The sequence below is a fragment of the Flammeovirga sp. AWQ4_249 genome (assembly GCF_056161045.1).
In genome coordinates, this window is record NZ_JBSWYJ010000006.1 from 115343 (window position 1) to 173013 (window position 57671).

Genomic DNA, 57671 nt, shown 5'->3' on the forward strand with positions numbered 1-57671 from the left:
AATATCACCTTCACCTCTTACAATATCAAACTCAGCTCCCGTCACTGCTGAAGCTATGGTTAATGAACTACCGTTTGCGATGTCTAGTAAACTGTATTCTGTTATAGCAACCGAAGTGTTGAGATAAAGCTTTACACCATCTTTTACATAAATTTCATCTCCATTAGAAGGGAGTGCGAGAGCATCATTTTCATAAGATCCAGAAGCGCTTAGTGTCCAATTACTTGGTGAATTCCAATCCTTTAATCCATCATTACTGTTATTATAAGTATACCATTTTGTTTGTGTGTATACTGGTAATGAGAGGAGTAAGAATAAAAAAGTAATAACACTTCTCGTTTGAAGTTTTGATTTTAGGCAATGTTGATTCATTAGAAAAGTCAAATTTGTAGGTAATGAAAAAATCATATGATAGTTGCAATATTAATAGTCAAAGAAAGAGTTAAAAACAACTACCTATATCTATAACGATCTTAAATTAATTAAATTATTTCTTTAAATAGATCTAATAAGATTATAAGTCAAAAATAGGTCAATATTTGATAATAATTGGTGAATTTTTCGTCATTTTTCATGACATTAATAAGACTACAAGTCTTATATATACCATTGATTATCTGATTATTAAATTTACATCAAGTACTACTATGATAATAAATTGATTAAAATAGAAAAAAGTATATTTATTTTTTAAAATACATAAAAAAAACCTCTATTCTAATTGCTTCGTCTAGAGGTTTTATTTAAATGATTTGCTTACTTAGTTGGATGGAATAAGATTGGATAGTCCAAGTTCTGTTAGTTTACCTTCAGGTCTTCCTTTGTGTTTTACCTCACGTTTCCATTCTAAACGAGTTGCTCTTTCTTTTGAAATAGCCACTCTTTTTTCCATGAATTCCCCCAATTTTTCCATGTCATCTTTCACTAAAAAGCCTTCTAACGCATAATCATTAGTTTCACGCATCCAATTTTCCATTTGTCCTCTTAACTCTTTTATAACATGAGCATACTTTGGATCATTGATTAAATTGTGTTGAGCGTAAGGATCATTTTTTGTATCATATAATTCTTCAATAGTTCTGTAATTCAAGAAATCAAAACGCTCTTTTACTTCTTCATGTTCTTTTGAAAGCTTAGCGTATGTACCATATGATCTGTACCAACGACACTCCATGATTGCATTGTAATTACCCGTTCCCCATGCATTAAAAATATAAGCAAAGTCTTTGGTATGAACTGCACGCATTGGTCTAGGGTCTGCAGTTGGTCCTTCATTATGCTCTACAAAAACATATTCTCTTTCTTCTTTCCCTCCTTTCAAAATATTTAGAAGTGAATGTCCTGACAACGGACCTGGAATTTCTGTTTGGGTCGCCTCTAAAATTGTGGGCATCATATCGATGGCTGAGATCATATGCTTTTTATCTCTTTTACCCTTCTTTATTTCTCCTGGCCAAACTACTAACCAAGGGGTTTTCACACTTTGAGGATAAAGGTTTGATTTTACAAAAGGAAAAGCCATTCCATGATCTGAAATATAGACGATCAACGTATTTTCTTTCATACCTGCCGCATCTAACACTTCTAAAATGTCACCTATACAATCATCTCCTCTTCGTACTGTATTATAATAATCTGTCATTTCCTCTTTAAAATTGTCATACTGAGGAAGCACTGGGTGAACAGGGATTTCTTCTTGATCAAAAATTAAAGAAGGAGGATTTTTGTCAAAACCTTTCTTTGTTTTTTCGCCTCTATAAAAAGGAAGGTGAGGATCTTGTACATTTACAGAAGCATAAAAAGGTTTGTTTGATGCTTTGGCCTCTTCTAATAATGCTTTAAAAGCCGTCTTGTATTTATTGGCAGTTCTAGAATTTTCAGTATCAAAATCAGCTACAAAATCCCAGTATTTATCTTCATTGTTTGTTGGCGTTGAATCAATTACTTTTTGAATAATACCCGTAAAATATCCATTGTTTCTTAAGGCTTCAGGTAAAGTCGCTTGAGGAAAATTCACACTAAAAAAACCTTCCATACCACTATTATGAGAATAGTTACCTGTATGGAAAACATTTCTGGAAGGACAACAACTTGGTGCTTGTACATAAGCGTGCTCAAACAATACACCTTGTTCAGATAATTTATCAATATTGGGTGTGGCATTTTTCACCTTTGAACCATAGGTACCAACAGAATCAAAATTTAAATCATCTGAGGTAAGAAAAAGTACATTAGGTCTTTGAGCCATTACCGTAAATGGCGTAAATAATACTAAAAATATGCTAAGTGTAATGACTTTATTTCTTTTCAAAAATTTCATACTTTTTTATACGTTGATATTAAGTTCGTCACGTTTATTTCAATAAGATAAACTTACTTTCTTTTCGATAAAAAAGGGTTGAGTATTGATGCATACTCTTTTGAAATATGGTCTAATGATGGTTTTCGTCAGTTTTTTTTATTTTAAATAAGCTATTGGAGTGAACATTTTAAAATTAAAATAGATTACAATTTTCTCGTAGTAAAATGTTGATAAATGATTCATTCATATTCTCAACTTAAAAAAAAATTCCTCATACTCATAACATTATGTATATACTAATAGTATTTTTAAAAGAGTTATTTATTTTTTAATAATTTTTCGAATATTATTGTCCTATAACTCTTTATGACTTTTTATTTTTTTATCTATATATTTTTTTAATATGATTACTATTAAACGAACTCTTCAAGTTCTTTGCCTTACATCGGCTCTTTACTCATGTACCACAGAGGATCCAGGTATAATTCTTCCTGATAATCCTGATACGTCATTGGAAGATGATAATTCTGATAATGGTTCTACAGGAGATGATACTGTAATTACAGCTAATGAACTCTTTGATGCTACTTGGGATGTAACTGATTCTGACATTTTCACTTCCATCACATTTACATCAAATGGTCTTGTTACTGTTAATGGAGAAGATTCAGGAAGTCGTATGAAAAATAACATTTCTGAAGACATTATTTTCTTTGGAGAATATACTGTTGATTCTGATACTGAAATTACTTTAGTAGATTTTGGTACACTTACAATCTCTAAAAATGGTGATTCAATTTCTATTAAGTTTGTTTCAGAAGACAATGGTGAATCTATTACCGTAACAGCATCTATTTCTGATAAAGTTGTTACTGATAGAACAAAGCTTCTTAATAATACTTGGGTAGCTGATGATCTATTAATGTATTTTACGACAGATGGTAAATACATTTCAGATGAAGGAAATGGTACTTGGGAATGGTCTACTGATAATCTAATTATTGCTGATGGAGAGGAAGAGATCACTATTGTCTCTCTCACTGAAACAGAATTGGTTCTTATTTCTGATGGTGAAACAATTACCTTTACAGTCATTTCAAAAGAAGAATTTTTAAGTCATTTATATGATGAAGAAGTTGATAATGATGACGAAGATGTAGCTACCGTTACTTCATTGGGTAAAGTGCAATTAGATGGTGAAGAATTATTTGATATTGCTCAAACTGATTTCTGGCAATACACATATGGAAACGATAACTCAGGTAGACTATATGATGTTTTAATCTCAGATCAACCAATTGAAAATATTGAAGAATGGGATGATGAACAACATGATGGTTATTTCATTATTTTAGATATTGCAACATCTAATGATAATCCAACTAATTTGATTGGAGATTATACTCATGATGCTGCATATCATGATTCCAATGAAAATGTACCTAATTACTCCATCATTAACATTGGAATTTACAATGGAACTAATCAAACAGAAGTTTTATCTACATTTAATGATTACACTGTTAATGTCCAAGACTTTAAGATATCTATCAATGAAGATGGACAGTATTCTATTAGTGGAACTATTTCAGGAAATGGTAAAACTGTAACTATCGATTTCGATGGACCAATCAATATTACTCAAGAGTAATTTGAATTTTTGATATTAATAAATTAACTCAGATTCTATATTAATTTATGGAGTCTGAGTTTTTAGTATTATATAATGCAATACAAAAAAAGCACCGAGAATTCACCCGATGCTATTTTTTTGCCAATGTATAACAACTTTAACGAGAAGGAATACTATCAGGCATGTCTATAATATTTGCACGTAGACAGACATTGATAAAAGAGGCTGCAGTCCATAGTTGGTCGCCTGAACCATAAATTTTACCTGAAGGTAATTTTACAATTTCATGAAACGTACCAAATCCTGTTCCCCAATGATTTTTACCATTACCAATTTCGGTCCCTAAGGTTCTTGCTAATAATGCAGAGTTATAATCTGTATAACTTTGTCCTTCTGCTACTTCTTTTGCCCACAAGAAAAAAAGTACTTGCAAAAGGCCATGAAGCTTGATTATGATTTCCTTTATTTGTAGATAAATAAGGGTGGATATAATGGAATCCCTTTGCTTTTAAGTGGGTAGTTACCTACCATTTTCTTTGCTTCTTCTCCTTCTACAACATTGTGCAATACTGCTAAAGCACTTCCTAGATTGTGTTGATTGTTTTGCACTTTACCTGTGCGATCTTTATAATAAACAAGTGTACCATCCTCATTCATCAATTCTTTTTTAATTGCAATATATAATGCTTTTGCTTTTTGAGACCAATAGTCTTGTTTCTCTTTTGGAAGACCTATATTCTTCGCGGCTTTTGCCATAATGTTTAATGCACCATAGTAGATACAATTGGTAGAGGCTCCTTTCAATAGAACACAATCTTTAATAGTGTACCCTTTTGGATATCCTGAACTTGTTGGGTCTTGGAACGTTGGTTGTGCTCTATATAATCCATCTGTAGCATCTAACCAAGGCTCATAGTAGGTATTGAAAAAATGTTCTCCCGTTTCGTACAACCATTTTGTAGTCTTTTCATAATGTCTGTATTTTTAATTTCATTTCTGTATACTATTACTCATTCTTAAAAAATGCATCCCAAAGGATTGAAGTGCTAGTAAAATCATAGTTCAAATTTCTAAAATCAACACATAAACATAGGGGTACAAATGTTTCATTATCCATCGAATTTGTAACTACAGGCCTATTTTGAGGGATATTCTATGATTTTGAGTTTCCTAAATCAATAAAGGAACTTTGCGTTATGTGATAGTATAAAATGTTGTGAGAGTGGTTAAAAATCGGAAGATAAAGTGGTGAAAATGTTTCAAAGTAGACTATGAATAAGTTTTTGACATCATTTAATGCAAATGCAAATGATGCTCAGTCGGAACATGAAAATGTCCCACCTTTATTAAAGTATTAAAAGAGAAAAATTACGTAACACAAAAACCCGGATTAAGTTTTTACTCGATCCGGGTTTTATTTTGTCTATATTTCCGATTGATTATTTTACAATCTCATTATTCAGATCATTGATAATTAAATCGATGAGTTCATCCGCATCATCTGATTTAATTTCTCTAAAATCACTTATTTTAATACCATTATAGATGACAACATATGTCAAGGTAATGGTCTTTCCTTCTACACTGTAGCGTCCTGCTATTTGATAAGCATTTTGCATTAACGATGTATTGATAAAAGTAAATTTACTATCTGTATCTCTTGTCGTGTGTAATGATAGTTTTTCATTGAATAAATTAGAAAGACTTAAATTATCGATAAATAAACTATTGTTCTGGAAATTCGCTGGTAAAATCACTGGCTTTGGCGTAGCAATTTGTATTGCATTTTTATTTCCTTTGGTTAATTCACCGATATAAATTGGGCTACCACCTTTTGGAAAACGCATTTCAGGCCTTTGTATTCCACCAATTGTTCCAGCAAGTTCAGGAACTTTTTCACTGGCATAACCAAATAATTTCATGACATCTACTTGATTAAGTTCGTTTAGACCCGGTCCAATCATACCTTGCAAAAGGCTATACGTTAGCAATCCCTGATTAAAAGCATTGGATTCATAACTTACCGCATCTGCAGCTGACCCTGCCAAAATATAAAGACCCGTTCTATCTTTCATTCTTTCAAATGCTCTAATTGATTTTGAAGACTGATCTCTACTTGCTAAAAACGATTCTGCAAATTGTCCAGAGTGACAAGCATCCAAAATCAAAACTTGTTTTAAAGCTGGAATTGATTTTAAGTAATCGGTAATTTCGGATGTCGATAAAGTAGACCTTTTAAGCATCTCAGGGTCTCTAAAATTACTTTGGTGTGCATCACTCGTCAGATAGTAGAAATCATCTTTCCCTCCTACTTTATTCGTACCGTGTCCTGCAAAATAAAGAAGAATTATATCCTCAGGGTTTGCTTTCTGAGCTATTTCATTAAATACAGAATCGATATTATGTTTTGTAGGCCACTTCCCAAAATCTTTGCTGTCTGTAGTCAATAAATGATTTTCAACTTGATCATCTCCAAATAATGTTTTACCTAAATCATGGATTGCATTTGAAAAATCTTTGGCATCTTTTGCAGCAAATTGAAGGTCAAGATTTGTACCTGCATAATTACTTGTTCCTACTACTAAAGAATAGAACTTTGGAGGCTTTACATTTTCCTTTTTTAGATCAAAAGTTAGTTCAAGACCTCTACTTTTTAGATACCCTTCTTTGTTATAACTCTTAATTTCAACCTTGTTTTCTCCATCAATTAAATAAGGATGATTTTTAAGATTGAATTCCACATAAGCACTATCTGCATCAGCATCCACTTTATCTCCTCTTGCATCTAGAATTGCTTCTTTTCCGTTGATCCATATAGATATTTTACCAATTCCTCCTCCTCTATTGATTACATCTATTGCGAGACGGTCTTTATTGATTTCTGGTTGAAGGTCAGGATATAAATCCAATACTCCTAGGTTTCCTACTTTACGGAGTGGTTCATTTGAAAACCCTAAAACTTTAGCTAATAAGTTAGGTTCATAGTAACGGTCTTTCAACTGATCTAATTCAATAATTTCCTTTCCTTGTGTAAAATATAAATCAGACATCGCATCTTGAGTAGCATCAAAAAGTCCAGAAGGGTCTGTTACCGCAAGGCCATTTTCTGTCACATATATACTTGCTAACTTTTCAAAAGAAGTATTATTTCTGAAGATATTTACTTCTGATTCGGTTAGAACAACCACAAAGCGTTCATCCAAATAATAATGTAATTCTAAAATATTTGGGTAATTACCTAATTGTTCTGAACCTTTATCTGTGTATCTATATAGATAATCTTCTTCCACATAAAACACTTGTGTCTTATCCTTATTCAAAGATTCAGTAAATACATTGCCTTCAAAACTATTGATGTAAATAAATTTATCAGCGTTTTTATCTTCTTTTAATGTATTCGTCAAATTTGTGAATAATACCCACTTCCCATTATGCCAAGGAATAATACTAGAAGACTCCGCACTGCTTCCTCTCTTAAAGTTATCCACTTTAAGTTTCATATGAAGTTTTTTATCTTTCAGATCTTTATCTATCGTTTCAATGTAAAACTTCTTAGCCTTTCCTTCACGGTAATAAAAACCTAACCAATTGATTAGAGGTTCTGCTCTTTTGGTACTTACGATATGGTATGTAGAGTCAACAAAAGTTATATTTTCCGTGTATTTCTTCTTATTTAAATGAACATTATCACCAAAAATACTCATCTTCTTCCTCTTGTGTAAAACATATGGTTTTGCGTCAAAACTTGGATAGAAGTAATCTACATTCGGTGTAAAACGATAGGATAAACCATACCAGTCAATATTCTGATCGGTATAGAAAAATTGATTCTCTGTTATTCTCTCTAAATTGCTAGGATAGTCACGTGAGAAAAAATACCTTTTTGTCTTTTGCAAATGTTTTTCTGTATCATCATTATACGAATAATATTTCCCAAGATTAGAAGGGTCCACTCCTATATATTTATCTTTAGAAAGTACTACTTTACTATCTTCAATTGAATCAATGAAAATAGTTGAAAGTTGTTCTTTTAGGTCTACTTGATAGATCCCATTATGTGTTGCAATTTTAAAGTTATTTTCATCAAGGTAGACACTTGCTAGAGGTTTATTAAAGTTGGTCAGTGGCTTCTCATAAAGAACATTATTATTACTTAAATAGCCCTGTGCTAAGTTTAGAATATCTTTATTAAAAGAAATCACCATTTTCTCATTAAAAGCAATTTCTTGTGGTTTTAAATAAATGTTTTCTTTTTCAGAATAGTAATTATTAATAGAAATTGGATAGTACTTAATGGAATCAGAACTAATAAACTTTTTATTTTTTAAATGATAAAACTGTATACCTCCTGCAGGTAAAATTTCTTCATTATTATACATTTTTTGGAATGTATAATTATTATTTAAACCCGCAGCTATAAATTCTTTTTGCTCACCATTTAAAGCAAATAAGCTATCACCAATCAGTTCATAATCTTCGAAATAAGAGTATTGTATTTTTTTAGAACTATAATCTTCTACTTCTAATGTAGCTTTATTTATCTTTTTATAAGTATCGTTCTCTTTTAAGATCCAACTGTATAAGGTGTTAGAGTCAACCAACCCTTGATAGGTAGTATTTGTTTTTGTAATAATACCGTTCAAGCTATAAATATAGATCCCTTGAATATCATTTCTTTGTGACGTAGATAACTGTACAACTATTTCATCATATATATTGAAAGAAGCATTTACGATTTGTAGACGTTTATCTGTTTCATTCTCAGACTGCTCTTTTTTAGAACCATTTTTATTTGATGTTTCTTCTTCCTTATCATCTTCCTCTTCAACACCAGGATTGAAGCGATAAATCTCTGAAAATGTTTCTGTATCTAAGACTAAAATTTCGTACTTTCCAACTAAAGAAATCAAAGAACTATCTTTATTTACCATCAAAAACTGAGGTTCTCCTTCTTTTAGACCCATAGGAATTTTTACAGCCGAGATTTTAGAAAAAATATGCTGCTGACGGTTGATGTACTCTACTTTAATAGGTTCTTGCAATAATTGTCCTTGATCATTATAGCATAATAAGACCAATGAATTAATACCAATTTTTATGTTAGGGTATTCATATAATTTTTTGACTTGTAGAGTACTATCTAATGAGATCTCTTTTTTGTTATTAATTAACAATTTTAAGTGAGTATGTGCTTGATCGCCTTCAATCATCAATTGTTCATCTTCAATTTTGACTGTCAGATTTTTCTTAACTGACGTTGTATAAAACTGATAATTCTCTTCTTCAACAATTTCATAATTATTTAAAAACTTATTGTATAAACCTTTGATAAAAAAAGGGTTCATACTAGGATCAATTTGTACTTTCCCAAGCTGATCTACACTATAATACCCTTTGTATAATAATTGATTATCTCCATCAAAATATTTGTTATTATAATAATGAACTACCCCTTCTGGACTAAAAACTGAAAGTAATTTGTCAAAAGTTGTATTGTTAAATGTATAAACCAAGTTGCCTTCATTGATCACAAAAAAATCTTTATTCTTTAAGTAGGAGAAATTCTTGATTTCTTTATCAAATTGAGCAATATCTTTTACATTATATTCAGTACCTGTTAAAGTATATTTTAAAAGGTGAAAGCGTCCCGTTTTGTCATTCTTTTCTAGCGTGAAAAATTGTTGACCTTCTACATTGACAGAAGATTGGATGACTGTCCCTCTCAGATGATTGAATTGTTCAATAGTCGTTGGAAGATTTTTCACAACATCACCTTCCTTCGTCAATAATAAGATTTTATTATCTACCCAAGGAATAATACTTAGATATTTATCAAATTTCTGAACAGCTCTAGTAGTATAGATTGTTTTAAATTTTCCATTCTTATCCACTTCATGAATCCTTAATACTTTTGGATCATTATAGCTGTAGTACCAGAATAAAATTTCAAACATTGGGTTTTTATAACGGTAATCTAGAATGTATCTTTTATCACCTAATTTTATAGCTTCAAAATGATATCCTTTTGACCAAGTCATAAAGTATTTAGAAAAGCTTCCGTATGCATCATATAAATGTATATTAGGGTTTCCTTTGACTACAATATCTTGATTTATATTATTTGTGTTACCCCAATAGCGTGCTAAATAAGGTTTATCTCTTACTTCAGGTTCGTTTGATAATGTTTCTAAGTTAAACTTTGAAAAGTTATAAGAATTAAAATTGTAATTGATAATATTTTCATCAGTTTGAACAGTAGCAATATTTTTAGGTAAATTCTTTTGATTAAAATGCGTTCTTTCTCCGCTATGAATATTCTGTCTAATAAAAGTATTCTTATTTAGTCCCTTATTTTTCTCTTTCCAAAGAAAATAATCTTTAGTAATGACAATATCATTGACCAATTGATCCCATGTATTGACTAAAAATAAACCTTGACTATTTTTAATATACTTCTGAATTACCTCTGAGTAATCCTTTTTAATGTAATAGAAATTCCCTCTCTTAATTACATACTTATATTTATTGTAATACGTATAATATGAATCATATTTGCTATTTAAGCTTTTTACTTCTTCTATATTTTTTTGATTTAATTCCTTTCGAGCTATCAACGTTTCAGCAATACTTATTGAATTTTTTTCTCCAATTGAGTCTCCTGAAACAGCGTATTGCAACATATTATTGTCAATACCAATATTGATCAATCCTGTAGAATCAAAATATACAACTTGGATTATATTTTTACTTTCAGAGTTTTGATCTGAGTCGTCCTTTATTTCCTCAGGCGGTAAACTTACTCTACCAATTTCTGTAAAATCTTCCGTAGAATAAATGACAATGTCATTCTTTCCTCTCACTAGCATCATTTTATTATCGACACTGACATCAAATGATGCAATAGAGGTTGCATTTAAACCTTTCGGGAAGGTGATTTTTTGTTTTGATAGATCTAGGCTTTGTGCTATTAGTTGAAAAGCACATAAAAAGAGTAAAGTCGTAAATATTAAGTGTTTCATGTGGAAGTTAGATGCTAAAAAGTATTGTTGTTGTATAGAAATTCAAAGATACGGTAATTTTTAAGAGTATTTCACATTATAAGTACTTTTATTTAAGGCTAGATTGGGTATAAGCTCACTTTAAAACGATTGTAATTTGTTACAAAAGGCCTCTAAAAAATCGTTCAATAAAAAAAGGAACAGCTAATGCTGCTCCTCTTCTTAAGTTAGATAAACTTGTGGGTAAAGTCTAGATTACGTCAAAATAGTATAAAAACTATATTTCTTATTTCGCTTTTTGACTAGTGACAAACGCTTTGTTGATTTTATTAAGTTCTTTCCATTTGATCCCTAAAAGGCTCATGATTTTTTGATTAGATTCTTTTTGAACTGCATTTACCTTTTCTTGTGTTTCTTCAGCTGTTAATTCACCATTCTTTTTTTGTTTCCAGTAATAAGAAGAGTGAGAAACAAATTTTAAACGTGCTTCGTAAACTTGTTGCTCTAACTCATCTGTCAACTCTAATTGTTGATCAGCGATTTCAGCAAATTCTGTAGCTTGTTCTTTTGCCCATTTTCCTGGAGCTGGTACATCTTGTGCATTTGCCATTAAAAAAGAACCTGCAACAAGTAGCGAAGTAATGATAATTTTCTTCATTTCTAATTTCAATTTAATCGCAAAAAAATATAATTAGATTTGTTGATTCTTCGATGCTGTATTCACATGAAGAATTGCTGAACTTACATGTCCTCCTTCATCAGAGAATGTTACTTCAACCTTATTTGTCCCTTCCGTTAAGTATTTAACGGGGACTGGAATTTCTAAAACCCCAAAAAATTGCTTTCTATTATGTTGGTCATCCCCTCTGATAATATCTTCTGGTAATTCCACTTTTTGGTCATTAACAATGATCGTAGGTACCAAACTCTTTCCGTGCGAGCGACCTACTCCAACTCTTAAAGTAGCCGACACTTTATCTTTTGCATATACATTTTCAAATTCAAATGTATTGGCTTGATCTGCTTCAATTGGCTTTAAATATTTTGTAGCATAATACTTCGTTCTGTATTCCTGCTGCTTTGTTTTGATATCTTTTGTGTAATTGTAAGTCAAAACTATTGTTTCTCCGTAGTCAATATCTATTTGAGCTGGCGCCTCTTTTTGTTTTTCTTCTGATAGTTCAGGAATCTTATCGATGAAAGTTTTTAAGCGTTTTATTTCAACATTCTTTAGACCTATTGTATCTAAAATATCTAGGTCAATTGTTTGTGTATTATCATTAAGATTGTTTAATACAACATACATTTGCTTCCCATCAATAAAAGCCTGTGATTGAATATCAACATTTCCAGAATGAATAGCGACACGTTGTCCTTTGATTTCATTTAGAATTTCGAAGAAATATTTACGAGGTGTTAATTCCCAAGTATCATTTTCATTCTTTGTCCAAAGACTCGCTTTTGAAAACTTCTGTTTAGGATCTTGCTTACCTGTTGAGAATACCACTGCACACACAAGGTTATCTTCTCTTTCCATAAATGCCAACGCCATATGCAATTGAGACCTTACTGCTTGAGCGTTTTCAACAGCTTCATAGTTTGATAGTCCATTTTTCGGTTTCCAATCCGGTTGATCTACCACTAAACGACCATACTCTGTAATCGCAAAAGGTTTCACCTCACCCATACTTAAAAAACTGTAAGCTTCAATCATATCCAAAATGGCTTCTGCATTTGCCCCTGATCTTCTACCACCTGAATTGTTCAGTCCTTTTCCATCATAAAGGTGCACAGAAAAGATATCCATGTCTCTTCCTGCAATATCAATAAAAGTCCTAAAACGCGTATCCCAAACAGTAAAATCATTTAATTCAAACTCAGGCCAAGCGGATGCAAATCCAGCCACTTTCATATTTTGAAGTTCAGGAATTGCATGAACAGCTTTTCCTATGTCTCTTAAAGCTTCAGAAATCTTGATGATACCAAGATTGTTTTTTTCTTTGTTAAACTTCCCAGGATATAAATCTTGAACATGCACCATTGGTTCATTGAATGGCTCATAAATAGAAGGAACTTCATCCCATCCTTGACGGTAATCTGCCGCAATAAAAGCAGCAGTCTGTTTTGAATATTGAGCTACATCAGCCTCCGTATAATCCACGCTTCTATCATAGAAAAACTTAGTTGCTCTTCCTGTCGCGATTGTAAAAGGAACTGTTTCTCTAACACCCTTATATTTATTTTTTAATTTTGGAGGTACTCCTTTTTTCACAGTGGATAACGGACTCCAAAATCTTCTTGAACCAAAATATTCAGGGTTGATCTTATAATCGGCTTTAAAAGCTAAAAATTCTGCATCATCCTTTTTATTAAAAAACATATGAGATTGTAAGAATTTATCACGGTCTAACTGTGATGTATTCTCTCCCAAAAATTTTTGAGTATGTGGATTAACTGTTACTTTATTTTGAGCAAAAGTAGAAACTGCTAGGCTCGAAATTAGAGCCATTGCACCTGCCCACTTTGAAAAATTCATCTTCATTTCTTTCTATTTCGTTTTATGGTAACAATTATAAGTACGAATCTTTAATTTTAGCGTCAAGATAACTGTTTAAAAAATTCTCCCCCTCTAATTCATAGTATTTATGCCCATTAATTATTCAAAAAAGTATTCCTACCAATCTTATAGGAATTATTGACTAATCAGTCATAAATGTATTTATTTACATTTGTATTGTTCAATAATTAAAACATAAAACAAAAATACAATGAGCACTTTACAACAAATCGCAGTACCTACAAGAGATTAAGTGAATGAGCAAAGCCAAGTAATCTTTGATAACTTAAAACAACAATTAGGAATGGTTCCCAACCTTTATGCAACTATCGGTTATTCGAGTAATGCATTAGCCAATTTCTTAGATTTCTCTGGAAAAGCGAGTAATGGAACATTCAATAATAAAGAAATTGAAGCAATAAAATTAGCTGTTTCTCAAGCCAATGATTGTACATATTGTAAATCGGCACATACGGCAATTGCAAAAATGAATGGATTTACAGAAGAAGAAACAACACAATTAAGGAATGCAACTATAGAAGATGAAAGACTAAATGTGCTAACTTCTCTTGCTAAAGAAGTGGCAGTAGATGCGGGTAGAGCATCAGATGAAACTAAACAACGTTTCTTTGCTTTGGGTTATGATGAAAAAGCTTTGATTGACTTTGTTTCAGTGGTTATCTCTGTCACTTTTACAAATTATGTATATGGACTTACAGGTGTACCGGTAGACTTTCCTGTAGTCGATTAATTGACTTTTATAATTGAAGATTTGAAGTCATCCTACTTTGATTATGTATCAAATGGGATGGCTTTTTTATTTCGTGAAGAAGAAACCATAATGTTGACTACCTACAAATTCTAACAAAATCGGTATTTTTGTTAGAATGAGACCCTATCTTTTCTTTGTTTTTAGATTTTTTAATATCATATTTACTCCCATATTAACACTGTTTGCCCACTTTACCTTACTTAATAATGAAACAAATTATAGTTTTTGCATTATTGATTTTCATTTCAATCACTGACACTTTTTGTCAAAAAACACATTCCATTTCAGAAGGAATTTCAGATATCACGACTCTTTTAGATCCTTATCTGGAACAATACTCATTTTCGGGAAAAGCTTCAAAAGCTTTTTTGGCCCAAAGAGCACATTTTACAGATGAAAACAATCTTTTGGCTGTTTTTAATGTTCAAAATGCCTACGAAAACTTAGAAGATGTAGATGAATTGCATGAATTTCATGCAGATTGGTGGATTGGAGGAAGAGCATTTCTATCAACATGGTATAACGAGTCACAAAAAAAACAAGTGATTGGATTATATGTCATGGGCTACTCTGATGGTCATGCAATATACAATGTCTACGTTGAAGGGGATGCAGATAAAAACCTTGCTCTTTTAAATACCTCTTCAATTACCTCTGAAGTCAAAGAAATCAAATTTGAGAATGCAAAATTTCTTGTAAGCAGAGGAAATTATAAAGACCTTCGTCAAGGGGAGGATATGAAAACCGTTCTTAATCTTCAGCCTCACAAATTAAAAATTAGTTCAGACAAAATCTCACTCTTCTTCAATAACAATGATGAAATAAATACAGGATTTTTCCGTCTAGAGAAGTTATTTCCTGTAACTTCGCGTTCTGAAGGATAATCATGGCTACACTACTATCTACGACTAAACATTTTTTATGATGAAAAAAACATTTCTACTACTATTTACTTTATTCTCTTTATCTGTTAGTGCGAATGATTCAAGAGAATATGTAGAAGTAAAGAAAACGTTCTCTTTTGAAAAGAATCCTCACATGGCTACAATGATGGATAAGTATGACTTTTTTATTAAAAACGTGCTTCTTCCACAAGTGACATTAAAGGTCAATGAACAATATTACCTTCCAAAAACCTCCTTTGAAAATGAAGTTTGGTATCAATTTCTAAATAGTAGAAATCAAGAACAACTACTTGAATATGTCTCTACCCTACCTATAAAGGGTAGAATTAATCGAACATCTTCATGGGGAAATGACGATTCTTGGGGGTCGACGAATAGCAATTCGAATACTTCTACTTCCTCCTCTAAAAAGTATAGTCAATTTGGATACAGTACTTTTTTACATATTGAGGACTCGATCTTATCTACTTCTCTTTTTAGTCATTTAAAAGACATCGAAGCTACGATTACTTATCATATTCCAAAAAAGTTATATAAGAAGCTCGTTAGCTCAGATAGTCCTCTAGAGGATTGGGCATATAGTATTTATTCTCCATTAGAAGACGATTATTACGGAGATATTTCTATCCTTAAATCTCTAGAATTGACAAATAAATTAAATGGAGGTCAGTTGTTTTTTGATTTTGAAGACATTCCTAAATCAACCTTTAAAAATACTAATTTCACTCCATTTAGTGGTGCTTTCTATGGCAGTAATTACAATGATTATAAATGGGAAACAACTTTTATCAAACGAAATGGAATGCTTTTATCATTCATCGATTTTGTATTACTTTTCCAGTATGAAGATAATCATCAATTAAGTCCTGACTTTCCTATTCCAACAGATGGAGTGGTTGATTTGGAACTTCTTAAAGTGGTCAATAATTTTAAGTACTCCAAAGAGTTGGTCAAAAGTAATGAAAGCGCCAAAAAGTACTTGCTTTCGCATAGTGAAAATAGATCTGTAGAATTAGAACCCGTCATTTACAAGGCTATTTATGATATTAATGAGGATTATGGTCAACCAATTATTTCCTTCTTAAAGGAAAGTTTAGACAAATCACTGATCCGCCCATATAGTGAATTGGTTGACAAAAAAGTAAGAGCAATATACCCTGATCATGTCATTTTTCGTGATGACAACATGTATTCTCTTAAACTAATTCAAACGATTGTGACAAAAGATAAAAATTCATTTTATCCCAAAAGAAAAGAAACTGATGAGGTGGATTTCATGATTTATAATAATACCACAGATCAATTTATTATTCTTAGTTTTAATGAAATAAGACATAATTTATTAGCCGAAAATCAAGATCTCTTCACAACTGACATCATTAATCAATTTGTAGATATTCTGACTTTTAAACCTGGAGTACTTACACACGATCTGACATTGATTAAAACTAAAAATATGCCTTCTTACGCTAGAGTTGATAAAGCTCAACACTATTTAAAAAATCAAATGGATTTTCAATTGGTTCAAGATAAATTTCATGTCGAATATCTAGAAAATGCATTATTGGAAGACAAGACACGTAAAAATCTAGAGGGTATTTCTAAATTCAAAAAACGAAAAGGGAATTGGATCATTACAGATTGTCAAAACAACTTTCTCATGGAAATAGATTACGATAAAGAATTGATAAAAATTGATGTAATAAATTAATATCAATACATCTATCTATTTAGAAGCTATTCTTTTTTTATTAGAAAAAGGAATAGCTTTTTTATTTATGTATTAAAATGAAAAAGACATACAACTCTATTAATCAATGTTTTAACCATAAAAAGGAAATTAAAACAACTATAAAGGAATTTTTGACTAATCGGTCATATATTATTTAATATACATTTGTATTGTTCAATAATTAAAAACACAAAACATATAACAACCCATGAAAGTCTTAACAAATATCGCAGTACCTACAAGAGAGCAAGTCAACGAACAAAGCCAAGCTATCTTTGATAACTTGCAACAACAATTGGGTATGGTACCTAATTTATATGCTACAATCGGCTATTCGAGTAGTGCACTAGGTAGTTTTCTTGATTTTTCAGGAAAAGCCAGCGATGGGACATTTTCTAACAAAGAAGTTGAGGCTATTAAATTAGCTGTTTCTCAAGCGAACGATTGTACTTACTGTAAATCTGCCCATACGGCTATTGCTAAAATGAATGGCTTTTCTGAAGCAGAAACGATTGAACTACGAAATGCTACAATCGAAGATGAAAAACTCAATACACTTACTTCCCTAGCTAAAGAAGTTGCTCAAAATGCAGGAAGAGCTTCTGATGAAACAAAACAACGTTTCTTTGCTTTAGGCTATAGTGAAAAAGCATTGATTGATTTCGTTTCAGTGGTAATCTCAGTCACATTTACCAATTATGTGTATGGTTTAACAGGTGTAGAAGTGGATTTCCCAGTTGTAGATTAATAGCTTTTGATCTCATAAATTAAAGTCACCTTAGATTGGTTATTAAATCAGTTTAGGGCGACTTATTTTTTTATATTAATTTTGAGAAGTGGGAAATTGAATATTTTTTTATATATTGTAATACTTATTTAAAACTAACTATAAATTTCAACTATTATAATGGAAAATTTCATTGGTGATACTATTGGCCTTATACATGTCATAGCTTCAGTTTTTGCTCTAATTTTAGGAACAATTACATTGGTATTAAAAAAAGGAAGCCCTCTGCATATAAAAATTGGTTATGGGTACGTATCTTCCATGGTTCTATTACTGTCTACAGCTTTTATGATTTATCGACTATTTAATGGTTTTGGAATATTTCATATCACAGCAATAATTAGTTTAACTACCTTGATTTTAGGCATAATCCCCGTTTATTATAGAAAATCAAGTAAATGGTTATATCTACATTTTACATTTATGTATTGGTCTGTTATGGGACTTTATGCGGCCTTTGCAGCTGAATTATTAGTACGAATTCCAAATGTACCTTTTTATGGTATGATCGGGGTTGCAACTGCAATAATAATGTTGCTAGGTGGATTAATTTTTGGCTTTAAAAAGAAGAAGTGGAAAAAAGAATTTGCTATTGTTACTGAGAAATCAAATACATTGAACCCAGCATAATTAGCGTAATGAATAAAGAAAATCTTAAATTTAGAAACAACTACAGTAACATCATTTAATGTTTTGAAGAATTAATGCAAATTATATCGAATACCCACTTTGTATTCATTCCCGTACATACCTCTTTTTTGAACATACAAAGACATGTTTTTATGTTCAAAACTACTTAATTTAAAATTGTATTTATATTTTTCTCTTTGACAATTAAAGTCAAAATACTTTGTATGTTGCCCTTCATATTTCATGATATTGGAAAATGAAGGTGTTGTCTGTTTTTCTAGAATACTATTGATCGTATTGTTACAGACATAGTTTTGAATAGCTTGAATTGTAATCTTATTTTCCTGACCATAAGATTGTAAACTCAATATTAGAAAAACGATTGATAAAGCTAGTAAGAAGAATAATCTTTTCATAGATGAATAGAGCTGATGTTCTTCTACTTACGGAACATCAACTCTATCAACTAGGTATATTAACGTACATTAATAATGTTAAAAGGCGTTAACTTTATAAGGTTTTTCATCTATAAATACACTCCTTAATACTTTAAAAACTAAATTCTAGAATATATTACAAAGTACTTTATATAGAAATTCACACTAACAAATAATGCTTAAATACTTTTCGATACTCCTGACATTTGTTACGATACAGTTGCATGCACAATCTGTTGATGATTATGTTAAAGATCACTTCCCATATAGTTTACCTGTTTATTCAGAAAGTAAAATGATTGATAGTACTTTTATTTTCTCCTTAACAAAGGAACTCTTACAAATCAATCAAAAAAGTAACGCTGAGTATGGTGTTTATTTCGTTGAAGATTTTCATGGTTTTAATAGAAAAGATTTAGCACAATCACTTCGTGAATATTTGATCTTAGGATATGGATACAATGATCAAGGAGTCTTATTTCTAATTGCCACAAATGAAAGAAGATTGTATGTCTCAACAAGTCATCAATTTATATCGAATGATAACTTACAGGAGATTGTGGATAATAGTCTTATTCCATTTCTAAAAGAAGATAAATATAAAGAAGGAATTCTTAAAAGCATTCATTCTATTGAGTCTCAAATTGATGATCAAAATAATTTTAATAATACAGTCTATTTTATCATCGCTTTAATATTCTTAATAATAATTATAGATATCATTATGAATAGATATAAATCCAATAAATCCAAACCAAGAATTCGATTTGACTCTTCCACTCAAAATAGTAATTCTTCATTTGATAGTAGCTCATTCGGTGGAAGCGACAGCGGAGGCGGTGGTGCAGGAGGTGATTTTTAGCCAATAGGGTATATAAATAGAGCAAGTTTAAAAATTTTGAATTTCATTAAAATTGAAGTAAATTATAATGAGTAACTACCAAAAACTATTTTATATTTCTCTGCTATGGAAATCTATTTAAACTTTTTATATGAATATCATTTGATTGAAGGTATACCCAATTATTTCCTTCTGACTTTCCTCGTTATCGTTTTTATATTCGTTTTTAAATTCAAGTTAGCTGATATATGGTTAGACAATGAAAAAAAATACCCTATCACTGACACTCGAGCGAAAGTCTTTTCAAAAAAAATAAAGAAAAGATTACGTTCAAAAGGGAAAAAGCAAATCCAGAATTTCAAGGAACATTATCGCTACTACATTACTTTTGAAAAATTAAATGGTGAACAAATTATGTTCAGAGTCAATGAACATGAATTCAAACTTCACAACGAAAATCAAAGTGGAATATTGACACACCAAGGTGGTCGATTTTATGGTTTTCAAGATGGAACCGTTTAACTTATTACTCTATTGTACTATTTCAATACTATATTAAATCTCACTATAAAGACCTGGTAATCAGTATTTTAATATTTATATTATTTAATTGTATGAGGGTAAAAATACCTAAAAATGGTTATTTATATGTCGCATAAAAACCTTTAATTTTGGTGCTTAATTATTATGTAACTTTACCTTTACCCATTAACTATGAAATCAAAAGTAATTTATTTACTCTCATTGATTTGTGTACTATTTTCATGTTCATCAAAAGAAAATGAACAGGTGGTGATTCCTTCAGAAAAGTATCAAATCACATTAACTGGTCTAAATAATGTAGAAGTACTTTCTAATTCGAGGATCAAGAATGAGGATATCTATGCTTTAGAAATTTCGCTTTATAATAAAAATGATAATAACTGTCATTCTGTTTTCTATGAGTATCATGAAAACTGGTATGAAGAGGAGTGAGAATCAGAAATACCTTCCTCTTTTCAATTGCCACTCCTTGAAGAAGGAGAATATTTATTACTCATCTTTGCCTATGGGCATGATAATATGAAATGGAGTTTTACAGAAAGTATCACCCTTACTGAAAATATAGCAGGTGAAGCTTACCTTGAAAATCATCAATCGAGAGTAAAAATAGAAGATATTTCCGATATCAATGCCCACGGGTATAATGTAAATATCCTTATTAACGGTAAAAGTGAACAAATAGAATATGATTGTACAACAGCGGAATTTTATACATATTCCTATTATAATGAGCATTATACCTCTCTAAATGACGTCACATATGACAGATGGACAGAAATCAACAGTTTGACGATTAAATATTATAGTAATGAAACTGGAAATAAATATGCTGAGACTACAGTTAATTTATCCACGATAACGCCTAATGCTGGAGATAGCTATACGATTCAGCTAGACTTGGTTCAAATTCTTACTGATTATGAATCTGGAGAAGGAATCACCTCAAATACTATCAATATTACTTACGAAGAAATTGATTGGAATGAGATCTTAATCACCCCATAATCATAAAAATACTTTCATGTAGTTTTATATATCGTCCGTTACAAAAAGGTAGAGTTTTACAGCTCTACCTTTTCTTTTTAGCTTGAATAGAGTATCATTTTTTAAAGTACAATGATGCACTATAGTTTATTGATATTGCAACAAACTTTGCTTGTATAAAGTAGACTCTCTTCTTTTATTTTTTATCTCATGAATATCCATTGTTACAGTATATCCACTCTCACCAAATTTCTTGTTATTTCTAATGTAAACGATATATGTGATTTTACTATCCACATCAGAGAACCTATATCTATTTTTAGATTTTTGTTTTAGATCCACACCATATTCGGCCTTAATTTCAGCTACAAAGTCTTCCATCTTAATTTTAGCTTCTTTTTTAGAATCTACAATTGCATACTTTTGATATGGATATCCATTTCCAACTTCACCCGCAAAAAGTGAAGTATTAAATAAAGCTAGAATGACATGGCATAAAGTAACCATGATAAATAGTTTGTTAGTAATTTTCATCTTTGTGAATCGTTTTACATATGATAAAATAATAAAGCTTTTTATTCAAAATACGATCATGGAATAGGAGATAAATACTTCTATTTTCATTTCAAGTATTTGAAGTTTATTTAATACCAGTATTGTAAGAGATTTTGTTTATAGAATGCGATAGTATGATAAACGTTCTCTGTTTGCTACAATATTTACTGATAGAATTTTTACTTTCACATTGAGAGTATGAGAAAGTATAGCGTGTTTTGTGTTTAGAAAAAGATATCCTTTTTCATATTGTAAATATGGCTAACGTAATTAATATACACCATCTAATTAACAATTTTAAGATTGTATTTTAAATACTAGCTAACATGCATAAATATTACACAATGATTCATTTTGTTTTATAAGCAAATTGTTGTTTCCAATAGAGCAAACTTTAAATTCAGATAAGAACATGAGAATTCATTTTACGGTTAAGATGGTATATTTAATAATTAAGATCCTAGAAACTCCTTAATTTCTCTTGAAAAAGACCTCTAATGTGAATATTTGACTCAATTTTTAAATCAAAGACTTTTAAAATACCAATACTCCGTAGTTTTTATTTCAAGTAGTATATTTTTCAATATTACTCAAGGTATAACTTTAAATACCATAACTCCTCAATTTAACGTGAAACTGATTGAAATGGTAATTCTTCTTTTATTTTATGCCTATACTACTCATCCATTTCTTTATTTCAGCTTGTATAAGCTCTCGTAAGCGTTTTATTATTATTCATTGATAAAATCCCTAATAAATAAAGAAATGGCTTTCTCGCTAATTATATGGCTGTTATATGATTTAATTAATCTTTACATGAATTGAATCAAGTTGTTAATCAAAAAGCGTAAAGTAAATTGCGGAGTTTTGGTATAATAAGATAAAATCCGCAATAGGAATTGATCTTACCAAAGCAGAATCGAATAAAAATAGTTCTTTCTATGATTGAAAAGGAGTGTTATCCTTTAATATACTAAATCTCCTTAGAAAATACGGAGTTGTGGTATATTTAGGTTGGAATTGTGTTTTATCACTTCATTTTACGGAGTAATCTAATTTCAAGTGCGGAGTTTTGGTATAATTAAGATCTCATTACGTTTTTTTCATGTCTACACGTAGTTGTGGTATATTTACGTGTGATTTAAAGTTGAGGTATAAAAAAACCACACAGTAATTAGTGTGGCATTTTTTCATAATAGAAATTGTTGTAGCTCTGATATTAGCGATTTAATATCTTGCTGGGGTAATATATCATAGATTTCCTATTCAATAATAACTTGTTTAAAAACGTGCTGATGAGCTGAAGTCAATTTTAGAAAGTGTGGCCCTTCAGAAACTTCAATTTCTTCACCGTCTTTAATATATCCTTTGAATTCCTCATGGCCATCAGCATCCATTAAGATGACATTGACCTTTCCATCATTTGTGGAGAAGAGGACTTTCTGATTTTCTATTTCATATTTAATAAAAGGTTGCTCAGCCATGACTTCGTATTTGATTACTTTATCATACACACTGATATTCCCTTCAAGATCTTCACGTTTCAATCGATAATACGTTGTTTGAACTGGTCGTTCAATACTGTATTTATAAATTCTATCGATATCAGAATAGGATTCTCCTTCAAGATGATCTACTTCTGTCCAATGTTGTCCATCAACAGAAGCCTCTATAATAAACTCCTTATTATCTATTTCTTTTTCTGTCGTCCATACAATCATACTTTTTTCAATTTTGAAATCAGTGATGGTGATGTTGTCATCAAAAGTATTAGCAATCGCTGGAAGTGTCACTAATAGTAAGCATAGTATATTATATAGCGTTTTCATAGCGTCAGACTATCTTTAGTTGAAGATCTATTTACATAAACGAGATAAAGTATGTTTATGTGCTAACTATTTTACATTATTAACGATAAAGAGAAAAAGTACGGAGATTTGGTATATTTAGAAATAATCAACGGAATTACGGAGATTTGGTATATTAAAAAAGACAGCATTTCCTAAGAAATAACTGTCTTCAATAGTTGATCATATACAGAATTTATCTTTTTTAGTTTACCATTATATCAAGTATCGTTTTATCTGTTTCTTTCATTCCTTTTTGAGCTAATGTTCCTACATTACAAATTGTTTCTTCAACTGAGTGATTGCAAATTCCATCATTCTCTGTTAATACATTGCCAACTTGGGCCAACATTGCTCCATCAAAAGCAGCATAAATACCAGAAGCTATTTTAGAAGCACATGAGGCATTTGCTCCATCGCAAATTACACCTGATATATTTCCTAATGTATTAATGATTGCATTTTGTATTTGTTGTGTTGTACCGTTTTCTAAATATACCAAAGCTCCGCTCACAGCAGCAGATGCTGTAATGACTCCACAGTAAGCGGATAATCTTCCCACATTTGTTTTGATATGTACTGTTGATAAATGTGAAACCAATAATGCTCTGTACATTTCTTCTTTGGATTTCTTTTGATCCATACAATAACGAATTATTGGGAGAGAAGCGGTCATTCCTTGATTACCGCTGCCACTCGTCGTCATTACTGCCAATGCACTTCCACCCATTCTAGCGTCACTCCCTGCTGCTGCATAACTTGCGGAACGGTTACGTTGATCATTACCATAAATTCCTTTATTGATATTATCTTGAATACAAGCACCAATACTTACACCATATCTTTTACTTAATCCATGTTCTGCTATAGTCGCATTCAATTGAAATACTTTTTCAAATAAAGGAGCTATTTTTTCTAATGCTACATGATTTGCCATTTCAACAATTTTCTCAATGGACAAAATACTTCTATCTGTCAGTGAAGAGTTAAAGTCAAAATCATTACAAGGTTGATCTATCAACACTTTATCATTTTTAGTAACCTTCGTAATATTTGTATGTGTATGTTTTATTTCTACTGAAGCTTCGGCTGTTTTTCCCTTTATTTTAATTTGAATATAGAGCGTAATATTATTGGGTACAACTACTAAGTGAATTGGGTTACGTTGCATAAATGAAACAACTTTTTCCATTTCCTCTTTCTGGATATCACTTATGACTAATAAGTCTTTTGACGGATTACCAAATAATGCACCCATTGCTGCTGCTGCTTCTATACCTGCCAATCCACCACTGCTGGGAACAATAACACTCTTGGCATTTTTTAAAATATTACCTGAAACAAAAACTTCAATTGATTCGGGATGTTCCTCTAATATTTCTCTAGCTTTTGCTGCAGCATACGCAATTGCAATTGGTTCTGTACAACCTTCTGCAGGAACAATTTCTTCCTCCAGAATATTAAGCATTTGTTTTAGTTCTTTATCGGTAAGTCTCATCGTGGTTCAATTCGTAGATAAAAGTGTTTTTTAAAATAGGAAATATGAAAAAGAGGAAACTCTTAAGTAACTGTATATGTAATAGCCAAATTCTACACAGCAACGATTAGTTTCCTCTTCTTAAATTCATTTCCTATAATAATATGGATGCCACAAAAGTAGTCTTACATTTTAGAACACACAGTGATTAAACTCTTTTACTTTATTGAGATTAGTCATCAAGTTCAAAAGCTTTCATTTCTTCTTCTGTCAATTTTTTATAACCTGTTGTATGTTCACAGATCTGTTGAATCACAAATTGTCTTTCTGTTTCTGTCAATTCTGATGGACTCCAAAACAATACTTCACCTGTTTTATCGACTAATAAAATGCCAATACTATTGTTACTATCTCCAGTATTCCATTCTTGTCTTACAGTTCCTTCAGGATCCGTTAAGATGGTAGCACCTGCTTCTCTTTTAGATCTTTTTCGAATCATTCGAATCATAAAACGTACTACACCATTTGGGTATCTAGAGTCATTAAGATTGACAATACCGTACGCTAAAAATTCATCTAAGTTGAATTTCCATTGTTTAATTTCTTCTACAAACTTCTCATTAGAATTTGGAGTGTCTGGATCTGCATAAAAAATCAGCACTACTTTTTCTCCGATCAATGGAGTTATGGTATCGTTATTTTTTAAATCTCTTACAGTAATAGGGGAGATATAGTCACCTCTTTGTAATATTTTTTCATTCTGTTCTTCCTGTCCGTATAAAACTGTCTGTGTAGAAAGTACTAATAGGAAGTAAAGAATTATTTTTTTCAACATGGAATATCTTTATTTATCATCAAATTCGTGTTATCTACTAACGATATTGTACAACTTCTTTAAAACATTTTGGATGTACTAAAATTCTATTATCCCTACAATTTCATTTTAAAATATACTTCAAATTTAAGTCTATATCAATTTATCTAACTCAAAATAAATGTAAGGTTTTGGTCTATGCAATTCTTTTCTCAAATAATCTATTAATAAAATCTGATTCCTTTACATCTTTCAATTTTTGGGTTTGAAAAGAATTCTCGCTTTTCCCGTTAGTGGGAGTGTATCAACTTTTAATTGTCCTATGAAATATATCTATCATTCTCTTTTTTATCTACTATCATTTATATTATTTGGATGTTCAACTAACTATGAAAAATATTCTAAAGTAGGTGATGTTACTATTAAAATAGATATTCAAAAAGAAAATTTATATACTTCTTCTTTGAGTATTGTCAATACAGATCAGTTTAATGTCCGTATAGAAAATATTCATAATCGTCAGGAAACTATTCTTTTTAAAAGAGTTCAAGATATTCCTTCTCGTTTAAGATTAAAACAAGGACAATATGAAGTCATTGCTTCATCGGTAAATTATAGAGGAGATTTGGTATTTTTAGGTAAGCAACAATTGACGGTGATTGATGGAAACGCCACTATGGTGGAAGTCAATTGTAAAATGATTAGCAAAGATAAAAATCAGATACTTTCAGCAGTGGAACATGAAGATGTTTACCCTGTGGTCTATAAGTAAATAAAAAAGGTCCCAAATTGGGACCTTTTCTTTTTTGTGTTTTGGGACCTGATGTTAGATCTCTAAACCATATTTTTTTATTAATTCTTTCACAGATTCCTCCATCGCAATCTTCTCAACTTTCCCTAATTCTTTTTCTAATGGAGCATCTATTAATGTTTGTATTGTTTTATTTACTTTGTTAAAAGTAAAAGGTTTTGGTGCATTTGTCGCTGCTCTAGATGTAGTCGAAGGTTTTGCAACTTCTTTTATAAATTTGTTTTGAAGGTATATTTCTAATTCATCTTCATCAATAACCTCCTCTTTTAATGCCTTTAATGCTTCTTCAAATTTTGCTTGAGATACATTAATCTCACCATCAAAATATTCGTGCTTAAAAGTATCCGAAACTAAATCTAAAACTTCAGCAATTTTAGCATCACGAAGTATTGTGTTTTTTCCGACATTATACTCTTCAGCCAAAACATTATAGAGCTTTCCATCACCTGTTTTTTCTCCTTGTTTTCCTTTATGTGTCAGGTAATGATGACCACGGTAAAACGACATTTCTCTTTTCGATAAGTTACGTTTACCTACTTGGTTTTTAATCATCCAAAGTTTTGCATCATCAATATTATCAATGTCTACAATGACTTCTTCAAAATCATAACCATTGTCTGCACCTCCTAAAGATACACAGATTTCATATCTGTTGTGACCATCTAAAAGTACTTTTTGTCCATTTTCTAAATAGAAAAAAGTCAACGGATCACGAACACCTTCGTTCTTAATACTTTCTTCAAGAGTGTTTCTTTCAGATTCTGTAAGCGGTCGAATCCACTTCTTTAGTTCATCAAGGATATGTATTTTTCCTGATGACATTTCTTCTTTTTTGGAGTCAATTAACTTAGAGGATTTCTGATCATTTCCTGGTAAAAAATCTCCAATATTTATTTCGTTAGGCATATTCTATAATTTCTTCTGCTAATTCTGTGTGTTCATCCATCGCTTTTTTGATTCCCTCTTTCTCTTGTTTTTTTAAAGATTCATCATCAAAAAGAGAGAAAATATCTTTACCAATAAGTGGTCCTTTGTTATACGCCATATCTCTAACAGCGATTTCTGTTTCAAAAACTCTGTAATGTGTAGAACGTAATGCCTCTTTATACTTGTGCATATCTTTTGTTCTACCGGTCTTTGTAAATAAGAAACCTAATACTTCAAGATTTGGATTTTCTTCTCTATAGTCATTGATGTGACTCAACACATTGTTTATTCCACGAAAAGCAAATTCTGATGCATCTACTGGAATCAACGCTCTATTTGAAGCAATCAAACAAGAATCGTTTGTAATCAACGCAAAAGAAGGAGACAAATCGAAGAATATATAATCGTAATCTTCTTCAATTTTATCGATAACAAGTCGCTTTACCAATTTGTAAGAAGAAGGACCAGAATTTCTGTTTAATGTCTTATTCGTAAAATCAAGGTTAGTTGTCGATGGAATCAAATGCAAGTTTTCTTGATATTGAATGATGGCTTGATTTACATCACACTTCGCTTCAATGATATCTGACAACTCTTTTCCTTCGTAAAATTGAGGATCTTTATATCCCAAATGCTGTGTAAGATTACCTTGAGGATCTGCATCAATCAACAATACTTTCTTTCCAATTCTAGATAATGCCGCTCCTAAGTTACAAGCAGTAGTTGTTTTGGCAACTCCACCTTTGTTATTGATGATAGAGATAACTTTAAATTTATCTTTCAATTTTAATCCAAGAGGAGTAAGTACCTGAGTAAGCTTATCAATATATTCTGCTTTTAAGTTTTGTTCTCCATTCAAGGCTTTATGTAATGACCTTGTTGGAATTCCTGCCTTCTTTTCTACGACAGAAACTTTCAGCATATCGTTTTGCTTAATGAAGTCTAGTATATCTTTTTGTGTCATGATGTAGTTATTTCATTATTTGATAACAAAACAACACAAATTTTACGAACTAAAAAACAAAAAAGATATTTTTTTCACTTTAAACTACTATTTAAAGGTTTTAAAGAACTTTTTTTCACTATAAAAGACATAAAAAAGAATTTATCCGTACAAAAATGAACTATTACGTTAAATACAGTACATTTTTTCACTTTTAATGTTAAACTAATATTACGGTGTGTTTGGTATATTTAAATACTAAAAATCCGCTTAGAATACCTTTTCAACCATAAAATACACCTTTAAATACCATCTTAACCGCACTTTAAGTATAAACTAACGCTAATAGAACACTATTCAACCATAATAATACTCTTAATATACCATCTTAACCGTAATATTATTACGCTATATATAAACCTAAGGAGTTTTAGTATATATAAACAAAGTAGAATCAGTACTTTAAGTATATAATTTGTTCAGTTTTAACTACGGAGTATTTATATATATACCATCTTAACCGCATTATTTAACTATAAATACTATTTCAACCGTAAATTTATTAGTCTATATACCACCTTAACCGTAAAAGGTCATCAAAAACCTATTTTCTCCTTATTTTTTTATTATAAATACTGTTTTAACCGTAATTCTAATAACTAAGTCTCATTTGGATATATTCATTCTAAATGAATTGATATATAATTTTAATTTAATCCTTAAAAAGAGAATAGAATATATTATTATTAGTTTTATTAATATATTTATTATTATAGTGGTCATAACTAACTGATATACAGTATGAATGATACCCTTTAAATACTAATTAAACCATAAATCGATATCTATATAACCGTTCATTAAATACTATTTTAACCGTAAGATTATACGCACTTAACCGTAGTACTATTTCTAACAACATTACTTAACCGTAAAATAGGTCTTCAAACACATCTAACACCATAATTTATACGTTCCAGATATTTACTTAACCTTAAAACACTACGGAGTAATCGTATTTATGTATCTATATAGACATATAAGACTGATTTAAAACCCTAAAACTCCAAAAATAGAAATACTTTTATCTTCTTTTTATTACTACTTGTATATTATAGTAAACATAAACAACTAAAAATCAAGTAGTAACATCCTTAAATATACTGATTTAAACGTAATTCGATTAAAAGATCACCATTATACTATACTGGTTTAACCGCAGTATAAACCCTTACTTAACCTTAATACCTTATTATATATACTACCTTAACCGTAAAATGAGGCTATTTATATCAATTCAACCGTAATTGGAGCATTAAATCCTAAATAAAACGTAGTTTAGATACTGATTTAACCGCAATTTGACTTTATATATACTAAATGAACCGTAAATTATTTCTGTATATACCAACTTAACCGCATTAATTACGGAGTTTTCTTGTTTTTAATGATTATCCAATAGTAAAAGTCATTATTAAATCGATTTTGCGTCTTATTTAGTATATATAAAAAGTGAAGACTTAAATTCTCAAAATTGTAACTTTCTAATTTTCATAAATATCAACTTAACCGCGCTATTGGATTTAATATACTGAATTAACCGCAATTGAAAATTAAAAATACTATATACACCGTAAAAAATGTTTGTTTTTCGGATTTTTACTCTAAATTAGACTTTAAAATATACTAAGTCCACCGCAATTTTAAGTAGCGGTACTTTTTGATGTTATATAATTTGACTTATTTATAAATATGGATTTAATAAATAATATAACCACTCGTGCTGAATTGGTAAAGCGTCCTAATCAGATCATCGAAGCGAATACTCAGCTTCCGATACCTGGTTTAGCACAGAAGTTATTTATTTATACCAATACATTCCACAATGAGGATTACTCTAAACCTATTACTTTTAAACTTTCGAGTTTTTACGGTAGATATGTTGGTGGACAAAATCTAAAAGATGTCGATAAAGCATGTCAATTGCTCAAGTCATCCATGATTATGTTCTATACTCCTCTTGATAAAAATTCAGGACTTCCTGTAATCATCGGTAAAGATGGAGACGTTAGTTTATTGAGTAAAGGATATCGTAAGGAATACGTTTCGATTTTCGATCGTATTGTATTGGATAAAACGAAAGTGACTTTTGAGTATTCGGATAATTTATTACCCTATCTAAATGCTAAAAACAATTATACTACATATATCTACGGAAATATCCGTCAAATGCGTTCAAAGTATGGTCCAAAATTATATGACCTTCTTTCTCGTGGTATTGGCTTTTATGAAAGTAGAAAAATTACTGTAGACGATTTTAGATCTGTTTTCGGTTTAGAAAAACACAAAACATATCAATCTTATGGGCGTTTAAAGCAATCTGTAATTACTCCTTCCATCAAGGATATTAATAAGAACGCAGATATCGAAGTAACGCTTAAGGAATATAAGCAGGGGAGAACAATCAAAGTATTGGAGTTTTATTTCTCAGGAAAAGTGGATCATCCACAAAGAGAAAATGATTTTGCCTCATCAATGGAGTTGTTGAATACTGAATTCAGCCAAGATGCAACATTGAAAAATACATTTGACAATTTTGTCCATTTATACCGCTTAAATAATAACTGTTACAAAGATGTGGATCAAAGAATTGTAGATCCTGTCATGAATGAAAAATTATTAGGAAAGTGGTTGAGTGAGATTATCTCTGAACATGCGGGCGGTTCACGTGAAAAATTCATTATTGGTGTACAAAACAATATGCTTTCGTATATCATGAATGGAGCGGCTGCTTTAAATGTAGAGAAACCGTCAACTCCTGTTCAAGAAAAGCCTGTTGATTCAGTAATCGAAGATGTTCAAATATTAGAAGAAGCTCCTCAACCTGAAGTTGAAAAAGCTCCAGAAAAGAAGAAGCCCTCTGTTTATAAATTTGAGCCAGTTGCCATTCCTTGTCCTGAGTATGGACAGGATAAACAGCTATTCAATGAACTTTCAACAAAATTGGCGAAGAAACTAAATCATTTTGGTACATACGACTTCAAAACAAAGAAGTTTAGTGAGTGGCATCAAGTATACTTGGATGAATTAAATAACCAACTTTTTGTTTTCTACAAAGACATGAAATCATTAGGACTTGGTAATTCTATCATCCGTAAAGCCATTGAAGTTTTTGTCAATGACTTAGAAGAGTATCAAGTGATGAAACCTTTGAAGAAAGAAATCAGAGATTTGCGTAATGCTGTTCAGAGAAACGAAATTTTCCCTAACAAAGGTACTTTCGCAAAAATGATTAATGATTGGTAGTCTATTTTATAGATTTAGGACTTTTTAAGTTAATCATAAACTTAATTGTATTAGTTATTTTGACCTTTATAGTAATTATATTAGGTTTGTAATTATACAATAATATAACTTTACAGACATGATCGGAGAAAACATCGTCAAACTTCGAAAAAAAAATAATATGCAACAGAAAGAATTAGCTCAGCTAATTGATATTTCTGTTCAAGGATTAATTAAATGGGAAAAAGGGAAGGTAGAAATCCCATATTCTGGCTTATCAAAAATAGCAGACATTTTTAAAGTGCCTTTAGATTATATCGTAAAAGGAGCTCCTGCAAAAGTTATTTCCTTAATTAATTCTAAAGGAGGAAACACAAAGTCATCTTTATTAAGACAAATCACGATGGGTATCGTTATTGAAAACCCAGAGTTAAAAGTTTTATGTATTGATACGGATCCTCAACAGACATTAGGAATGTATGCAGAAAATGGCAAGCATGATAACATTGATGTTATTGTTTTTGATTCCAACTCCATCGCAGTTTCTGAAAAGTATAGAAAACTAATTGAAGATAATCAGTACGATTATGATTATATATTAGTAGATACTGCAGGTTATGTAGCAATTACGGATTTATTGACTTCAATTATTGCTAATTCTGATGTAGTAGTTCCTATTACTTTAAATGAAACAGCATTAGGACCAACGATTTCTAGTATCAGTAATATTGCAGATGTTAGAGATTCATTAGATTTACCAACAAAAATTATTGGTATCCGCAACCGTGTCAATAGAACTGTAAAGGAATCTAGAATGCCATTTGAATTAGATGGCTACATGGGATTAAAACTTTTAGATAATTTTATTCCTGATTCAATCCAATACCAAAGAGATACAAACTTCAGTAATACAAACATTACAAAGGAAGTTCGTTCACTTGTCAATGAATTATTACCTGTATTGGACTAATTTTTTGTATACCCTGTACTGAGAGATGAGATATGCTAAATTTAGATAAATTTAAAAAGAAAGAAGAAGAGAAGTTAAAGGAGGGAAAAACAACCCTTCGTGAAAAGGAATCTCAAGAGAAGTTGACACAAGTTGAATATAAATCTCCTGGAGCATTTCATATTGAACCTGAATACAGGGAGCTTATTCGTAAGCAAAATGAAGACGAAGCTAGAAACTTTGAAGAATCAATCAAAGCTGAAGGCGTTCGTGAACCTATTTTATATTGGACGCATACCCTAAGAGATGGTGCAGCCGCACGTGTTGTTCATACAGTAGTTGATGGACATCACCGTTGTGAAGCAGCTATCAAATTAGGTTTAGAATATATTCCGTGTAAAGAATTAAAATTCAACACACACAATGACGTTCGCATTTGGATGTTACGCAATCAACTTGGTCGTCGTAATATTGGTGATGCAGAAAAGATTCGTATTGCATTACAGCTTACTGAATTTTTAGGTATTGAAGCAAAAGAACGTAAGAAAAAACAAGTTCAGGGTTTTAATGCTGCTGCTGAACGTAAAACGAAAGAAGTAGTAGAGGAAGTTTCTGAAGAGCAAAATGACTTAGATGAATTAAGAAAGTCATTAAATATTGATCCTAAAGGAAGAATTAATAGAGCTGAAGAAGCGGCTAAAATTGCAGGTGTTTCTACGAAGAATGTAACGAAGATGAAGAAGGTGATTGAAAAAGGACCTTATGATATGTTGTCTTCCGTTATGAATGGTGAAACATCAATCCACAAAGCTTGGACAGAATTACGTGCTATTGAACTCGAGCAAAAGAAAAATAAAACTAGAAAAACGAAGAAGGCTAGTAAAGAATTGACACCAAAACAAATTCAATCTTTATTAAAAGACACTTCTTTGGTGAATCACATAAGTAGAGTAGGACTAGCTTTTAGAAATCCTTCTATTGCTTTTGATGATCAAAATGTAGACACTTCTTTCCAACATTACAATGATTTTACGATTCGTTTTGTAGAGAATAACAAAGAAATAAAGCAAAGTAAATTCATTGATGTTGTACAAGTGATAAGATTAAATTCTTTAGAATTATCTCCACTTGTAGTCGGTTACCAAATCGTATCTACTTTTGATGATTTACAAAGCTTAAAAAATTTAGTTGATCTTTCTGCTAGCTGTCATAAATTCTATATTGTAGTCAATGAAAGTTTACTTGAGGAAGCAAAAGTACAAGTAGAAAAACAAGACCTGACGGTGGGAATTGTCACTTGTAACTCAACGCCAACAGTAGAAGTGAAACATGAAAGTCACTACACTGAATTAGATGAACATCAAGAATTACAGATTTTAAGAGAAACATTTTATAAATCTCTATCATAAAAATCTACAATTTATAAATATAGTTTTAAGAAAAAAGTGGTCCTCGGATCACTTTTTTCGTTTTTGGCAATTTTACCAAAATGGAACTTTTTTAGTATTTACCATTTTACTCTTCTCTTAGATTTCTCTTTTATTCTTCTCAAAATTCGTTTTTGGCAAATTTGCCAAAACTGTAGTATTCTAAATTTTCACCCATATCATCTTTTGATTTATTATTGTCCAAAATAGCATTTTCCTTTTTTAGAGAAAGCGGTTTTGGTAAATTTGCCAATATCGTTTTTAGTAAATTTATAGTGATGACAAAAGAAGAAATGTGCCCTTGTGGTACTGGAAAGAAATATAAAGATTGTTGTGCCATTGCACATAATGACATCAATAATGTAGTGACTGCAGAACAGCTGATGCGTTCTAGATATTCAGCCTATGTACTTGCAAATTCAGAGTATTTAAATATCAGTCATCACTCTAAAACGAGACCTTCAACGAGAAGTGAAAGGCGTGAAATTATCAAGTGGGCAAAGGCTGTAAAGTGGATTGGCTTAGAAGTTCTTTTCACTAAAGATGGAAAAGAAGGGGATGATTTCGGTGTTGTAGAGTTTAAGGCTATGTTTACTGAAAGAGGAAAACCTTCTATGATTCATGAGAAATCTACCTTTGAAAAAGAGAATGGACATTGGGTTTATAAAGATGCTTTGTAAAGTATCTTTACTTTTCTGATGCTTCATGACTGATGATTATTCAGATGTTATAAAGATTCAGAAATGAAAAAGCCCAAGCAATTTATGCTTAGGCTTCTTTGTTTTATAGTGAAGTGATTTAGTTTTTCACTATTCATTTTTCATTTTTAATTCCAACCTTAAAGTCCTTTGAATACTCTATCAGCATCAAATTCTTTAAGGTTGAAAAGTACAACAACTCCTTTTCCATAGATGTGATCTGAAGGGACAAATCCCCAATATCTTGAGTCAAGAGAGTTATGTCTATTGTCACCCATCATGAAATAGTAGTCTTGTTGGACTGTATATTCTTTGACTTCTTTTCCATCGATTATGATTTTACCATCAACAAATGTCGCTTCATTGTCTTCATATTTTAAAATGATGGGCTTATATAAATTGAAATTTTTCCTATTCAATTTTACAACATCTCCTTTCTTAGGAACTCTTGTCGAAGGGTAGAAGTCAGCATCGTGCATCACCATTTTTTTAGTATTTACGATGTTCGGGTTTTGTTTGATTTCTTCTGCCTTTTTATCAGAAATATTTACAACGAAACTTCTTTTATTTGATGGATAAATTTTATCATTATTAAAGTCATATGTATATAAATCCAGTTCCTCTAAGATGCGCTTTGAAAGACCATTCTTAGTGATGATTTCATATTGATGCTTTGTTTCAAGGTCAGCAAACTCGTGTTTTCCATTGATGTAAATTTCCCCTTTTTTAATACTGATCGTATCTCCTGGAGTAGCAACACATCTCTTTAAGTAGATTGTTTTTAGGTCTACAGGTTTGTCTTCTACTGGATAAAAGAAGCCGACAATATCACCTTTGGTTACTTCTGAAAAACCTGGTAACCTAAAGGTCGGTAATGAAATCCAGTCCAATCCATAGCCATGTAACAACGGGAGTTGTAATGGTGTCGCCGGAGTGATGGCTCCATAATTTAATTTGGAGATGATAATATGATCTCCAGCTTGAATACTTGGTTCTAATGAACTAGTAGGGACAACGCTTCTCCAGCCAATTAACCAAGAGAATAACGAGACTAGAATTAATACTTGAAAGAAATCCTTGACAGAATCTTTACTAAATAATTTACTTTCTTTTTTACTCATTGTGATAGTAATTAATTTGACAATTTGTACTGAACTTTCAGCAGCATATAAAAAGTCTATTTGTTAGAAGAACTATAATTGACTGATCTGGGTGCAATCAAATTTTATCACATTAAAATTAATAAATATAAGACTCTGTTGCTTTTTAAATTGTGTTAATTGATTATTTGAAAAGTTTTCAAATAAGCTTTAAACGATTCAACATTTTCTAGGTAGACTAGGTATAAATTAATCATTGAATACATATAATATTTAAGACCTAGTAAACTTAATAAAAACAATTATGAACAAACTTTTCAATAGTAAAGTACTAGTAGTATTTTCCCTCTTCTTCTTTTTTTCTTTGGATAATTATGCACAGACAATTGGACTTTATTCTATTAAAAATAAAATAGGAAGTTTACCGGATTCAGCTTCTACGTCATTTGATAAAACTCCTGGAATGTTGGAAGCAATGACTTTAGAGAATAAGACAATTTACGCTTTGAAATTCACACCAAGTCATGATGAATTAATAGAGAATTCTCCATTGAAAAAATATATTCAGGATACCTATAATGTCCATCTTACTTTTTCAGAAAAGCAAGTTAGTATGCATGATTATGAAAAAGGGAAGAGATCTATTTTACGTTTCGAAGGAGTGAAAAAAGGTGTCATGTATCAAATCAATATTGATGACGAAGATGATATCATTATTAATATCTTAATGTATAATATTAAGCTAAAAGAAAAGGCAGAAAAAGAACAAAAGAAGAAATAATATGAGAGGGATAGATGATTTGAAATTATCTATCCCTTTTATTTTACTTGTAAATTTTCCTTCTTGTAATCCTCACTACTTTTTATAATTTTGTATAGAATAACTTTTACTTTTTAACCTTGTTATCTCAAGTTATGCAGAATGAATTATTAATTGCTGTTGGAGCATTTTCTACTTTATCATTGATCATCGGCATTCAGTTTCTTATTTTAAAAAAGAGAAATAAAAAGCTGAATGAACAAGCAAGCTTACTTGCCGTTCGTGATAATGCAGCAGAAGAATATGCAAAATTAGAAACTACTTTTCAAGAATATAAAAATGAAGCAAAACTTAAAGAAGAAAATTTAGCTTCTACAATTAGTGGTTTAGAACATAAACTCCAATTGAAAGAACAGCACTTACAACAAGTCGCTCAGCGTTTCATTAATGATCATGTAGATTTTTTAGCCGCTCAAATTACCGCTAGTAATTATGTGGAGTTGAAAAATAAACTGGAGGAAATTTTTGACTTTTGTACTGCTCATGATTACGAAGATCAAGACGGATTAAAAGTAGCTCAAAAAGCATTACGCCAAAAGTTTGAAGGTATTGTAAGAAAAGATTTGGAACGTCAATCTCAGGAAGAATTGAAAGGGCAAATGAGGGAGGAACGTACTTTCCAAGAAAAAGTAAAATCAGAGCTTGAGCGTTTACAACAAGAAAAAATACAACTGCAACGTGACCTTCAAAATGCAATTCATGAAGCCAATGAAAAACAAGCACAACAAGTTCAGTTAAAATTAAATCGAGTAGAGGAACATATAGAAAGAGCTAACAGACAATCGTCTTCTTCTACTACTTCTGGATTTGTATATATTCTTTCAAACTATGGTTCTTTAGGAGAAGGTGTTTTTAAAATTGGAATGACACAATCAGATACGCCAGAAGAAGAAATAAAAAAGTTGAGTAAAGAAGGAGCGACACCTTTCCCTTATGATACACATGCATTGATTAATTCTGCGGACGCACAAAAACTTTTTGATCACTTAAAACAAAGACTTCAAAAGTTTAGTGTAAATAAAGTAAACTTAGAACAAAATTTCTATGCGTTGCCTTTAGATCAAATTATCATGGTTTGTAAAGAGATAGAAGAAAAGGTAAACTTTCAAGAGGAGCCTGAAGCTTTAGAGTATTTCCAATCAATGGAAACTTCTGTAGAAGATTTAGAGTACATTACTTCTTTGAAACGAAATCAATCTGAAGAATAATTAATCGATATATTTCATTATAAAAATAGACTCATGTTTTTCTACCACAAGAATTACATGAGTCTTTTATTTTGATTGAAAAAAATAGGTAGAGTCTTTGTTACGCATTATCGTTTTAATGTCACGATACTGTGTGTCACTTTTCCCCAGACTTTTATTTCTTTTTTTGAAATAGAATGTGGCGACGACCAATAGCCTTCATTCGCCATTCTAAATATTCTGAATTCATTATTTTGATAAGCAATAAAGAAGTCACCTGTTTTTAAATCTTCACCTTTAGCGATCACAAGAAAATCACCGTTCCCCAAACGCCACTCTGGAATATCACGACTCATGCGACAGAAGAAAGTATTAAATCCTCTTTCGATAATATCGTCTGCAGAAATATCATTCTCTGCAAAATCTTTCGCAGGACTCGGGAATCCTGTTGCTTCAAAATATTCTGCTTCAAATCTAGTGACTTCATTCTTGTCCATTTCAAAATTCTCAATTTCTCCCATCTCTTTTATTTTATACAACATTACTGTTGTAGGGTAACACATCTTATTTTACAACTACGAAATAGTACATACTATCATTAAGCCTCACATACAAAGTCGGCTGAATACGATATTTCACGGATATCTAAATTTACTTTTACAAAAATACACAATGTTAAATAAATAAACAATTAAATGTTTAAAAAATAATCTTTATGATTTATAATGACAATGTGGATAGTACTCTACAAACAGGTTGAACCATGATTTGTTCTGAGCGATTTTAAGGCGTATTCAGAGCGTTTTGTAGCGTTAATGATGTGATGAGTCGTTTATATTAATAAAAGCTCTTAGATTGTATTTTAGGAGGGTGTTTTAAAACCTTCTCCTACAAGAACTTTCTCAACAGATAGAATAATTAGCTTTAAAAGACTTTGCTAGCGTTTAATTTGTAATGCCATCAAAATATCACTTTTCCAATCAAAATCGAGCATTATGATATTTGTAATATAACTTATTTAAGATGAGAGAGATAAGTGGATTAGTATAAATAAGAGATGAACCTTTACTGAAACGTTTCACGTGAAACATTTTATTGTATTATTCTAATAAAATTCTTTTACAGAGAAAGTTAAGGGTTTTATGCCGTTGGATGAAAGTCAAAATTCAGAATGAAAACTTGGTATAAATATGGTATATGAAAAGAAAAGGATTTCGTTATCCTTAATTGAAATGAAAGAAAAATAAGTCTTCAATCGCTCACTATAACTACTTACTAAATTGCTAATACGATTGATTTATTTTTTTAAGGAATGTAACTGTACTTTTTAATAGATTTATTCAACAACATGGAAAACCACTTAACAATTGACATCACAAACTATGTGGATGGCATGATCATCGAAACACTTTTAAAAGAACATTATAATTCGGAAAGTGTAGCGCACTTACAAGAAAAGGCAGACAACGCAGACACTTTTTATTATAAAACTTTTCATTTTGAAGATGGGTTTCTGACCAAATTACATTTAGTACTACCAACTTCAGAAGCAGAAGAGTCAAAGAAATTAAACTTCATCAAGTTTTTAGCGGAAAGAACAGGAAGCGAGATCCTTTTTGATGTAGGATATCCTGATGGTAATGTTCTTTTGGTTCAAGAAGATAAATTGTTTCTCGTGAAATGGATCCTTCACAAAGACAAACACAGTATTTCTTATGATAAAGAGAAAATGATGGAGATTAAGGAAAAAGACTTTATCCTTATGCATGAAGCTTAAAAGTGAAAAATGAAGGATGAAAAATGAAATATGTAGAGCCTGTGATAGCATCATGGGCTTTATTTTTTGGTACACCCTTGTAGAGACGCTCTTTATAACGTCTCACGGACCACAGTTTTGTAATGAAAAGTGAAGGATGAAGAATGAAAAATTACTTCACTACTACAAATAATAATGAGTATGTTTGTACAAACACAAACTTTAGCAAACGACATGAGTGATCACTTCAAGAAAAATTTATTAATAGCATATGATATAATAGGCGGAATTATCATCATTTTTTTGATGCTACTGCTTCTTTTCTCCAAGTATGATACGGCGACGAACTTTAATAAAATGACGATCATACTCTTATTTTTTTATGGAGTAGCCTTGGTAGGTTTAGGTGTACAACTGAGGAAGGGTAAATTGAATACAATGCTTCATTATATCCTTTACTTCCCACAAATACTTGTATGGATGTCTGATTCATTTACCTATATCTTAAGCTCTGGCATAAGCTTGTATATTCGTTTTTTTAGCGGGAAAACAGGTTTCTATTTTAATTTAGGTCCTGAATATTCCTTTTCCATAGATACAGTCGTAGAACGAGAAGGTTTTGGAATAAATGTAACTGCAATATTGATTTTAATATTAATAGCGAAAGTAAAAGAAAGCTTTGAAGAGGAGGAAGAAGAAGAATTAGTGGAGTATTAAATTTATTACTATGAAAGACAAAAGGCTAGTCCATCACAGACTAGCCTTTTTTTCATCTAATAGAAATACAAGAGCTTCGAAATTCTTTTAAGTATGAATTATACGATGCATATATTTTAAGCCTCTACTGGAGTAGAAAGCGTCAATTTATTTTTGATTTTGTCCTCAAAAGCAGATAATGCCGCTTTAGAACCTTCACCCATAGCGATTACAATTTGCTTGTAAGGTACGATAGAAACATCACCAGCAGCGTATACACCAGGAACAGACGTACGATTGTGAGCATCTACTTCGATCTCACCCATACGGTTTGTTTTAACGATATCTTTGAAAGTATCACTATTTGCTTTTAGACCGATTTGAATAAATACACCATCCGTAACTACAGATTCTACAGCACCTGTTTCTCTATTGTTGTATTTTAATTCAGTGACCTTGCTACCATCACCTTCGATGCTTAGTGTTTCCGCATTCGTGATGACAGATACATTTGAAAGCTCATTGACTTTATCCTGTAATACCTGATCACCCTTTAAAGTATCCATATATTCTAATACAGTCACCTCAGAAGCGATAGAAGAAAGGTCGATTGCAGCTTCTAAACCAGAGTTACCGCCACCAACTACTACTACTTTCTTACCTTTGAAATAAGGAGCGTCACAGTGTGTACAGAACGCTACACCAGAACCGATATATTCTGTTTCACCAGGAACACCTAATTTTCTCCAGCTAGCACCTGTAGCGATAATTAATGCAGGTGTAGAGAAACGTTCGCCCATTGAAGTTGTCAATTTCTTCACGCCGTCTACGATCTCTACGCTTTCTACCATACGGTTTTCTAAGATATCGATTGGATAATCTTTTAAGTGATTGTAAAGATCTGCTGTTAATTGAGCACCTGTAGTCTTTGTTGTAGAAATCATGTTTTCGATACCAACAGTTTCTTTTACTTGACCACCGATAACGCCAGCAACTACTGCTACTTTGAAACCTTTACGCGCAGAATATACAGCAGAAGATACGCCAGCAGGACCACCACCAACGACTACTACATCATATTCTTGTTCTTCTACAGATGAAGCATCAAAGCTTGTCTCTGCGATATTTTCTATTTTACCTAATAACTCACCAAGAGAAGCTCTACCGACGTGCAATTGCTCGCCATTGGCAGTTACAGTAGGAACTGCTTGAATACCTAAACTTTCTACTTCTTCTTTATTAATACCGCCATCAATGATATGATGCTCAATATTTGGATTGAAAATAGCCATTACGTTTAACGCTTGAACTACTTCAGGGCAGTTTGTACACGTCAATGAGATATAACTATTAACGACTACTTTACTGCTAATGCTTTTAATTTTTGCTGTGATAGCTTCATCAGGAAGGTTTTTACCGATGCCTTCCATATTTAAAACAGCCATTAATAACGTTGTAAATTCGTGTCCCGTTGGTACAGCTCTGAAAACAATATTTTCAATTGTTTGTCCGTCTTTGCTGATTGTAAACGAAAGACCTTCTCCTTCTTTAACGTCTAAAGTCACTTTGTCAGAACATGAAGCAACGTCCTCTAATAAGCTTACTAAAGATTCTTTGCTTGGATGTGAAGCAGCCACTTCAACATTGAATGTATAATTACTTTTTAAGTTTGTGAATAGTCCAGCTACTTGATTTTTTAATGATTGCTCTAACATGAATGAATAAGTTTTATATATATTTTTTGAAAAATCTTTTTTTCTTTATTGATAACGTTACAAAAGTACTACGAGATTCAGTATTAGTAAAATTGATTATTCCTATGATGGTATAGGTTCTCTTTATGCCCCCATTTAATCCCCTTTAATAATAGATAGAGGGACATAAATTGTTAATAGATGGTGTATCCTAATAATTTCTAATACTGATACAAAGGTTTTCCATTATTTTAATTCATGAACACCAAATAGACAGAAGAATTCCAGGGAGTATAGTTTTATTAGAGTTGTCATTCACAAAAAACACATTGTCAACTCAGGGAGTATTTCATAGCATGTACCTATAGCATAAAGACCATCATCCGTTATATAGGCTTAACTAAGCCTTGATTGGATTTATCCTTTCAAGGCTTTTTAGGAACTCTAGAATGAGGATTGAGAATTGAATGTTTTGTAATAAATTAAGCTAATAGTATAGGAATAGGAATTCAAGGTGATGACTTTTTTCATCAAGAATATACTGGAATGGTTCATAGAATAGTTTACTATTTGGTTGAAAATAATGATCCTGACCCTAATAAATTTATTGAATGGCGTTCTAAAATTAGATTAAAACTAAGTAAATCAATGATCCAAATAGGAAAATATTAATTAGTTTTGATACGCAGACTATTGAATATATACATATTTTTTATACTGGATATCCATAATATGACTATTAAAACAACTTACTTAATGAAAGTACTTATTCCATTTTTTTACTTTTTGATTTTCTCTATTCATTCACTTTACGCACAGGAAATACTCGTTGAAAAGGAGATTGATTTATTAAATTATTTTAATACTTCTTATGTTGAGTATGTACCAATTGTTGAGAGTCGAAAAGATAAGGTGGCACTATATATAACGAATAACAATAACATTTATAGCTACCATATTGATAAAGCGGATAACTCTAAAGTAGAAACGTTTTCCGTATCTATACCTGATAAAAAAATCAACAACCTTTTAGGCTGTAATATTGATACACTTGGGCATCATTATTTTTTTACGGATAGAAAGAAGAATCATTTCTTAGCAAAATCATTACTCAATAATAATAGTAAAGAAGTTTCAATTCCTATTAAATTAAAAGGTGAAAGTATTTAGAATCTATTTATTACAATAATAAGTTTCATTTATTGACCTTAAAAAATTCAAGTTCTATTATAAAAATTCATGAGTTTACAGGTAATAAATTAACTAAAACTACAGATATAGATTTATCTTCTTACAACTTCGAAAATAGAGAAAAGAGAACTTTATTTGATGTATTATTAGAGACTGCAAAAGATTATCAAGGGACGTTATTAAATATTCAAAAAATTGAGAATAAACAGTTAACTACTCTTTATCAATCATCACGAAAACACAAACTGTACTGTATCGGTAATAAATTGATTATTACTTTGGATCATGAAAAAGAGGATACGAAGCTCATCACAATCAATCTTGATAATCATAGTTTTAGGATGGAATCTTCTCCACATGAGTTACCTGAAAACTCACTGTATGCCAAGTCTAACTCCTATATTAGAGGAGATCAACTATACCAGTTGGTAGGGAATAGTTCGGAAATTTCTCTTAGTATTAAAGATCTAAAAAAGAATGTACTATTAAATACTTTTGAAGGAAATGAGAAAGGTGATATAAATTGGAAATCAACTCCATTGATGCTAAAAAAATGAGGCAATATTTTTTCAGATACTACTCTAAGAACTTTATCAAAAAGTAAACATTTTTTTAATAAATTATCGAGAACAGATCTGGGAGTAAGTGTATATAATGTTTCTGGAAATAATGGGATAACTTTGGGAGGTATTGAAAATCCGGAACTGAAAATTATTAATCCCTTTACTGATATAGTCTATTTTAAAACAGTACTAAACTCAACAACTTTTACATTTGTAAAAAATGGATTGTCATCAAGTGCATTAAACCAACTTTTAAAAACGAATTCTAAGTTTAGAGATACGATTGTATGTCAGTCTGTTATTATCATAAATAATGATTACTTATTCTGCTATTATCTAAAAGACAAGAAGAAGTTCTATATTCAAAAGTTTTCAGATAAATTAATAGAGCAATAATATTATAGCTATAATGATAACGAACAACTCTTTTCAAGAAAAATTTAAGAAAGAATTATACATTCAGAGATTGACGATTGGTGCCCTCAGTTTTTTATTGCCTTGGCTATTACTCTGGGGTAATCATTTTGTACAACTGAGTTCATTTAGCCAATATTATTATACAAAATCGGTCTTATTTTTCACAGTAATTGTCGCTACTTTTTCCATTTTACTTATTAGTTATAGAGGATACGAAAAAAAGGAAAATGAAAGATGGAGTGATAATTTATTGACCACAATAGCTGGTATTTTAGGATTAATTGTAGTTGGTGTCCCAACGAGTGCAACGGATGAAGTGTCTAAAATCTATGTGGACCTTTTATACGGTCATTCTGATAATGCTTTCAAATTATGGACTCATAATATAGCAGCCATATTTTTTATAATTTGTATGGGAATCATCTCTTTTTTCAAGTTTACATTATCAGAAAATAATAAAAGAAACACATTTTTATACAAAGGAGTCGGAATAATTATTTGGTTATCCGTTTTACTTATCATCATAATGGCTGTAGTATATCAAGGCAAAGAAGCACCTTTTAATTATATTTTTGTTTTTGAATTTATAGCGATTGAGGCTTTTTCGATCTCATGGATTGTAAAATCTCATTTACTCAAGAAAAAGCCATAAAGGCTGACGATAGTGAAGTAATTAATACTGATTCTTTTGGTTTGAGTTAGATATTTTCAGAACTAAAAATGCATCAATTACTAAAACTAAACGTACTACTCTTTTTCATATTATTCATTAGTTTAAGCACTTTTTCTCAGCATAGAATCTCTTCAGGCATTGTAAAGAGTGATACTACTGTGGTCGCTTATTGCAATATTGGCGTTCCCAATTCACCTTACGGAACAGTTTCAAAAGAAGATGGAAGTTTTGCAATAGAGTTACCTGAGGAATTTGCAGATAGTTTAATTGTTTTTTCTTCAGTGGGCTATAAAACAAAGACTTTAAAAAACGAAGTACTTGTCATCGCGGGTGCAAAGGATTTCATCCTTCCTGAACATTCTAAATTAATTATGGAATCAATTCCTAATGCTGAATTACTCATTATTCCGGAAGCTACTCATTATGCACCATGGGAACAGGCATTGATATTTAACAAAAATGTATTGAAATTCTTTAATACAACTGATTTTTGATATAGAAAAAACAGTATTTATACCCACTATACAACCGATTTTAAGTTAAATAGAAAGACAAACTTAAATGAAACTATACATAAACTATACAATTATGTACAAATCTAACTTTAAAATATCGGAAAAATTATTGAGTAATCTAGCTGTTGAAAATAAAGGTGAAATTTCAGATCAATCAGTTATTGTTAATAATGAAAATATAGAAGGTAAAATATTTGCCATTGAAAAGGATAATTTTTATATCATCGGTTATAAACATCTCATCAAACAAGATCATGAAATAGTAATTGAAAATAACTACGATAAAGATTACACAATTATCTATTTTGGTAATAATAATAACATAGATGAAAGTCAATTTAATGCCGTAAAATTATCTAATGGCATAGGTGTGCTGAAAAATGGACAGCAACTAAAATTGAAAAATAAAAAAGGCATCTTAATAGATTAATGATCTTACATGTAAATGCTTCATTTTTTACTGAATCCTTTGAAGCACTTATTGATTATTCAGACAGGATCTCATAAGATAAAGGTTGCAAATGTTTATTTGAATGGAGGATTTCTATCTATGCTGAATCAAAAAATGTCATGGATGATGAATGTAAAGCAAAATGGTTAGATAGCAAATTTAATGAATTTGTAAAGCTCATTCATGAATTATTGGCTGATTTAGAAGACAAACATAATGAACCTTTAAAAAGAAATACCTTGATAGATTTAGTAAGTAAAATAAAGAATTATGCACTTAATCTTTACACTATATCAATGAATCGAAAAACAATAACTAAGCTCTCATTGTCTTCAATAATTTAATGGAATAAGGAGAAGATGAAAATGATGTAATTGAAATCTTTTATGTTTTAACGGTGTATAATATATTGAAATACAATATAATAATGAATTCCCCCTTTATTATGGTGTAAACTCCCCCTATTCATTAACGATGATTCTTATATTTTTGGTTGAATGTTATTTTAAAACTGACTTCCAATAGCAACATGAGGAAATTACTGATCGTTTTTAGTTTATGCCTAGTTTTCATAGAGACACAAGCACAAGAAGAATTTATATGGCTTGATCCGTACAGAGATACTAATGAAAGAATTGATGCCTTACTAAATGCAATGACTTTAGAGGAGAAAGCTTCTCAAATGATAGATGTAAGTACAGGTATTCAAAGATTGCAAATACCTACTTACAATTGGTGGAATGAAAGCCTTCATGGAGTTGCTAGAAATGGTCGTGCGACTGTATTTCCTCAAGCTATTGGTTTAGCGGCAACTTTTGATAAAGCATTAATTAATGATATTGGAACAGCGATTGGAGCTGAAGCAAGAGCAAAATTTATGCTTTCACAAGCATTAGAAAATCGAGGAAGATATGCAGGTCTAACTTTCTGGTCACCTAATGTAAATATTTATAGAGATCCTCGTTGGGGAAGAGGACAAGAAACCTATGGAGAAGATCCTTATTTATCTGGACAGATTGGTTTGAACTATGTACAAGGTTTGCAGGGAAATCATGAAAAATATTTGCAAGCAGCAGCTTGTGCAAAGCATTATGCTGTACATTCAGGACCTGAAGTAGACCGTCATATATTTGATGCGGTTCCAACTTTACAAGATCTAAGAGAAACGTATCTTCCAGCATTTAAAGTTCTTGTAGAAGAAGGAAATGTTGAAGCTGTGATGGGTGCTTACAATCGAGTTTTTGGAGATCCTGCTTGTGGAAGTGAATTATTATTAGATGATATTTTAAGAAATGAATGGAATTTTCAAGGTCACGTTGTATCCGACTGTGGAGCAATTAAAGACTTCTATGAAAACCATAAAGTATATAAAAATGGCGTGGAAGCCACAGCTGCAGCAATTAAGGCTGGTACAGATTTAAATTGTGGAGCTGTTTACAAGAAAAATATAGTGGCTGCGGTCCAACAAGGATTAATTACTGAAAATGAGGTTGATGATCGTTTGAGAAATTTATTGGAGACGCGAATCAAATTAGGTTTGTTGGATCCAGAAGAAATTAATCCATACAACAAAATAAGTCCTGATACTATAGAATGCGAAGCTCACCGAAAAATTGCTTATGAAGCAGCGTTGAAATCAATTGTTTTATTACAAAATAAAAATAATGTATTACCATTAAGTAAAGACATTAAAAACTTATATGTTGTTGGCCCTAGTGCAAATAACAGTGAGGTATTATTGGGGAACTATTATGGAGTGACTAGTCATATGACTAACATTTTAGAAGGGATTGTAGGAAGTGCTGGATTAGGAACAAGTATTAATTATAAACAAGGAATCTTGTTAGACCGAGAAAATAATAATCCAATAGATTGGTCAACAGGAGCGGCTGCAAATGCAAAAGCTTGTATAGCAGTAATGGGTATTTCAGGTTTGATTGAAGGTGAAGAAGGGGAAGCAATTGCGTCTACTATGAAAGGAGATCGCTTGAGTATAGACCTTCCTGAAAATCAAATTAATTACTTGAAGAAAATTAAAAATAAAAATAAAAACAATCCCTTAATCGTCGTATTAACTGGAGGAAGCCCAATGAATCTAACGGAGATTGCAGAAATTGCAGATGCTATTTTATTTGCTTGGTATCCAGGTCAAGAAGGTGGTGAAGCAATTGGTAATATCTTATTTGGTGAAGCGTCTCCTTCAGGAAAATTACCCATCACATTTCCTAAATCTTTGGATCAGCTTCCTGCATATGAAGATTATACAATGAAAGGAAGAACATATCGCTACATGGACAAAGAACCTATGTATCCCTTTGGTTTTGGAATGTCCTATACCCAATTTGATTTTAGTGAAATGAAATTCCAAAAAGATAAAATCAAAAAAGACGATGATTTAAAAGTAAGTATTCAAGTGACTAATAAAGGGTTAGTAGATGCCGAAGAAGTGGTTCAATTGTATTTATCTGAGTATGATGTAAAGTTTGATACACCAAACCATTCTTTAAAAGGATTTGAAAGAGTACAATTAGCTCCAGGAGAGTCAAAAGAAATTGTATTTACAGTTACACAATTAGATAGACAAATTTTCAATACAAAAGGGGAAGCGATTGATCCTAAAGGGGAATTAAAAGTCACAATTGGTAATGCATCACCTATGCAAAGGAGTTATAACCTAGGTGCAAATTTCCAATCTAATACCATTCAAATTCACTAAGATTTTTTGATCATTTATTCGAAATTAAGATGCTCTCTTACTGTAAAAATATAGGTTTAGTAGTAGTAATATTTTATTTGTCACTACAACAAATTCAAGCACAAGAATCATTAATCACCGAAGAGGTAAACATGAAAGTGGAATCCTTGATGGCACAAATGACGCTTGATGAAAAATTAGCCCAGATCCAAGGTACTCGATTACGAGATATCATGGAAGATGGTAAGATTTCTATTGAAAAATGCAGGGAACATATACCCTACGGAATTGGTCATTTTTGTCAATTTTCTACAGGACAAAAATTAGAAGCAGAAGAATTAAGAGATGTAGTTCGAGAAGTTCAGCATTACTTAATGAATGAAACAAGACTAAAGATCCCTGCGATTTTTCATGAAGAAGCTATTACTGGTTTTGCTACTCTAGGTGCCACTACTTATCCTCAACAAATAGGTATAGGATGTACTTGGAACCCTGAATTGGTAGAAAAAATGACGGCATCTACCGCTAAAAGTATGAGAGAAGCGGGTGCAACCTTTGCGCTATCACCTATGTTGGATATCAGTAGAACAGCACATTGGAATAGACATCAAGAAAGTTATGGTGAGGATGCTTACTTAACATCAAAAATGGGTGTAGCTTTTGTAAAGGGTCTTCAAGGAAATGACCTAAAAACAGGAGTGGCTGCTACAGTAAAACATTTTGCTGGGTATGGCACAAAAAATAATGCTGCAAAAGAATTATATGAAGAATATTTAATGCCACATGAGGCGTGCATCAAAGAAGGAGGAGCAAAAAGTGTGATGCCTTCCTATGGAGTGTATAAAGCATTACCAGTAACTGTAAACCCAACAATGTTGGATCAAATGCTTCGTAAAGAAATTGGCTTTGATGGTTTGGTAGTGAGTGATTATGGAGCGATCAATATGGTCTATAAACGTTATAAGCGAGCAGCTGATCCAATGACAGCAGGGGCAATGGCATTAAATGCTGGTGTAGATATAGAATTATCATCACCGATGACATATCCTTTATTAAAAGAAGCTTTAGCAAAAGGATTAGTGACGGAAGCACTAATAGATACTGCTGTAAGACGCTCTTTAGCAATGAAAGCTCGATTAGGTTTATTGGATGAAAAACCAATAATTGGTAAAGATGGACCTCTAGACTTTGATGCTCCTGAAAATAGAAAATTAGCATATAAAGCAGCGACGCAGTCTATCGTTTTGTTAAAGAATAATGGAATCCTTCCTCTAACTAATGAAATTAAAAAAATTGCTTTAGTAGGTCCAAATGCAGCAACAGTTCATGGCTTGTTAGGAGACTATACTTATCAAGCAATGAGAGCTTTTTGGAAAAGTGACATGTTTGATGCATTGAACCCTAAATTAGTGACACTAAAGGAAGGGTTAGAAAATAGGTTAGATCCGAAAGTGAAAATAATGCATGAAAGAGGGTGTGATTGGAGTGCATCATTAGAAGCAAAAGTAGATACGGCAACTTTTGGAGATGATCGTCTTGGTAAATTAAAACTGATTTCTATCCAAGGATTACCACAGCCTAATCTGAAAAATGCAATTCATATCGCGAAAAAAAGTGATGTTATCATAGCTGCTGTTGGTGAAAATATTTACTTAAATGGTGAAGGTAGATGGAGAAAAGGAATTGGCTTACCAGGTGATCAAGAAGCTTTTGTTGAACGATTAATTGCAACCGGAAAACCAGTGGTTCTAGTAATTTTTGGAGGTAGACAACAAGTAATCAGTAAGTTTGAAGATAAATGTGCTGCCATATTAAATGTCTGGTTTCCTGGTGAAGAAGGAGGAAATGCCATTGCTGATATACTTATTGGAAAAGTCAATCCTTCAGGTAAGTTGGCTGTAAGCTATCCGAGTACGCAAGAAAAAAGAGAAATCGATTATAAATTAGGTTACAACAATGATAGTGGGATTCAATATCCTTTTGGTTATGGCCTTTCCTATACCAATTTTCATTACGATAACTTAAAAATGAAAAAGAAAATCTCTCTCCAAGAGGATGATTTCGAAATAAGATGTTCGATTACCAATGTAGGGGATAGATCAGGAGATGAGATTGTCCAACTTTACATTTCTCCAATGGATGCTAATTCAACAATGAAACCTATTCAATTAAAAGGTTTTCAAAGAATTAATCTTGAAAAAGGAGAACGTAAAGAATTGGTATTTCACCTTTCTCCCCAACTTTTAGCACAGTATAAAAACGATAAATGGATTGTAGAAGGTGGAAACTATAAGATTAAAATTGGAGCGTCCTCAACAGATATTCGATTAGAGAAAGAAATAAAATTTGAAGGAAATACTTTAGAACTTATAAAGGGCAGGGAACAATTTTTCTCTACTTGTGAGATAAAAGAGCTAAGTAAAACAGTAAAAATGAAGTAAAATGAAGAATTTGATTTTTAGTATATCATTATTACTAGTTTTCTTTTTTCAGTTGAATTTATGGGGACAATCGAAACCCAATGTTATATTAATTCTAACAGATGATCAAGGGATAGGTGATTTGGGGTGTCATGGCAATCCATGGTTAAAGACGCCTAACATTGATAAATTTTATGAAGAAGCAGTTCGGTTCACAGATTTTCATGTGAGTCCGCTTTGTACACCAACAAGAGCATCAATTATGACAGGACTATACCCTATCAATAATGGTGCATGGGCGACCTACAAAGGGAGAGATATAATTGACGGAAATACTCCCACAATAGCTGATATTTTTAAGGAAAATGGATACAAAACTGCCCTTTTTGGAAAATGGCATCTTGGAGATAATTACCCATCAAGACCTACAGACTCAGGATTTGATTATGCCATTCATCATCTAGCTGGAGGAATAGGAGAGTTATCAGATTATTGGGGAAATAGCTATTTTGATGATGTATATTATGTCAATAATCAACCACAACAATTTGAAGGATATTGTACTGATATTTGGTTTAAGGAAACCATGAAATACATCGATGAAAATAAGGAGGAACCTTTTTTTATTTATTTACCACTAAATGCTCCGCATGATCCATTGATTGTTGATGAAAAATATGCTGCCCCCTACCGAAAGCTTGAAGAGTCTGAAATTGTAGATGCGAACCTATATGGAATGATAGCCAATATCGACGAAAACTTTGGTAAACTAAGACAATTTCTAAAAAAACGGAAGTTAGAGGAGAATACGATTATTATTTACATGAGTGATAATGGTACTCGATTTGGATATTCTCGTGATGGAAAAAGAGGATATAATATGGGTTTGGAAGGTATAAAAGGGGACAAAAAAGAGGGTGGACATCGCGTTCCATTTTTTATCAAATGGCCAAAAGGAAAGATAGAAGGCGGTAAAGACATAACTACTGCGGTTGCTCATGTAGATCTTCTGCCTACATTAACAAACCTATGTAGTATTAATTTACCCAAGGATATTCAATTGGATGGAATTGATATCGCTCCACTTTTTAGGAACAAATCCATAGAAGAAGAGCGTGCTATCTTTATTCATAATCGTCAAGATTGGAGAGTTCCTGAAGAGATTGCGAAAAGTTGTATAATATATAATGAATGGCGATTGATAAATGGAGATCAACTTTATGATATCAATAAGGATAAGAAACAAAGTGAAAATATTGCTTCTGAAAATGAAAGGGTAGTTGAAAAATTAAAACGCATGAACCATTCATTTTGGAAGGATGTGAACCATACTTCAAAAATAAAAGAATTACCTGTTCAAATCATTGGAAACAAATTTCAAGAGAAAATAAAATTGACAATCCAGCATGCTATCGGCGAAGATAAAGGAATTTGGAAATGTCAACAGGTAGCGGATGGAATTAAAAACCAGAATAATACTCATGCGATAGCAGTAGAAAAGAAAGGGTATTATAAAATTTCCTGTAGAAGATGGCCATTAGAATGTACTGGTCCAATAAATGGAATACCTGCAGTAAATCCTAAAAATCTATACACATATCATAAGATAAATCCTCAAAAAGTAAGAATCAGAATTGCCAATCAAATCTTGGAAAAAGAAATTTTAGATGGGCAAGAAGAAGTCAACTTTAAAATTCAATTAGAGAAGGGTAAAACTTTATTGACCAATGATTTTGTCGAAGGTGAAAAATCATATGGAGTGTATTATACATATGTTTCCTTTTTAGGAGAAACAATTTAATAGAAATGAATAATTAAACTTATAAGCAATGAAAACCAATATTAAATACCTATTCGTAGTATTGTGTATTTCCTTTAATGTGAATGCTCAAGTACAACTGGAAAGTGCCGAAGCTAAGGCTGCAGATGCTCCAATTATTGAAGATATACCTATTGCTCCAAATGGTTTTGTGTTTGATAAACCTGAAACAAATAATTCGATTAATTATAATTCGAAAATAAAATTTGACAGAACAATTTATATAGACGCTAAAAAAGGAAATGATAAAAACAAAGGTTTATCAGTAGACAAACCATTAAAAAGTTTAGCTCAATTAGAGAAAATGAAAATCTCTTTTGGAGATCAAATATTACTGAAGGGAAATCAAACCTATGTGGGTACAATTGAGTTGATTAATCTCAATTCAGCGAAAGAAACGACTAAAAAAATTCACATTGGTAGTTATGGAAAGGGAAAAGCAACCATTGATTTTAAAGGGTATCCAGCAGGAATTTGGATACAAAACACATCCAATGTTATCATCACTGACCTTAAAATGACTGGTAATGGTGGTCCTGAAAATGAAACTTTTATGATTCGAAAGAATGACAAAAATAAGGACCAAAGATATGGTATTCGTATCGTTTCAAATGAGGAACATACCCATAGTTTGATGAAAGATTTCACAATATCAAATGTAGATATTTATGATGTATTTTTAATGAATAAAGCTTCTCAATCAAGAGCTTGTCGCCAATGGAATATGAATGACAATGCTGGATGGGGATGGGGAATCTTTGGTCAAGTTTTAAAGAAAGGAAAAGGAATTCAAGAAGTGACTGTCGAACATGTTACTGTTCAAAATGTAAGTCAGATGGGTATTCGTTTCAAAGGTGCTGGAAAAATTGATGGCAGTAAACCAAGAAATGTTAGTGGTGTAAAAATTGAACATTGTACAGTATTTCAATCTGGTGGACCTGGCATGCAATTCAATAGATGTAATGATAGTCACTTAAAATACAGTAGAATTACAGAATCGGGAAATCGTAATGATAAACGTAAGTGGGGTAGAGGTAGCGGTATGTGGACTTGGGGTTTACAAAATTTCCTTTTTGAATACAATACTTTTGAAGGGGCTCAAGGTATTGCAGATTGTTGTGGAGCACACATTGACTTTAACTGTAAAAATGTAGTCATACAAAATAACTTGAGTCGTTATAATGCGGGTGGTTTTATCGAGATTTTAGGATTGAATTATAATTGTTCTTATCGTTTTAATGTAAGTGTAAATGATGGATGGAGAAATCTTAAAGATCCTGCTCAAGATTTTTGGGGTAAGGTAGGTACGCCAGGAGCAATCGTTACTGTAAATGGTCATAATCATGATAAAAAATACATTGGTCCATACAATACGTACATCTACAATAATACAATCATCAATACAATAGAAGGAAATAAGCCTTATAAAAATCCGAATGTATTTAATATCTCTACTTCCAATGAAGGAATTGTTATGATGAATAATATATTCTGGATGGAAGAAAAAGGAAATAGAGGTTGGTCGTTACACCGTTGGAAAGATGGAGAAGCATATGATGCAGCCTTTGATTTTAAAGTATCAGATGCCCCCAAAAAAGGTGCTAAGGTGTTAGGAAAAGAAGGAAAAGGTTTAGCAGGTACAGTAGCAGCTACTACCCGTCCTATGAATGAACAAGAACTAGCAAAAATGGAACTTGTCATGAAAAATAATATCTACTTATTGTATAATCAAAATGGTGTAGATAAGTATACTAAAGTAGCCAATGCTTTGGACGAAGGATATTGGGATGAAAATGCTTTAGGAGGAAACCCTGAATTTGTGAATGAAAGTGGATCCGATGCTGCTGATTTTGTGCCTACTAATACCGCTTTAGTTTCTAATGGACAACCTATCCAAAAATTGAATTCTGATGATACTGAATATGGAATTTATTTTGGAGGACTCGAAGTGAAAAAAGACTTTTTTGGCAACCCAATCAAAGGAAATATTATTGGAGCAATTGTTCCCAATGCAAAGATTAGAGATTGGAAAAAAGTAATGGAGAAAAACTTGAAATCAAAAGAGAGTAAATAAAGAAAGAATACACATTAATCAGAAATGTGAAAGGTTCAATAGTGTTAAAGCTATTGAACCTTTTTTTACGAAGTAATAATGAATTACAAATGCTATAGAATAAAGCCCCGATCAAATTTCACCCCTTTATTTAGCTATATAATTTTTCTTTTTTTTGACTGAATTTAAGTTTTTTGATACTATCTAATTCCCTCTTTGTAAGTAAATAAAGTTACTAACAACCAAAATTAATTTGTCATGAAATTAAAATCATTACTTCTTCTAATAGGTCTTTTTATACTCAATGCATGTCATACACCCAAATCAACAAAAGAAGTAGCAAAACCTTCTTTGTATACTCCAGAATGGGAATCCTTAGGGCAATATGAAGTGCCTGAATGGTGGAAAAATTCAAAATATGGAATTTATTTTCATTGGGGACCATATGCTGTACCAGCATATGAAACCGAGTGGTATTCTCATCATATGTATAAAGAAGGTAGTAAAATTAGAAAGTATCATGAAGAGAAATATGGTACGGTGGACCAGTTTGGATACAAAGACTTTATTCCTATGTTCACAGGCGAGAAATTTGATGCAGAAGAATGGGCTCAACTTTTTAAAAAGGCAGGAGCACAATTTGCAGGTCCTGTAGCAGAACATGCCGATGGATTTGCCATGTGGGATAGTGATTTAACACAATGGGATGCTGTTGACATGGGACCCAAAAGAGATATTGTAGGTGAAATGGCAAAAGCTATTCGTGCACAAGACATGAAGTTCATAGCCACATATCATCGCCATTGGATGTACGCATGGTATCCAACCTGGGATAAAAATACTGATGCAGGTGATTCTAAAAATGAAGGTTTATATGGTCCTTATACGCCAAAAGGAACCTTTCAAATGGCAAAAATTAAAAGTGACCCTTTACCAGATGCTAAGTTTAATCAAGAATGGTTAGCAAGATTAAATGAGTTGATGGAAAAGTATCAACCAGATATTATATGGTTTGATAACCGAATGGATATTATTGGTGAAGAATATAGAAAACAGTTCCTTTCAAATTATTACAATAATGCATTAAAATGGAATAAGGAAGTGGTTTGTACTTACAAATTTGAAGATCTAAAAGAAGGTACAGCCGTTTTGGATTTAGAAAGAGCGAGGATGAGTGAGAAAAAAGACTTTCCTTGGTTAACAGATGATTCTGTAGATTGGAAAGCATGGTGCCATATAGATGACCCTAATTATAAATCTACCAATCGTTTAATTGATTTCTTGGTAGATGTAGTCTCTAAGAATGGAGCAGTGCTACTTAATATCCCTCCAAAAGCAAATGGTGAAATTCCTATTGAAGTAAAAGATCGACTCTTAGAAATGGGGCAATGGTTGAAAACTAATGGAGAAGCAATTTACAATACACGTGCTTGGAAAGTTTATGGTGAGGGACCTCAAAAAATTGTGGAAGGACATCTTAGTGAAAATAAGAACCCAGAAGCTGTTGCTCAAGATATACGATTTACCAAAAATGGAAATAATCTTTATGCAATTGCTTTGGATTGGCCAAAAAATGGAAAATTACTTATCAAAAGTCTAGCGTTAAAAGAAGGATTACTCCAAAAGAAAATTCAAAAAATAAGCCTATTAGGTTCGCATGAAAATGTAAAGTGGGAAATGAAAAATAATGGATTAGAATTGACATTACCTGCACAAAAGAATTTAGAACATGCATTTGCTTTTAAACTTGAATTAGAAGGAAATGTACTATAATGAAATGATAACAAGAATACCAATTAATAAAATGAAGAAGCTATATTATTTTCTAATCACATTTTTATTCTTATCGACAATCTCTTTTGGACAAATTACAAAGTGGAAGTCTTCAGAAGTAAAAAGAGGTGTGACACTAAAGCAATGGGAGGTTAACGATATTTCTTTTAAAGTAAATCCCAAGATAAATAACCCATTTGAGAAAGAAGTTTATGCCCTATTTTCTTCTGATAATCTGGAACAAAAAATCCCTTTGTTTTATAATGGAAATGGCGAATATATATTGAGATATTCAAGTAGTACAATTGGTGAAAAAACATTTGTGCTCACCTCAAATATAAAGCAATTGAAAGGAAAAAAAGGGAAGATCACAGTAACTGAAAATGATAAAGAAAACAGAAAAGGAGGAATAGTATTAAATGAAAATAATAAAGACCGTTTATTCTATGAAGATGGATCACATTACTTTAATCTAGCATTTGAATGCGATTGGCTATTTGCGTTGGATTATGAAAAGGAAGAACTTACAAAGACAAAGCATTTACTTTCTCTTTTAAATAAAAACGGTTTCAATCAGGTAGTAATGAATGTCTATTCTCATGATGTTTCATGGCCTAAGGATTCCTTATTATCAGCATACCCTGAATTTGAATATGGAGGAAAACAAGATATGTTCCCATTTTTAGGTTCAAACGAAAACCCTGATTTTAGTAGTTTAAATATGCACTTTTTCAATCATTTTGATAAAGTAATAGCTGAAATGCATGATCAAGAAATCATTAGCCATCTAATGATTTATGTTTGGAACAAAATGGTTAGTTGGCCTGATATGAATACTGTTGAAGACAATCGATATTATGATTATGTCATCAAACGTTATCAAGCTTTTCCTAATATTGTATGGGATGTTTCTAAGGAGGCTCTTTTTTACGGAAGAGCCACAAAGGAATATATCTCTGAACGAATAGAAAGAACCAGAAAATTAGATGCATTC

General features: G+C 31.4%; 47 protein-coding genes (2 of these 47 running past the window's edge). 30 read left to right on the forward strand and 17 right to left on the reverse strand.

The annotated features are described in order from the left end of the window. Positions 1-372, reverse strand: the start of a protein-coding gene (locus ACXAHM_RS07230; protein WP_474959743.1) for a T9SS type A sorting domain-containing protein. 8106 nt of this gene lie to the left of the window's left edge; 372 of the gene's 8478 nt are visible here — the first part of the coding sequence; it begins with the start codon at positions 370-372; its stop codon lies beyond the left edge, outside the window. Positions 373-760: 388 nt separating this feature from the next. Beyond that, on the reverse strand, positions 761-2320 hold the full coding sequence (locus ACXAHM_RS07235; RefSeq protein ID WP_474959744.1) for a sulfatase family protein: 1560 nt from the start codon (positions 2318-2320) through the stop codon (positions 761-763). Positions 2321-2705: 385 nt separating this feature from the next. Here ACXAHM_RS07235 and ACXAHM_RS07240 point away from each other — a divergent pair, with 385 nt between their 5' ends. After that, positions 2706-3953, forward strand: a complete 1248-nt coding sequence (locus tag ACXAHM_RS07240; RefSeq protein ID WP_474959745.1) for a hypothetical protein — start codon at positions 2706-2708, stop codon at positions 3951-3953. 139 nt (positions 3954-4092) lie between these two features. Here ACXAHM_RS07240 and ACXAHM_RS07245 read toward each other — a convergent pair whose 3' ends face one another. The 5 genes from ACXAHM_RS07245 to ACXAHM_RS07265 all read right to left on the reverse strand — a co-directional run bounded on the left by ACXAHM_RS07245 (position 4093) and on the right by ACXAHM_RS07265 (position 13469). Further along, positions 4093-4368 carry a hypothetical protein gene (locus ACXAHM_RS07245; RefSeq protein WP_474959746.1) on the reverse strand — a complete coding sequence of 92 codons (276 nt, stop codon included), beginning with the start codon at positions 4366-4368 and terminating at the stop codon, positions 4093-4095. A 29-nt stretch (positions 4369-4397) separates the two neighbouring features. Continuing rightward, positions 4398-4886, reverse strand: coding sequence for an alpha-L-rhamnosidase-related protein (locus ACXAHM_RS07250; RefSeq protein WP_474959747.1), 489 nt, complete (start codon positions 4884-4886; stop codon positions 4398-4400). A 488-nt stretch (positions 4887-5374) separates the two neighbouring features. Beyond that, positions 5375-10954: a caspase family protein gene (locus ACXAHM_RS07255; RefSeq protein WP_474959748.1), complete on the reverse strand. Its 5580-nt coding sequence runs from the start codon at positions 10952-10954 to the stop codon at positions 5375-5377. A gap of 265 nt (positions 10955-11219) precedes the next feature. Next, positions 11220-11591 (reverse strand): hypothetical protein, encoded by a 372-nt coding sequence (locus tag ACXAHM_RS07260; protein WP_474959749.1) that lies wholly within the window; start codon positions 11589-11591, stop codon positions 11220-11222. 33 nt (positions 11592-11624) lie between these two features. After that, the gene (locus ACXAHM_RS07265; RefSeq protein WP_474959750.1) at positions 11625-13469 is read right to left on the reverse strand and encodes a hypothetical protein; all 1845 of its coding nucleotides are present in this window, start codon (positions 13467-13469) and stop codon (positions 11625-11627) included. Between the two features lie 274 nt (positions 13470-13743). Here ACXAHM_RS07265 and ACXAHM_RS07270 point away from each other — a divergent pair, with 274 nt between their 5' ends. The 5 genes from ACXAHM_RS07270 to ACXAHM_RS07290 all read left to right on the forward strand — a co-directional run bounded on the left by ACXAHM_RS07270 (position 13744) and on the right by ACXAHM_RS07290 (position 18316). Then, positions 13744-14241 carry a carboxymuconolactone decarboxylase family protein gene (locus tag ACXAHM_RS07270; protein WP_474959751.1) on the forward strand — a complete coding sequence of 166 codons (498 nt, stop codon included), beginning with the start codon at positions 13744-13746 and terminating at the stop codon, positions 14239-14241. Positions 14242-14468: 227 nt separating this feature from the next. Further along, a complete protein-coding gene (locus tag ACXAHM_RS07275) occupies positions 14469-15146 on the forward strand; it encodes a hypothetical protein (protein ID WP_474959752.1) in 678 nt (225 codons plus the stop codon). A 40-nt stretch (positions 15147-15186) separates the two neighbouring features. Continuing rightward, positions 15187-16878, forward strand: a complete 1692-nt coding sequence (locus tag ACXAHM_RS07280) for a hypothetical protein (protein ID WP_474959753.1) — start codon at positions 15187-15189, stop codon at positions 16876-16878. A 229-nt stretch (positions 16879-17107) separates the two neighbouring features. Further along, a complete protein-coding gene (locus tag ACXAHM_RS07285; RefSeq protein WP_474959754.1) occupies positions 17108-17647 on the forward strand; it encodes a carboxymuconolactone decarboxylase family protein in 540 nt (179 codons plus the stop codon). Positions 17648-17806: 159 nt separating this feature from the next. Continuing rightward, positions 17807-18316, forward strand: a complete 510-nt coding sequence (locus tag ACXAHM_RS07290; RefSeq protein WP_474959755.1) for a DUF2306 domain-containing protein — start codon at positions 17807-17809, stop codon at positions 18314-18316. Positions 18317-18387: 71 nt separating this feature from the next. Here the strand turns inward: ACXAHM_RS07290 and ACXAHM_RS07295 are convergent, their stop codons facing one another. Next, a complete protein-coding gene (locus tag ACXAHM_RS07295; RefSeq protein ID WP_474959756.1) occupies positions 18388-18732 on the reverse strand; it encodes a hypothetical protein in 345 nt (114 codons plus the stop codon). 196 nt (positions 18733-18928) lie between these two features. Here ACXAHM_RS07295 and ACXAHM_RS07300 point away from each other — a divergent pair, with 196 nt between their 5' ends. From ACXAHM_RS07300 to ACXAHM_RS07315, 4 genes are all read left to right on the forward strand, one after another. Next, positions 18929-19615: a TPM domain-containing protein gene (locus tag ACXAHM_RS07300; RefSeq protein ID WP_474959757.1), complete on the forward strand. Its 687-nt coding sequence runs from the start codon at positions 18929-18931 to the stop codon at positions 19613-19615. Positions 19616-19720: 105 nt separating this feature from the next. After that, positions 19721-20116: a DUF2500 domain-containing protein gene (locus ACXAHM_RS07305; RefSeq protein WP_474959758.1), complete on the forward strand. Its 396-nt coding sequence runs from the start codon at positions 19721-19723 to the stop codon at positions 20114-20116. Between the two features lie 192 nt (positions 20117-20308). Next, entirely contained in the window at positions 20309-20569 is a 261-nt protein-coding gene (locus ACXAHM_RS07310) for a hypothetical protein (protein ID WP_474959759.1), read from the forward strand. Positions 20570-20596: 27 nt separating this feature from the next. Continuing rightward, positions 20597-21142, forward strand: coding sequence for a hypothetical protein (locus tag ACXAHM_RS07315; protein ID WP_474959760.1), 546 nt, complete (start codon positions 20597-20599; stop codon positions 21140-21142). A 126-nt stretch (positions 21143-21268) separates the two neighbouring features. On the opposite strand, the gene ACXAHM_RS07320 is transcribed toward ACXAHM_RS07315, so the two are convergent. The 4 genes from ACXAHM_RS07320 to ACXAHM_RS07335 form a co-directional block, all read right to left on the reverse strand. Then, on the reverse strand, positions 21269-21655 hold the full coding sequence (locus ACXAHM_RS07320) for a hypothetical protein (protein ID WP_474959761.1): 387 nt from the start codon (positions 21653-21655) through the stop codon (positions 21269-21271). 1283 nt (positions 21656-22938) lie between these two features. Next, positions 22939-23505, reverse strand: a complete 567-nt coding sequence (locus tag ACXAHM_RS07325) for a hypothetical protein (RefSeq protein ID WP_474959762.1) — start codon at positions 23503-23505, stop codon at positions 22939-22941. Positions 23506-23728: 223 nt separating this feature from the next. Beyond that, positions 23729-24991, reverse strand: coding sequence for an L-cysteine desulfidase family protein (locus ACXAHM_RS07330; protein ID WP_474959763.1), 1263 nt, complete (start codon positions 24989-24991; stop codon positions 23729-23731). Between the two features lie 241 nt (positions 24992-25232). After that, the gene (locus tag ACXAHM_RS07335) at positions 25233-25835 is read right to left on the reverse strand and encodes a YtfJ family protein (protein WP_474959764.1); all 603 of its coding nucleotides are present in this window, start codon (positions 25833-25835) and stop codon (positions 25233-25235) included. A 301-nt stretch (positions 25836-26136) separates the two neighbouring features. Between ACXAHM_RS07335 and ACXAHM_RS07340 the strand changes: the two genes are divergently transcribed. After that, positions 26137-26586: a DUF4493 domain-containing protein gene (locus tag ACXAHM_RS07340; RefSeq protein WP_474959765.1), complete on the forward strand. Its 450-nt coding sequence runs from the start codon at positions 26137-26139 to the stop codon at positions 26584-26586. Between the two features lie 54 nt (positions 26587-26640). Here ACXAHM_RS07340 and ACXAHM_RS07345 read toward each other — a convergent pair whose 3' ends face one another. Together ACXAHM_RS07345 and ACXAHM_RS07350 are read right to left on the reverse strand one after the other, a co-directional pair. Next, positions 26641-27531: a hypothetical protein gene (locus tag ACXAHM_RS07345; protein ID WP_474959766.1), complete on the reverse strand. Its 891-nt coding sequence runs from the start codon at positions 27529-27531 to the stop codon at positions 26641-26643. Continuing rightward, the gene (locus ACXAHM_RS07350; protein WP_474959767.1) at positions 27524-28516 is read right to left on the reverse strand and encodes a ParA family protein; all 993 of its coding nucleotides are present in this window, start codon (positions 28514-28516) and stop codon (positions 27524-27526) included. The genes ACXAHM_RS07345 and ACXAHM_RS07350 overlap by 8 nt, the downstream gene beginning before the upstream one ends. A 1731-nt stretch (positions 28517-30247) precedes the next feature. Between ACXAHM_RS07350 and ACXAHM_RS07355 the strand changes: the two genes are divergently transcribed. The 4 genes from ACXAHM_RS07355 (at position 30248) to ACXAHM_RS07370 (ending at position 34836) form a co-directional block, all read left to right on the forward strand. Continuing rightward, positions 30248-31801, forward strand: a complete 1554-nt coding sequence (locus ACXAHM_RS07355; RefSeq protein WP_474959768.1) for a RepB family plasmid replication initiator protein — start codon at positions 30248-30250, stop codon at positions 31799-31801. Positions 31802-31919: 118 nt separating this feature from the next. Beyond that, entirely contained in the window at positions 31920-32750 is an 831-nt protein-coding gene (locus ACXAHM_RS07360) for a helix-turn-helix domain-containing protein (RefSeq protein WP_474959769.1), read from the forward strand. Between the two features lie 32 nt (positions 32751-32782). Continuing rightward, the gene (locus tag ACXAHM_RS07365) at positions 32783-34138 is read left to right on the forward strand and encodes a ParB N-terminal domain-containing protein (protein WP_474959770.1); all 1356 of its coding nucleotides are present in this window, start codon (positions 32783-32785) and stop codon (positions 34136-34138) included. A 296-nt stretch (positions 34139-34434) separates the two neighbouring features. Continuing rightward, positions 34435-34836, forward strand: coding sequence for a YchJ family protein (locus tag ACXAHM_RS07370; RefSeq protein ID WP_474959771.1), 402 nt, complete (start codon positions 34435-34437; stop codon positions 34834-34836). 158 nt (positions 34837-34994) lie between these two features. Here ACXAHM_RS07370 and lepB read toward each other — a convergent pair whose 3' ends face one another. Next, positions 34995-35975, reverse strand: coding sequence for a signal peptidase I (lepB, locus tag ACXAHM_RS07375; protein WP_474959772.1), 981 nt, complete (start codon positions 35973-35975; stop codon positions 34995-34997). A gap of 283 nt (positions 35976-36258) precedes the next feature. Here lepB and ACXAHM_RS07380 point away from each other — a divergent pair, with 283 nt between their 5' ends. Both ACXAHM_RS07380 and ACXAHM_RS07385 read left to right on the forward strand, forming a co-directional pair. Further along, positions 36259-36735: a hypothetical protein gene (locus tag ACXAHM_RS07380; RefSeq protein ID WP_474959773.1), complete on the forward strand. Its 477-nt coding sequence runs from the start codon at positions 36259-36261 to the stop codon at positions 36733-36735. Between the two features lie 134 nt (positions 36736-36869). Continuing rightward, complete coding sequence (locus ACXAHM_RS07385; RefSeq protein ID WP_474959774.1) at positions 36870-37982, forward strand: GIY-YIG nuclease family protein; 1113 nt, start codon at positions 36870-36872, stop codon at positions 37980-37982. A 107-nt stretch (positions 37983-38089) separates the two neighbouring features. Here the strand turns inward: ACXAHM_RS07385 and ACXAHM_RS07390 are convergent, their stop codons facing one another. Continuing rightward, complete coding sequence (locus ACXAHM_RS07390) at positions 38090-38503, reverse strand: LexA family protein (protein ID WP_474959775.1); 414 nt, start codon at positions 38501-38503, stop codon at positions 38090-38092. A gap of 806 nt (positions 38504-39309) precedes the next feature. Here ACXAHM_RS07390 and ACXAHM_RS07395 point away from each other — a divergent pair. Continuing rightward, positions 39310-39738, forward strand: coding sequence for a hypothetical protein (locus ACXAHM_RS07395; RefSeq protein ID WP_474959776.1), 429 nt, complete (start codon positions 39310-39312; stop codon positions 39736-39738). A 180-nt stretch (positions 39739-39918) separates the two neighbouring features. After that, a complete protein-coding gene (locus tag ACXAHM_RS07400) occupies positions 39919-40434 on the forward strand; it encodes a hypothetical protein (protein WP_474959777.1) in 516 nt (171 codons plus the stop codon). A 116-nt stretch (positions 40435-40550) separates the two neighbouring features. Here the strand turns inward: ACXAHM_RS07400 and ahpF are convergent, their stop codons facing one another. After that, positions 40551-42128, reverse strand: a complete 1578-nt coding sequence (ahpF, locus tag ACXAHM_RS07405; RefSeq protein ID WP_474959778.1) for an alkyl hydroperoxide reductase subunit F — start codon at positions 42126-42128, stop codon at positions 40551-40553. Positions 42129-42863: 735 nt separating this feature from the next. On the opposite strand from ahpF, the gene ACXAHM_RS07410 reads away from it, so the two are divergent. From ACXAHM_RS07410 to ACXAHM_RS07460, 11 genes are all read left to right on the forward strand, one after another. Continuing rightward, a complete protein-coding gene (locus ACXAHM_RS07410; protein ID WP_474959779.1) occupies positions 42864-43277 on the forward strand; it encodes a hypothetical protein in 414 nt (137 codons plus the stop codon). Positions 43278-43309: 32 nt separating this feature from the next. Then, positions 43310-43855, forward strand: a complete 546-nt coding sequence (locus tag ACXAHM_RS07415; protein WP_474959780.1) for a hypothetical protein — start codon at positions 43310-43312, stop codon at positions 43853-43855. Positions 43856-44270: 415 nt separating this feature from the next. Beyond that, the gene (locus tag ACXAHM_RS07420) at positions 44271-44930 is read left to right on the forward strand and encodes a hypothetical protein (RefSeq protein WP_474959781.1); all 660 of its coding nucleotides are present in this window, start codon (positions 44271-44273) and stop codon (positions 44928-44930) included. Positions 44931-44998: 68 nt separating this feature from the next. Continuing rightward, entirely contained in the window at positions 44999-45445 is a 447-nt protein-coding gene (locus ACXAHM_RS07425; RefSeq protein ID WP_474959782.1) for an alpha/beta fold hydrolase, read from the forward strand. A 94-nt stretch (positions 45446-45539) separates the two neighbouring features. Further along, on the forward strand, positions 45540-45896 hold the full coding sequence (locus ACXAHM_RS07430; protein WP_474959783.1) for a hypothetical protein: 357 nt from the start codon (positions 45540-45542) through the stop codon (positions 45894-45896). Positions 45897-46446: 550 nt separating this feature from the next. Beyond that, entirely contained in the window at positions 46447-48633 is a 2187-nt protein-coding gene (locus tag ACXAHM_RS07435; protein WP_474959784.1) for a glycoside hydrolase family 3 C-terminal domain-containing protein, read from the forward strand. 77 nt (positions 48634-48710) lie between these two features. Next, on the forward strand, positions 48711-51053 hold the full coding sequence (locus ACXAHM_RS07440; RefSeq protein ID WP_474959785.1) for a glycoside hydrolase family 3 N-terminal domain-containing protein: 2343 nt from the start codon (positions 48711-48713) through the stop codon (positions 51051-51053). Between the two features lies 1 nt (position 51054). Continuing rightward, positions 51055-52833, forward strand: a complete 1779-nt coding sequence (locus tag ACXAHM_RS07445; protein WP_474959786.1) for an arylsulfatase — start codon at positions 51055-51057, stop codon at positions 52831-52833. Positions 52834-52861: 28 nt separating this feature from the next. Next, positions 52862-54925, forward strand: coding sequence for a right-handed parallel beta-helix repeat-containing protein (locus ACXAHM_RS07450; protein ID WP_474959787.1), 2064 nt, complete (start codon positions 52862-52864; stop codon positions 54923-54925). A gap of 237 nt (positions 54926-55162) precedes the next feature. Continuing rightward, a complete protein-coding gene (locus ACXAHM_RS07455; RefSeq protein ID WP_474959788.1) occupies positions 55163-56677 on the forward strand; it encodes an alpha-L-fucosidase in 1515 nt (504 codons plus the stop codon). 31 nt (positions 56678-56708) lie between these two features. Continuing rightward, positions 56709-57671: the 5' portion of an apiosidase-like domain-containing protein gene (locus tag ACXAHM_RS07460; protein ID WP_474959789.1), read on the forward strand. It continues 690 nt past the right edge of the window; the window shows 963 of its 1653 coding nt (coding positions 1-963); it begins with the start codon at positions 56709-56711; its stop codon lies off the right edge, out of view.

What these genes read in the sequence shown, in the direction of transcription:
- ACXAHM_RS07235 (WP_474959744.1), bottom strand. Translation starts at nt 2,320, where the DNA reads ATGAAATTTTTGAAAAGAAATAAAGTCATTACACTTAGCATATTTTTA.
- ACXAHM_RS07240 (WP_474959745.1), top strand. Translation starts at nt 2,706, where the DNA reads ATGATTACTATTAAACGAACTCTTCAAGTTCTTTGCCTTACATCGGCT.
- ACXAHM_RS07255 (WP_474959748.1), bottom strand. Translation starts at nt 10,954, where the DNA reads ATGAAACACTTAATATTTACGACTTTACTCTTTTTATGTGCTTTTCAA.
- ACXAHM_RS07260 (WP_474959749.1), bottom strand. Translation starts at nt 11,591, where the DNA reads ATGAAGAAAATTATCATTACTTCGCTACTTGTTGCAGGTTCTTTTTTA.
- ACXAHM_RS07265 (WP_474959750.1), bottom strand. Translation starts at nt 13,469, where the DNA reads ATGAATTTTTCAAAGTGGGCAGGTGCAATGGCTCTAATTTCGAGCCTA.
- ACXAHM_RS07275 (WP_474959752.1), top strand. Translation starts at nt 14,469, where the DNA reads ATGAAACAAATTATAGTTTTTGCATTATTGATTTTCATTTCAATCACT.
- ACXAHM_RS07280 (WP_474959753.1), top strand. Translation starts at nt 15,187, where the DNA reads ATGAAAAAAACATTTCTACTACTATTTACTTTATTCTCTTTATCTGTT.
- ACXAHM_RS07285 (WP_474959754.1), top strand. Translation starts at nt 17,108, where the DNA reads ATGAAAGTCTTAACAAATATCGCAGTACCTACAAGAGAGCAAGTCAAC.
- ACXAHM_RS07290 (WP_474959755.1), top strand. Translation starts at nt 17,807, where the DNA reads ATGGAAAATTTCATTGGTGATACTATTGGCCTTATACATGTCATAGCT.
- ACXAHM_RS07295 (WP_474959756.1), bottom strand. Translation starts at nt 18,732, where the DNA reads ATGAAAAGATTATTCTTCTTACTAGCTTTATCAATCGTTTTTCTAATA.
- ACXAHM_RS07300 (WP_474959757.1), top strand. Translation starts at nt 18,929, where the DNA reads ATGCTTAAATACTTTTCGATACTCCTGACATTTGTTACGATACAGTTG.
- ACXAHM_RS07305 (WP_474959758.1), top strand. Translation starts at nt 19,721, where the DNA reads ATGGAAATCTATTTAAACTTTTTATATGAATATCATTTGATTGAAGGT.
- ACXAHM_RS07310 (WP_474959759.1), top strand. Translation starts at nt 20,309, where the DNA reads ATGAAATCAAAAGTAATTTATTTACTCTCATTGATTTGTGTACTATTT.
- ACXAHM_RS07320 (WP_474959761.1), bottom strand. Translation starts at nt 21,655, where the DNA reads ATGAAAATTACTAACAAACTATTTATCATGGTTACTTTATGCCATGTC.
- ACXAHM_RS07325 (WP_474959762.1), bottom strand. Translation starts at nt 23,505, where the DNA reads ATGAAAACGCTATATAATATACTATGCTTACTATTAGTGACACTTCCA.
- ACXAHM_RS07330 (WP_474959763.1), bottom strand. Translation starts at nt 24,991, where the DNA reads ATGCTTAATATTCTGGAGGAAGAAATTGTTCCTGCAGAAGGTTGTACA.
- ACXAHM_RS07335 (WP_474959764.1), bottom strand. Translation starts at nt 25,835, where the DNA reads ATGTTGAAAAAAATAATTCTTTACTTCCTATTAGTACTTTCTACACAG.
- ACXAHM_RS07340 (WP_474959765.1), top strand. Translation starts at nt 26,137, where the DNA reads ATGAAATATATCTATCATTCTCTTTTTTATCTACTATCATTTATATTA.
- ACXAHM_RS07345 (WP_474959766.1), bottom strand. Translation starts at nt 27,531, where the DNA reads ATGCCTAACGAAATAAATATTGGAGATTTTTTACCAGGAAATGATCAG.
- ACXAHM_RS07350 (WP_474959767.1), bottom strand. Translation starts at nt 28,516, where the DNA reads ATGACACAAAAAGATATACTAGACTTCATTAAGCAAAACGATATGCTG.
- ACXAHM_RS07355 (WP_474959768.1), top strand. Translation starts at nt 30,248, where the DNA reads ATGGATTTAATAAATAATATAACCACTCGTGCTGAATTGGTAAAGCGT.
- ACXAHM_RS07360 (WP_474959769.1), top strand. Translation starts at nt 31,920, where the DNA reads ATGATCGGAGAAAACATCGTCAAACTTCGAAAAAAAAATAATATGCAA.
- ACXAHM_RS07365 (WP_474959770.1), top strand. Translation starts at nt 32,783, where the DNA reads ATGCTAAATTTAGATAAATTTAAAAAGAAAGAAGAAGAGAAGTTAAAG.
- ACXAHM_RS07370 (WP_474959771.1), top strand. Translation starts at nt 34,435, where the DNA reads ATGACAAAAGAAGAAATGTGCCCTTGTGGTACTGGAAAGAAATATAAA.
- lepB (WP_474959772.1), bottom strand. Translation starts at nt 35,975, where the DNA reads ATGAGTAAAAAAGAAAGTAAATTATTTAGTAAAGATTCTGTCAAGGAT.
- ACXAHM_RS07380 (WP_474959773.1), top strand. Translation starts at nt 36,259, where the DNA reads ATGAACAAACTTTTCAATAGTAAAGTACTAGTAGTATTTTCCCTCTTC.
- ACXAHM_RS07385 (WP_474959774.1), top strand. Translation starts at nt 36,870, where the DNA reads ATGCAGAATGAATTATTAATTGCTGTTGGAGCATTTTCTACTTTATCA.
- ACXAHM_RS07390 (WP_474959775.1), bottom strand. Translation starts at nt 38,503, where the DNA reads ATGTTGTATAAAATAAAAGAGATGGGAGAAATTGAGAATTTTGAAATG.
- ACXAHM_RS07395 (WP_474959776.1), top strand. Translation starts at nt 39,310, where the DNA reads ATGGAAAACCACTTAACAATTGACATCACAAACTATGTGGATGGCATG.
- ACXAHM_RS07400 (WP_474959777.1), top strand. Translation starts at nt 39,919, where the DNA reads ATGTTTGTACAAACACAAACTTTAGCAAACGACATGAGTGATCACTTC.
- ahpF (WP_474959778.1), bottom strand. Translation starts at nt 42,128, where the DNA reads ATGTTAGAGCAATCATTAAAAAATCAAGTAGCTGGACTATTCACAAAC.
- ACXAHM_RS07410 (WP_474959779.1), top strand. Translation starts at nt 42,864, where the DNA reads ATGAAAGTACTTATTCCATTTTTTTACTTTTTGATTTTCTCTATTCAT.
- ACXAHM_RS07420 (WP_474959781.1), top strand. Translation starts at nt 44,271, where the DNA reads ATGATAACGAACAACTCTTTTCAAGAAAAATTTAAGAAAGAATTATAC.
- ACXAHM_RS07425 (WP_474959782.1), top strand. Translation starts at nt 44,999, where the DNA reads ATGCATCAATTACTAAAACTAAACGTACTACTCTTTTTCATATTATTC.
- ACXAHM_RS07430 (WP_474959783.1), top strand. Translation starts at nt 45,540, where the DNA reads ATGTACAAATCTAACTTTAAAATATCGGAAAAATTATTGAGTAATCTA.
- ACXAHM_RS07435 (WP_474959784.1), top strand. Translation starts at nt 46,447, where the DNA reads ATGAGGAAATTACTGATCGTTTTTAGTTTATGCCTAGTTTTCATAGAG.
- ACXAHM_RS07445 (WP_474959786.1), top strand. Translation starts at nt 51,055, where the DNA reads ATGAAGAATTTGATTTTTAGTATATCATTATTACTAGTTTTCTTTTTT.
- ACXAHM_RS07450 (WP_474959787.1), top strand. Translation starts at nt 52,862, where the DNA reads ATGAAAACCAATATTAAATACCTATTCGTAGTATTGTGTATTTCCTTT.
- ACXAHM_RS07455 (WP_474959788.1), top strand. Translation starts at nt 55,163, where the DNA reads ATGAAATTAAAATCATTACTTCTTCTAATAGGTCTTTTTATACTCAAT.